A 41481-nucleotide genomic window follows, 5' to 3' on the forward strand; every position below is an offset into this window, starting at 1 on the left:
GGGGGGTCCGGGGGGAATGATTCCCCCCGGGCGGGGTCCGGGGCGGCAGCCCCGGGAGGAGGGGGAAGGTCGGAATGCGGTGCGTGTAGGGATGAAAAGGATTTTCAACAAGAAAATGGGCTGTGGGCAAAAATTGTGGAGAACGGGGGTTTGTTTGTGATTTCTTGGGGGTGGCGGCTTATGTTGTGCAGAACTCACTGATGGAGGCGCTGCGAGCGTCTATACAAACTATCGGGGCGGGACTATAAAGCTGAGGGTAATGGACGTGGCCGTGGGGAGTCGGCGCGGGCCGCATTTTTCCTGTCTTCTCAATATATTCGAGATATGCCTGTGAACGAGAATTCCGTTTGGAACCAGATTCGGGGTCTGGAGCCTTTGTCCATGTGCGACTGGCCGGGGCGCATGAGCGCCGTCATCTTTCTGGGCGGCTGCAACCTGCGCTGCCCGCACTGCCACAACGCCGGTCTGGCCTGGCGTCCCGACCGCTATCCGCCCATTGAGCCCGCCGATCTGGGGAAATTTTTCGCGGCCCGCGGCCCGTGGCTGGACGGCATCGTGATCACCGGCGGCGAACCGACGCTGGCCGAGGATCTGCCGGAGCTGGTGGCGGCGCTTACCGCCTTTGGGCCGCCGGTGAAGGTGGACACCAACGGCATGCGCCCGGCGATGGTGGCGGCGGTTTTGGCCCATGCCCCGGGGACGCGGTTTTCCGTGGACGTGAAGGCGCCGTATGAAAAATATCCCCTGGTGACCGGAGGCGCCGTGACGGCGGAAGCGGCCCGGGAGAATATGAGCAGGATTTTCGAGGTGGCCATGGGCCATCCGGAGGCATTTATGTTCCGGACGACCCTTGTGCCGGAGTTGTGCGAGGCGGACGTGCAGGAGATCAGGGAGGTGATGCTGCCGTCCGGTTTTACGTTGACCGTACAATCATACGTGCCGCCCAAGGCGCGTGGGGAGGAGAAGGTTTATGCCCACTCGGATAAGAAAACGCGACGGTTGCCAGGAAACCTGGTCCACGGAACGCATCGCCCTGGCCATCTTGAAGGCGCTCAAGGCCAGCGGCATCCAGGATCCCCTTTTGGCCAGGCGGTTGGCGCATAAGGTCGAGCACAAGCTTGAGGATCTTGAGGTTCCGGAACAGGAGCAGGTGCAGGATCAGGTGGAGCATGTGCTCATGGAGTCGCGTCTTTTCGGCGTGGCCAAGCGCTACATCATCTACCGCGAGAAGCGCCGGGAGTTGCGCGAGCAAAAAGCCGCCTACCTGGACATCAAGGACGTCATCGACAACTACCTGAGCAAGGCCGACTGGCGCGTGGCTGAAAACGCCAACATGTGCCATTCGTTCCAGGGGCTCATGTTGCATCTGTCGGGCACGGTCCAGGCCAGATACGCCCTGGAGAAGTATCCCGAGGAGGTCCGGGCGGCCCACGAGCACGGCTATTTCCACATCCACGACCTGTCGTTCGGGCTGGCCGGATATTGCGCCGGATGGAGCCTCAAGGATCTTTTGCTGGAGGGCTTCAACCTGGAGGGCCGCTCCTGCGCCGGCCCGGCCCGGCACTTCGATTCCGCCCTGGGGCAGATGGTCAATTTCCTGGGCACGCTGCAAAACGAATGGGCCGGGGCCCAGGCCTTCAACAACGTGGACACCTATCTGGCCCCGTTTATCCGCCACGACAAGCTTTCGTACAAGCAGGTGCGCCAGGCCGTGCAGAAGTTCGTGTTCAACTTGAACACCACCTCGCGCTGGGGCGGCCAGAGCCCGTTCACCAACCTGACCTTCGATCTGGCCCCGCCCAAGCATCTGGCCAATGAGGCGGTGATCATCGGCGGCAAGCTCTTGGACAGCGTGCACGGCGACTACGCCGTGGAGATGGAGATGTTCAACCGGGCCTTCCTGGACGTCATGTCCCAGGGAGACTACCATGGCCGCATCTTCTCCTTCCCCATCCCCACCTACAACATCACCAAGGATTTTCCCTGGGAGACGCCCATCGGCACCAAGCTTCTGGAGCTGACGGCCAAGTACGGCGCGCCGTATTTCCAGAACTTCATCAATTCCGACTTAAGCCCCGAGGATGTGCGGTCCATGTGCTGCCGGTTGCAGATGGACCTGCGCGAGCTGCGCAAGAAGGTCGGCGGGCTTTTCGGGGCGGGCGACCTGACCGGGTCGGTGGGCGTGGTGACGCTCAATCTGCCCAAGCTGGCCTTTCTGGCCCAGGGCGAGGAGGATTTCCTCGATCTGGTTGCGGAATATGCCGATCTGGCCAAGACGGCCCTGGAATTCAAGCGCAAGCTCATCAACGACAACCTGGAGCGGGGCATGTTCCCGTGGACCAGGCGCTACCTCAAAAACGGCTTCAAGGGCCATTTCTCCACCATCGGCCTGGTGGGCGGGCATGAGGCCTGCCTGAACCTTTTGGGCAAGGGCATCGAGACCGACGCCGGGGTGCGGCTCATGACCCGGACGCTCAACCACCTGCGCGAGCTGACTTCGGGCTACCAGGAGGAGACCGGCAGCCTCTACAACCTGGAGGCCACCCCGGCCGAGGGCACCAGCTACCGGCTGGCCAAGATCGACAAGTCGCTTTATTCGGACATCCGGGCCTCGGGCAACGGCACGCCGTATTATACGAACTCCACCACCCTGCCCGTGGGGCTGTCGACCGACGTCATCTATTCCCTGGAGCACCAGAACAAGCTCCAGCCGCTGTATACCGGCGGCACGGTGTTCCACACCTACCTGGGCGAGGCCGCGACGGACCTTGAGGCCCTGCGGTCGTTTATCATCAAGGCCTTCACCATGACCAAGATTCCCTACCTGTCGATTACGCCGACGTTCTCCATTTGCAAGAAGCACGGCTACATCCATGGCGAACACTTCGAATGCCCGGATTGCGGCGAGCCCGCCGAGGTTTATACCCGCATCGTGGGCTACTACCGGCCCGTGTCCCAGTGGAACAAGGGCAAGCAGGCGGAATATGTGGACCGGGTGATGTTCGAGGGAGTCGATTGCATGTGCGGAAGCTAGGCCGCCGCCGAGCAGAAAATCCTGAAGCGGGGGAGGGCGTTGGTCCTCCCCTGTTTTCTTTGGCGCGCGGGCTCAATCAGCCGGGAGGCAGGCGGACATGTCCCTGGGCCGCCTTACGCCGCATGGGTTGCGTCATTGGGTCCAGATCAGGTCGTAGGCCGCATTGCGGCCCTTTCCCTCCCGGGGCGCAAGCATCCCCTTGGCCACAAGGTCGGCGATCTCCCGATAGGCCGTGGCCCGCGAGGCCTTGGTAAGCCCCATGTATTTGCGGGTGGTGAGGCCTCCCTCGAAGCCGCCGCCGTCCGCGTCCGACCCGGCGTCCAGCAGCCGGTTGACCGCCTTGCGCTGCCGCGCGGAGAGGGACGTGGCCGCATGCCGCCGCCAGAAAGCGGCCTTGGCCAGGACACGGGACAGGGCGTTCTCGGCGGCGTCCATGGCCTGTCGCACCATGGCCAGAAACCACACCAGCCATTCGGTCACGTCGCCGTCGTCTTTCTGGGTGCGTTCCAACACCTCGTAATAGTTCTTGCGGTCGTTCATGATTCGGGCCGACAGGCTGTAATGCCGGGCGGGCAGGTTCTCGTCCTGGGCCAGGGCCATGTCCGTCAGGGTGCGGGCCAGACGGCCGTTGCCGTCGTCGAAGGGGTGGATGGTGACGAAGCGCAGGTGGGCCAGTCCGGCGCGCAGGATGCCGTCCAAGACGCCCCGGCTGGCCTCCCACCAGGAAAAAAACGCCGCCATCTCCGCCTGAAGCGTCTCGGCAGGCGGCCCGGCGAAGTGGACCCGCTGCCGCCCCAGGGGGCCGGACACGACCTCCATGGGCCTTTCCCGCCAGGCCCCGACCCGGATGGCGGCAAGCCCGGCGCGCCCGGTGGGGAAAAGCGCCGCATGCCAGGAAAAGAGCCGCTCGGCGGTCAGGGGCAGGGCATGGTTTCGGGTGGCGTCCAGGAGCACCTGGATCAGGCCGTCCGTGGCCCGGTCAGCGGGCCGCAGGCCGCCGTGCGGCAGCCCCAGATGCACGGCCACGGACGAGCGGACCCGTTCCAGGTCCAATGTCTCGCCCTCGATGGCCGCAGTCTGGAGGGCGTCCTCTTCAAGGGTTACGGCCTGGGCCGTGCGGCTGTCTTCCAGGCCGAGGCTTTCCAGCCGGGCCAAAAGCGCGCCCTGCCTGCGGCGGCAGTCGGCCAGGGGGGCCAGAACCCGCGCGGCGTCAAAGCCCAGGTCGGGCCAGCGCGGAAGTTGCCAGATATACCGGGACATGGATTCGCCTTTTCGCGGCATGCCGTGAAGCGATTGCAGGGAACTCTCGCTTCAGATCATGAAGCGAATGAGCGATCTAATCGCTTCAGTTTGTGAAGCGATTATGGCCAGGAATCGCTTCAGGGTCAATCGGAAAAATATCCGTGATGAACACAACGGACCACCGGGAGGCCAGGGCGATGATCCGGATGCCCGGGCGGCACCTTGTGCGGCCGGGCCGTCTCGGCTAGGGTGCCGGGCAAAGGATCATCCGCCAAACACCATGCCCGATCAGCGCAAAGCCACCTTCCACGCCCTTTTGGCCGTGCTCATGTGGTCCACGGTGGCCTCGGCCTTCAAGCTGTCGCTGCGCCACATGGACCCGGCGCAACTGCTTTTCTATTCCAGCCTGGCCTCCACACTGTGCCTGGGGGCGATATTGGCCGTGCAGGGCCGCCTGGGGCTGGTTTTGGCCATGACCCGGCGTCAGTACGTCCGGTCGGCGCTTTTGGGGGCGATCAACCCCTTCCTGTATTACCTGATCCTGTTTGCGGCCTACGACCGCCTGCCCGCCCAACTGGCCCAGCCCATCAACTACACCTGGGCCATCACGCTGACGCTTCTGTCCATCCCGCTTCTCAAGCAGAAAATCAGCCGCCGCGACCTCCTGGCGGTTTTCGTGGGCTATGCCGGGGTGCTGGTCATCTCGACGAGGGGCGATGTGACCGGGATGAACGTGGAAAGCCCGCTCGGCGTGGGGCTGGCCCTTTTGTCCACCATCCTGTGGGCGCTTTTCTGGATTCTCGGGGCCAGGGACGACCGCGACCCCGTGGCCGGGCTGTTGCTCAATTTCGCGGCCTCCCTGCCCATGACGCTGGCCGTGTGTCTTGCGACCACGGGCCTTGTCCCGGCAAGCCCCCTGGGCTATCTGGGCGCGGCCTACGTGGGGGTTTTCGAGATGGGGCTGGCCTTTGCCCTGTGGCTGTCGGCCATGAAAAACGCCGCCAACACGGCCCGCATCGCCAACCTCATTTTCCTGTCGCCCTTTTTGTCCCTGGTGTTCATCCATTTCGTGGTGGGCGAGGAGATTTTGCCCTCCACCTTCGCGGGACTTGTGTTGATCATGGCCGGACTGGCCGTCCAGCGTACGGCCAAGACCCAAAAGCCCGCCTAACCCTTTTGCCATAGAAAGACCCATGCCCCCAAAAAAAGCCTTTCAGTGTTCCATCCTCCCCGGCGGCCCGGCCGTGGTCACCGAACGCATGCCCGCCGTGCGCACCGTCAGCCTGGGCGTCTGGATTCCCGCCGGATCGCGCCATGAAACCCGCGCCCAGGAGGGCATGGCCCATTTCTGGGAGCACATGGCCTTTAAGGGCACCGCCGCCCGGACGGCCCGCCAGATCGCCCTGGAGCTGGATCTGTTGGGCGGGTTGGCCGACGCCTACACCTCCCGGGAACACACCTGCTTCTCCATCCGGGTGGCCGCCGACCATTTGCCCGTGGCCTGGGACATCCTGGCCGATATCGCGCTTGCGCCCTGCCTTCCCCCGGAGGAGATGGAGCGGGAGAAGGACGTCATCCTCCAGGAGATCGGCATGGTGGAGGACACCCCCGACGACAAGCTCCTGGAATCCCTCTGGGAGGCGGCCTGGGACGACCGGGCTGCGGGCCATCCCATCACCGGCCCGGCCGAGGGCGTGGCCGCCTTTTTCGAGGCGGACCTGTGGGACTGGCGGGCGGCCAACTACCGCCCCGGGTCCATGGTGGTGGCGGCGGCCGGGGCCGTGGATCATGCCGCCTTGGCGGACATGATCGCCCGTTTTTTTGCCGGACTGCCTCCGGCCCCGGTCGGGTCGCCCGAAACCGCGCCGGTCCCGGCCTTTCGGCCCGGCTCGTTGTCCCTGGCCCGGGAGGTGGAGCAGACCCATGTGGCCATGGCGTTTCCCGTGCCGGGAAACGCCGACCCCGGCCGCTTCGCCCGGGCCGCCCTGTGCACGATACTTGGCGGCAACATGTCCTCGCGGCTTTTCCAGGAGGTTCGCGAGAAACGGGGGCTGGCCTATGCCGTCGGAAGCGACCTGAACACCATGGCCGACGCCGGGCTTTTGGAGATCCACGCCGCCGTGGACCCGGGCCGGGTGGAGGAGCTTTTGGACGTGGTGCGCCGGGAGCTTGCGGCCATGGCCGCAGGCGGCGTGACCCGCCAGGAATTGGAGCATGTGCGCGAGCACCTGCGAGGGCTTTTGCTTCTGGGGGCCGAGTCCACGGAAAACCGCATGGTGCGGCTGGCCAAAAACCACCTCCTTTTCGGTCGCCATGTGCCCCTGTCCGAGACGGCGGCCAAAATTGCACGCCTGTCCCGGGACGAGATCGGCCAGGCCGCAGCGGCCATCCTGGACCCCGTAAGGGCCGTCGTCGGCATCCTCGGCCCCCAGATCGATCCCGCCTGGCTGGAAGGGCCAACCGCATGAACGGGCATGCCTTTGCCGTCGGCCCGGGCCGCCTGCATCTCGTCGTCGCCGACATCACCGCGCTCACCGTGGACGCCATCGTCAACGCCGCCAATCCCTCCCTGGCCGGGGGCGGCGGGGTGGACGGGGCCATCCACCGGGCCGCCGGGCCGCGCCTTTTGGCCGCCTGCCTGGAGATCGTGCGCCAAAGCGGCCCCCTGCCCACGGGCCGGGCCGTGGCCACGCCCGGATTCGATCTTCCCGCAGCCCATGTGATCCATACTGTCGGCCCCATCTGGCGCGGCGGCGCCAACAACGAACCGTCCCTTCTGGCCTCGGCCTACCGCGAGAGCCTTTTGGCCGCCAAGGCCCTGCGCCTCGGCAGCGTGGCCTTTCCGGCCATCAGTTGCGGGGCCTACGGATTTCCCGTGGACCTGGCCGCACGCACGGCCTTGCGGACCCTGCGGCAAGGACTTATGGATTGCCTGGCGCAGGAGGTCACCATGTGCCTTTTTTCCGATCACGCCCTGAACGTGTGGCGTGTGGCGTGGGGGGCTCTGCCCCCTGCCCCCCCGGCAGGGGACTAAGTCCCCTGCACCCCGTGTCACGCGGCTGTTCTGCGCCGGACGGCGCAGAACAGCCGCGAAACACCGGATGCATGTCCTTCGGCCCTGGCCGGGAGCGGCAGCCCCGGGAACTATGGAGGTGTCATGGACATACGAGGAACGACGATTTTGGCGGTGCGCGACGCGCATGGCGTGGCGGTGGCCGGCGACGGCCAGGTGACCATGGGGCAGGCCGTGGCCATGAAGCATGGCGCGAAGAAGGTGCGGCGGCTCTATAAGGACCGGGTGATCGTGGGCTTTGCCGGGGCCACGGCGGACGCGTTCACGCTTTTTGAGCGTTTCGAGGCCAAGCTTGAGGAATACGGCGGCAATCTGGTGCGTTCAAGCGTGGAGCTGGCCAAGGAATGGCGCAAGGATAAATATCTGAGGCGGCTTGAGGCCATGATCATAGTGGCCGACGCCGAAAACGTGCTGGTCTTAAGCGGCACGGGCGACGTGATCGAGCCCGACGACGGCCTGACGGCGATTGGGTCCGGCGGGCCGTACGCCCTGGCGGCGGCCCGGGCCCTGGCCCGGGAGACGAGTCTATCCGCGAAGGAGATTGTCGAAAAGGCCATGGCCATCGCGGCGGAGTTGTGCGTGTACACCAACGACCGGGTGACCATTGAGACGTTGGAGAAAAAGTAAGTCGCGCGGCCCATCGCGCGTTTCCCGGAGAAAGGCCCTTGGCGATGCGCTTATGGCGCGGCTTTTGGGCAAGACAGGTCAGGCCGCGAAACCCGGCCCTGGAGAGAAGATGGAGAACATGACCCCTCGCGAGATCGTGGCGGAGTTGGACAAATACATCATCGGCCAGGACCAGGCCAAACGCATGGTGTCCATCGCCATGCGCAACCGGTGGCGCAGGCGGCGCATCGACCCGGCGCTTCGCGACGAGATCGCGCCGAAAAACATCCTGATGATCGGCCCCACCGGCGTGGGCAAGACCGAGATCGCCCGCAGGCTGGCCAAGCTTGCCGGATCGCCTTTTTTCAAGGTCGAGGCCACCAAGTTCACGGAGGTCGGCTATGTGGGCCGCGACGTTGAGTCCATGGTCCGCGACCTCATGGAGATCGGGGTGAACCTGGTGCGCCGGGAGGAGATGGAGCGGGTGAAGGAGCGGGCCGAGAAAAACGCCGAGGAGCGGCTTTTGGATCTGCTATTGCCCAAGCCCGGGCCGCGCTATTCCCCCACCGGGGCCATGGAGATGCCCGAGGCCCTGGATGCTGGCGGCGAGGAGCGGCCCGCGTCGGCCGAGGGCGGCCCGGGCTCGTCCACCCGGGAGAAGCTGCGCAGGCTGTTTCGGGACGGCGTGCTGGATGATCGCACGGTGCCGGTGGAGGTCTCCGCGCCCTCGCCCCAGGTGGAGATCATGGCCATGCCGGGCATGGAGGACATGGGGGTGCAGTTCAAGGACATGCTGGGCAAGATGTTTCCCTCCCGCAAAAAGACGCGCACCATGCGGGTGCGCGAGGCCTACGAGATCCTTTTGCAGGAGGAGAGCGAGCGCCTGGTGGACATGGACAAGGTCACCGAGACGGCCAAGGAGCGGGTGGAGCAGACGGGCATCATCTTCATCGACGAGATCGACAAGATCTGCGGCGGCCGCCAGGGTTCGGGGCCGGACGTGTCCCGGGAGGGCGTGCAGCGCGACCTGTTGCCCGTGGTCGAGGGCTGCACGGTCAATACGAAATACGGCATGGTGCGTTCAGACCACATCCTTTTCATCGCGGCCGGGGCCTTTCATTTCTCCAAGCCGTCGGATCTGGTGCCGGAGCTGCAGGGGCGGTTTCCGCTTCGGGTGGAGCTGACGGCGCTGACGGCCGAGGATTTCCACCGCATCCTGACCGAGCCCAAAAACGCGCTCACGGTGCAGTATACGGAGCTGCTCAAGACCGAGGGCGTGGCCTTGAGCTTTTCCCCTGAGGCGCTTTTGGAGGTGGCGGACTTTGCCCGCAAGGTCAACGAGGAGACGGAGAACATCGGGGCCCGGCGGCTGTACACCATCATGGAGCGCATCTTAAACGACCTGTCGTTTGAGGCCTCGGAGTTGTCCGGGACGGCCGTGGCGGTGGACCGGGACTACGTGCGGGACAAGTTGTCGGACGTGTCCGAGGACCGGGATCTTTCCAGGTACATCCTGTAGGGGGATATCATGATCTGCGACAGCGAACACGAAAAGGCCAGGCTTTTGCTGGAGGCCCTGCCGTACATTCGCGACTTCTACGGCAAGACCATCGTCATCAAATACGGCGGCCACGCCATGGTGGACGAGGATCTGAAAAGGGCCTTCGCCCTGAACATCATCCTGCTCAAATACGTGGGCATAAACCCGGTCATCGTGCATGGCGGCGGCCCGCAGATCGGCAAGATGCTCGACCAACTGGGCATCGCCTGCCAGTTCCGGCAGGGGCTTCGCATCACGGACACGGCCACCATGGACGTGGTGGAGATGGTCTTGGCGGGCAAGATCAACAAGCAGATCGTCAGCCTCATAAACCGCCACGGCGGCATGAGCGTGGGGCTTTCGGGAAAGGACGGCAACCTGATCCAGGCCCGCAAGTTGGAGATGGTGCTGGAGCGCAAGGACGCCCCGCCGGAGATCATCGACCTGGGCAAGGTGGGCGAGGTCACGGGCATCAACGCCACGCTCATCAATACGTTGAAGGGCCAGGGCTTTATCCCGGTGATTGCGCCGGTCGGCGTGGACGAGGAGGGCGAGACCTACAACATCAACGCCGACGCCGTGGCCGGGGCCGTGGCCGTGGCCCTGTCGGCCAAGCGGCTGGTGCTTCTGACCGACGTGGCCGGGGTGCTCGACGCCCAGGGGAGCCTCATCTCGTCGCTGGATCTGCGCGAGGCCTCGGTGGCCATTGAGGAGGGCACGGTCAAGGGCGGCATGATCCCCAAGATGAAGTGCTGCATGGAGGCCGTGGACGGCGGGGTGGAGAAGGCTCATGTCCTCGACGGCCGGGTGGAGAACTCGATCATTTTGGAGCTTTTTACGACGTCTGGCATCGGCACGGAGATCGTGCATCGCAAAAAGCGGGAGAACCGGGTTTAGCGCGGCTCTCCGCTGTCGGGCCGGGCTCGGGGCCTCTCGCGCATCGCGGCGGTGAATCGACGAGAGATCATAGGCCGAACAGGAGAGAGACGCGCCGACGCCCTTTCAACCGTCGCTGTTCTTGACGGTCAACGGGGCGCTCGGATTAGCCCGGGACGGTATGACCGTCTCCAACTTGTGAAGTGGCATCGTCGCTGATCGCGAACCACTCAGGTGTGTTGCGGGTCATACTCGCAGTCTAGCGAGCAGAGACCGGGACCGACATTCGTATTTCTGTCGAGCTGGCGTTCATGTTATATGGCTGGTATGGACTACTTCGGCATTCCTGTGTTTATTTTGGCATAGCCGTGCCAATTTGCTGCATTGCCAATTCAACGGCAGTTTGCTGTGCCGATGCCGGGGCCACTTTAACATCTGGGAGCACTCCAACCCCTTGCCAATTGGTTCGGGTTGCCGGGTTTTCTGCCCGCCCCGTGGGCACTACCACAAAAAGATCAGGACCGATTTCCGCCAGCCCGCCGGGATGCGCTCCGCCTCTTGTCCGTGCGCCCACGACCGTTGCGCGTTTGAGGACTTGCATATCGTAGGCGAAAGCTTCACCGGCCGAATAGGTTTTGGGTCCGACGAGCACATAGACGGGTCGGCCAAGGTAACTGACTGGCGTTGCAGAGGTCCAGAATTTCTCGGTTCTAAATGTTTTCGTCCCTCGGTTGCGCCATATGATGTCGTCGGTGTTAACCGGCGTGTTCGGATCAAGGAAAAACCCGGTAAGATAGGCCCCCGATGCAGGATGGCCGCCGCCATTATTTTGCAAATCGATGATCAGTGCACGAGCGGCGCTGACCCGCCGCATGGCGTCGTCTGCCGCAGGCTTGAACTCGTCAGGCGGAACGAATTTCGGCAGATAAATGTATCCAATATTTCCGGCGAGGATTTTGACTTCGAAACCGGCGTCGGCTGCTGGCGGAGGGAGATTCTTGAACGGCGAACCGGAGACGACCCGCATGTGGCTATCGTCCGTGACCGCCTGGAGGTCCGCCGTCACCCTCTGCGCAAACTGCGCAGGATCCGTCAGGCCGTCGTAGATCTTGGCCGCCAGCGCATTCTCTATGAAGGCGGCCGCTTTTATTCCCTTGTCAGGGAAAACATAGCCGTCTCGAAGTTCGACAGCAATCTTAGCTATTGCCTGGCTCATCAAAGAATGGTCAAGACGTTGCCCCATTACCGCTGTCTCCGTCGCTCGACCGGGCGGCCTTCCAGCGGTTGAGGTCGTCTCGGCGGCGACTGGCAACGCGTAACTTGCCGCAGCCATGAATATTGCACACACGGGAAGTAGGTTCGATCGGATACAATTACCGAATAGGGCCATTGGGTTCTCCAAGCAGCACGAAGTGTTCACGATGGATCAAAAATAGCAACTTGTGCCGACAGCACAACGACCGTTGTTCCGTTAGATTGCCCGACAAACTCGCTGCATACAATCAAGTGCAAAACGCGGCCGGAGAAGAGGGGCAAGAGGGAAGAAAAAATCGCCTGCCGGATGGCAGGCGGCGAGGTGTTACCCGGCAACGTAGAAGTACACCCTTAGGATTTTTTCGCGTTCCTACGCGACCTTCGGCGTCAGGCGTTCAACGGAGATGTTCTGATTGTGCGCACGAATCTGCGCAAGGTCATAATTCATCTGCATCCTTAGCCAAGTATCGGCGGTGCTGCCGAAGGCCTGCTCAAAACGCACGGCCATTTCCGGGGAAACGGCACTACGTCCAGAAATGACATTATGCAACTGCTGGCGAGTGACGCCGATGCCATTTGCGGCTTCTGCAACACTAAGACCTAGATCGTCGAGACACTCCTTGACGAGGAGGCCGGGGTGTGTGGGGTTCTTTCTGCTCATGGCCTTATCCTCCCTAGTGATAATCGACAAAATCAAGATCGAAAGCATGACCATCATTGAGCCGAAAAATAATCCGCCAATTTGCTCTAACAGTAACGGCGTAAAATCCTCTCAAGTCCCCCTTCAGTTGGTGAAGTCTGAAGGTATGAACGTCCATGCTCTCAATATCTTGCGCAGCATCCAAGGTTGAAAGAATCAGGTCGATCCGTTTCAACATGTCCTGCGGTAGCTTGCTACTGTCTTCAGTTTCGAAGAACAGACGCAATCCTTTGTGTCGATAAGTCTTAATCATCGATTTTATTGTAAACCGTAAATTTACATTTGACAAGTCTTTTTTGCCGAAAACCACGTTGACGCCATCTGAAGGCAGTCGGAACGGCGACAACGCAACACGAGGCGGTCTTCCGGGTAGTAAATCCTTCCCGGAGAGCAAGCGCCATCTGCATCCCCCGATCCTTTTTTCGAAGACGAGCCAGAGGACTTCCAGTCAAGGTGTTGAACGTCTTCCGCAGTCTGGTAGAGCTACCGCACCAGGTAGGCGTTGTCCTCGCCGTCGAGCTCGGCCAGATGCACGTCCACATGTTCGCCCAGGGCGGTCTGGACCTTTTTCCCCACATAGTCGGCCTGGATGGGCAGTTCCCGGTGCCCCCGGTCGATCAAGACCAGAAGCTCCACCTTGCGCGGGCGTCCGTAGTCCAGGATGGCCTCCAGGGCGGCCCGGATGGTGCGGCCGGAGAAAAGCACGTCGTCCACCAGGACGATTTTTTTGTCGTTGATGTCGAAGGGGATGAACGTCTCGCCGATGTGCGGCTGGTTGTCGGAGTGGGTCCAGTCGTCGCGGTAGAGGTTGATGTCCAGCTTTCCGGACAGGATGTCGCAGCCCAGTCGGCCTTCCAGAACCGTTTTCAGACGTTGGGCCAGCTCCACGCCCCGGCGCTGGATGCCGATAAGCGCCAGGCCGCAGCCTTGATCGTGGCGTTCGATGATCTCGAAGGCCAGCCTTTCGATGGTCCGGACCATGTCTTCGGCCGAGAGAATGCGGCGCTGTCGTTTCATGGCGATCCCCGTGGGCGTGCTGTGCTGTGTCATGGTGCGCCGACCCTAGCGGAAAAGGCCAAGGCGGGCAATGTCCGGGGCCGAATCGTCATTCAGGGCGGGCTGGCGGGCCGTTTTGGGCTGTGTGGGGGAGGGGCGTTTCTCCTGTTTGACAAAGCCCCGGGCCGTGCTTACTTACGGGCCTCAGCCAATTTCCCCTCAGGAGGTCGTCAGACATGGTCGAAATTACCGAGGCCGCCCGCCGTGAATTGGACGGGTATTTCGCGGACAAGGAAAAAGCCCCCATTCGAATTTATCTTTCCGCCGGAGGGTGCTCCGGCCCTCGCCTGGCCCTGGCCCTCGACGAGGCCAAGGACACGGATGATCAGTTTGATGTGGAGGGCTACAATTTCATCGTAGACAAGGAACTGGCCGCCCAGGCCGCTCCCATGCGCGTGGACATGTCCTATATGGGCTTTACCGTGCAGTCGAGCCTGGAGCTCGGCGACGGCGGTTGCGGGTGCTCCGGCGGCTCGTGCTCCTCCGGTTCCTGCAGCACGCCTGGTTCCTGCTGCTCATAGACGATACGTTTTTGGGGGCCGTCCGCCAGGGCGGCCCTACTTCACCTCCCAGGAGATACAGATATGGTCGAGCTCACCGAGGCTGCCCGCCAACAATTGGACGGGTATTTCGCCGACAAGGAAAAAAATCCCATCCGCATCTATCTCGCAACCGGCGGTTGAGCCGGTCCCAAGTTGTCTTTGGCTCTGGACGAGCCGAAGGAATCCGACGAAAAATTCGACACTGACGGGTACCTGTTTCTTGTGGACAAAGAGTTGTCCCAGCAGGCCGGTTCCATGAAAGTGGACATGACGTACATGGGCTTTACCGTGCAGTCGGGCCTTGAGCTTGGCGGCGGCGGGTGCGGCGGCTCGTGCTCGTCTGGTTCGTCGTGCTCCTGCTGAAAGAAACGGAAACGGCGACCTCCCTTTTCAGGCGATATCCACAGGGATATCGCCTGTTTTTTTGACAAGGACCGATTTTTCGGACTAAGGTGCTCAAGGCAGCTTCATGCGGTTTCGTTCCCCAGCCGGAATCGGCCTGACGCGCGATGGCCGGTTTTTTTGAAAGGAGTGCCCAATGCCCGGCAAGATTTTGATCGTCGATGACGAGGTTCATATCCGCATGCTCCTGGAGCAGACCCTGGAAGAGTTGGAAGAAGAGCATGGCGTGACGATTTTGTCCGCATCAAACGGCGAAGAAGGATTGTCGCTCATTCGGGGGGAGAACCCCGATGTGGTCTTTCTGGACATCATGATGCCCAAGCTCAATGGTTATGAGGTCTGCCAGCGCGTCAAGGAGGACGGCGATACCCAGGCCTGCCGCATCGTCCTTTTGACCGCCAAGGGGCAGGAGGTGGATCGGAAGCAAGGACTCGAAATGGGCGCCACCATGTACATGACCAAGCCCTTCGATCCGGACGAAGTCTTGAAGGTAGCCAGGGATCTCCTGGGATTGACGGCGTAGGCAGCCGCACGTCTTCGGATCAGCCATGGCCATTCTCGCGAGGCTTTTGCGCAAACAAAACCTGGATACGCTAAAGGTCCGGGCAACCGAGTTTCTCGGTCCCGGCTGGCGTCTCCTGGTTTCGGACATGGAAGGCCGCATCGTCCATCCGTCCGGGGATGGTCAGGCCCGCCTGCCGGACACGGGCCTTTTGACGTTGCCTCTGCACCTGGACAAAGTCCCCGTGGGGAAGGCCCTCCTGGCCCCGCCGCCGGATGCGAGGCCGGACCAGACGGGCCTCGCGGACAAGGTGTTGGCTTTTTTTTCCGCAGCCGTGGAAGAGATCCTGACCCGGGAGAACATCCGCCGGGTGCTGGCCGCCGAAACCTTGCAGAAATACCGTGAGTTGTCCCTGCTGCATCGGGCCACCTTGACCCTCAACCAGTCGCTTCGCCCCCGGGACGTGGCCAGAGCCCTTCTGGCCGAGTTCCTCTCCGGGGACATCCCGGCCGACGGCGGCATCATCTATCTGCGCAAGGCCGGAACCACCCATTTTCTGCCCCAGCGTTCCTTCGGGGCGTCCAAGAAATGCGGCATGGAGGAGATTGCCGGAAGTACGCTTTTTATGGATGTCGTCAAAAGCGGCAAGCCTGAGATCATAAACGATCTGGCCTCGGACAAAAGGTGGCGCGGGGAGGCCCCGGGACTTACGGCCATGCTCATCGCGCCGCTTCTTTCCGCCAGCCAATGCGTCGGAGTCCTGGTGCTGGGGGCCTGCGGCGCGCCGCGCTTCGACGCCAACCATCTCCAGTATGTCGGCACCATCGCCTCGGTGGCGGGCATCGCCATGGGCAATGCGCTCCATTTCGAAAGCGTACAGCTCTTGATCAAGTCCCTCATGCAGGCCCTGGCTACCGCCATCGATGCCCGGGATCCCTTTACCGCCGGGCATTCTCAGCGTGTGGCCAGGCTTTCCGTGGCCCTGGCCAAGGCGGTGCATGAAAATCAGGATATCTTCCCCGAGGTGCGTTTCACGGACAACGACCTCCAGGAAATCATCTACGCCGGGCTCTTGCACGATGTGGGCAAAATCGGCATCCGCGAGCAGGTGCTCACCAAATCGTCCCGGTTGCCCAAGGATCGCCTGGACATTATCGGCCAGCGTCTGGCCCTGTGGAGCGATGTCACCGGGGGGGCATGGCGCGAGGATTTCGCCGCGCTCTCGCGCATCAACGGATCGGATGGCATCACCCGGGACGACGCGGCGCTCATCGGGCGCATCGGCAAGCTTGAGATCGTAGCCGGGGGGCGGGTGCTGCCTATGCTCACGGACGAGGAGGTGCAGACCCTGCTCATCCCTCGAGGCAACCTGACCCCTGAGGAACGTCGAGAGATCGAGCGCCATCCCTCCGAAAGCTACCGCATCCTGCAACACATCCCCTTTCCCGAAAACATGCGGCGGCTTTTGACCATCATCTCCCAACACCACGAGCGACTGGACGGCTCAGGCTATCCTTCGGGCCTGCGCGGGGATGAGATCCTTTTGCAAAGCCGCATCATCGCCATTGTGGACATCTACGACGCCATCACCATGGAACGGCACTACAAGCCCGCCCTGCCGCGCAACAAGGCCCTGGCCGTGCTGCGTCACGAGGCGGCGGACGGCAAGATCGATTCCGATCTGGTACGCCTGTTCGCCGAGAAAAACGACGAGATTGAGGAAGACGCCATGCGCATGGCCATGCACACGGACAATGAGGACTATCTGCCCGAGACGCCGGGCCATGCCGAGGAAGAATCCGCCTGAGGAAAGGCAGCCCAAAAAAGACCGTTCACCCGCACGACGTTGCCGCTTTCGCCCCTTCTGACCATCTGTACGGACATATCGCCGCGTTGCGTATCGGACACGTCCCCTGCCAAGAGACCCTGACAAGGGGCATGCGCCGTCGCCGCAGCGTGCCCGGCGATTAGAGCGCCGAGCGCTCCACCACGGCGGCGCTCAGATCCGCTTCGGCGACCTTGCGTCCATCCACCTCGGCCGTGGCCCGCATCTTCCAGAGGTTGAACTTGCGGCGGGCCTCGGTGCAGGTCAGCACCAGCTGGTCGCCTGGAACCACGGGCTTGCGGAAGCGCACGTTGTCCATGCCGGAGAAAAGGAACACCCTGTCTCCAAGGGGTTCGTCCTGGCTTTGGCCGATGAAAAGCCCGCCCGTCTGGGCCATGGCCTCAAGGATCAGCACCCCCGGCATGACCGGCAGCCCCGGAAAATGCCCCTGGAAAAAGGGTTCATTGATGGTGACGTTTTTAATGGCCCGCAGCAAAACCCCCGGCTGAAACTCGATCACCCGGTCCACCATCAAAAAGGGATACCGGTGCGGCAGAAGGGAAAAAATATCCCTGATGTTCGGAAGGGGGCGGACGGTCTCGCTCATGGGGTTCCTCGCGCAAAGGCCCGAAAGGCCGCTAGCGGCCTTTCGGGCGTTTATCTCGTGTGGCCGGGCCGGATGTCGGCCCGGGATTACTTGGATTTGTCGAATTCCTGACGCAGGGCGGCAGTGATGTCCAGCGCGGAGTCAAAATACGGCACGCTGCGGGCTTCCACAACCACGGTATAACCGTTTTTCTTGGCGTAGTCGGTCATGACCTTCTGCAGGCGGGTCAAAAGCGGCTGCAGGATCTGCTGCTGGGTCTCCTGCTCTTCCTGCTGCAGCTTATTACGCTCGTCCATGTATTTCTTGGCCTTGGCCTCAAAATCAGCGACCTGGGAGCGCATGGCGTCCTGGGACAGGGCCACGCTCTTTTTTTGCAGGTCTTCCTGCATCTTTTTCAGGTCTTCACCCTGCTGTCCCAGAGCCTTCTCCCGAGCCTCGAATTTGGTTTTCAGCTGCGAAAGGGCAGCTTTGCCAGCCTGAGAGGTCGCCATGGCCTCGTCCAGGTTGACGACCGCGATTTTCCCCTGAGCAGCCGCCGCAAGCGGCAGGGCCAGGATGGCGGCCACGATGCAAAGCGTCCGAAAAATACCGACCATGATGTATCTCCTTGCAATGTTTGTTGTCTGAGATAACGCGTAACCCGCCAGTACCCTGTTCTTCTTAAAACGACTGTCCCATGCTGAAGCCAATCTGGTGCGGCCAGAGGTCGTTGGCCTCGGCATCCAGGCCGTAGCCGTATTCCACCCGGATCAGACCCATCGGCGAATACCAGCGCAAGCCCGCGCCCACGCTCTTGTACAGATCCCAGTCCATGTCCGTATGTTCAGCCCAGGAATTACCGGCGTCGAAGAACACCAAGCCCCAGATGCCGTTGGCCTTGCTGATGGGATAGATGGTCTCAATGTTGGTGAAGAACATGGCCCGGCCGCCGATACGCTCGCCGGTACGGGAATCCTTCGGCGATATCTTGTTTTGTTCGTAGCCGCGCACGTTTTCGATGCCGCCCAGGTAGAAGCGCTCGAAGACCGGGATGTCGCCGCCGCCGTTGTTGAACAGGACGCTCGCGCTGCCGCGCCAATGGAAGACCAGATCCCACGGCAGGGGATGGAAGTAGTTGGACGTGATCGTGGGGCGGATGAAGTCGTCGCTGCCCTGCAGGATGCCGCCCGCGTATTCCAGGGACAGGGTGTTTTTGGTGCCCTTGGTGGGACGGGTGGAGCTGTCGGTGGTGTCGCGGTCGATCTCCGCCGTCAGCGAACTGCTCCAGTGGGTGCCCTCGGAGTTGGAGATGACGCTCGAGGAATACCAGTTGGTGTTGTAGACGCGGTAGCGGTCCAGGCGATAGGCCCAGGACAGAAGCGTGTATTCGCCCAGGGGATAGCCGAAGGTCAGCTTGCCGCCGATGGTTTCTTTGCTGTAGTCGTCGTAACGCTTGTAGAGGTTGTAGAGGGAGATGCCCGTGGTCAGGTTGGTGTCGTTGAACCGGGGGTTCATGAGCGACAGGATGAACCGGCTGGACGTGCCGCTGATCATGCCCTGGAACTTGGCGTTGTAGCCTTTCCCGAAGAGGTTGCGCTCCTCGACGGAACCGCCGAAGAACACGCTGTCGTAGGTCGAATACCCCGCGCCCAGGCTGAAGGCGCCGGTATTTTTGTCCTTGACCTTGACCTTGAGATCCACCTCGGTGGGGTTCTCGGTGGGCACGGTCTCAATATCCACCTTCTCGAAGTAGTCCAGCCTGTCCAGGCGCTCGTTGGAACGGCGGACCTTGTTGCCGCTGAACAGGTCGCCGTCGGCCAGACGCATTTCCCGGCGGATGACGTTGTCCCGGGTCTTGTCGTTGCCCTCGATGAGCACCCGGCGGATATAGACCCGGCGGCCTTTGTTGATCGTGTAGGCCACGTCGATGGTTTTCTCGGCGTCGTTTTTCATGAGATCCACGTCGGCCTGGGCAAAGGCATAGCCGAGGTCGCCGTAGATTTCCGTGAGCAGGTTTAAGTCGTCGCGCACCACGGAGCGGTCGAAATAGGCGCCTTCCTCGGCCAATTGGTCAAGCTTGATGATCTGCAACAGGGCGTCGTTGTCCATGAGCAGATCGCCGCCGAAGCTCACTTGGCCGACCTTGTAGCGGTCGCCCTCGTTCACCCGGAACACGACCGTGATCCCTTCGTCGCCGTATTCCACATCGGGCTGGCCGACCTTGATGTCCACATAGCCCCGGTTGGCGTAGAAATTCTCGATGGCCGCCGCGTCGCGCTCCAGCATCTCCTCTTTGAGCACGCCGCTGCCCGTGACCCAGGACCAGAAACGCCGCTCGGAGGTGGACAGTTCGTCATGCAGCTCGTCGGCGTCCACCTGGCTGACGCCCTCGATCTTCACCTCGCGGATGTAGAGCTTTTTCGGCTCCTTGACGATGATGTTCAGGCGTGCGATGCGCGGATCGGTCTGTTCCAGTTCGTAGTTGACTTCGGTCTTGTAGAAGCCGTCCTTGCGGTAGAGCTCCCGAATCTTTTCCAGATCCTCGGCCAGAACCTTGAGGTTCAGGATGGAACCGGACTTGGTGCTCATGGTTTCCAGAATCTTGTCCTGGTCCACCTCGCCCGAGCCGATGACCCCGATGGCCTGGATGCGCGGTTTTTCCTTGACCACGAAGACCAGTTTCTTGCCGCCGGGGACGTTCTCCAGGCGGATCTGCACGTCGTCGAAATATCCGGTTTCAAAGAGGCGTTTGAGGTCGTCGTTGACGGATTTGGGGTCGTAGGGCTGCCCCACCTGGGTCTTGGCCTTGAGGATGATGACATCCTTGTCCAGGATCTGGTTGCCTTCCACGGCCACATCCACGATGGCGTCTCCGGTCACCAGAAGCCCCCGGACCTTGCCGGCCAACTCCTTGGCGGCAGGTTCGAGCTGCATGATCTCCTTGGCCTGGGCGAACACCGACAGGGGCGCGCCCTCGGAGACGGGAACCAGGCGGCCGTCGATGCTTAAGGCCTCGCCGATCTGGGAGACGCTGCCGTATAGGGCATGGGTGGCCTTGGCCGCCGAGGCAAGCCTGCGGGCCGTCTGATCGTCCATCGGGCCGGTGGGTTTCTCCGTGGCCACGGCGATGCCTTCACGACGCAGATTTTCCGCCAGGATGCCCGGCAGGCTGGCGGCGATCCCCTTCTGGTCGGAGGCGGTGTTGACCGCAAACGGCAAAACTAGAATCTTGGTTCCCGATTGTCCGGACTGGGCATGGGACGGGAGGGTGAAGGCCAAAACTGCCAAAATGGCGTAAAGAGCCGCCCGCCCCGTGAATTTAAGTCCGTGCATAGAGTTCTCCACCGTGAAGTTCCAACCTTCGGCCCATAAGCGCGGCCAGGTTGTGGTTGTGGGTGACCACCACCAACGTCATGCCAAGTTCCGCGTTGAGGCGCGACAAGGCCTCTCCGACCCGGGAACCGGTATGTTCGTCGAGATTGCCGGTGGGTTCGTCGGCCAAAAGCAGTTTCGGCCGCATAAGAACGGCCCTGGCAATGGCCGCCCGCTGCCTCTCTCCCCCGGACAGTGTTGTTACCCTGTGTCCGGCCCTTTCATCAAGCCCCACGAGGGCCAGGGCGTCGGTTGCCAGGGACAGGGCCCTGGCATGGGGGAATCCTGCTATAAATCCAGGCATGGCAACGTTTTCCAAGGTTGTGAACTCCGGCAAAAGGTGGTGGAATTGGAAAACGAAGCCGATATCTTTGTTACGAATTTTTGCGGCCTGGGCCGGTTGCAGCGCGCCCATGTCGTTGCCGAGAAAAAAAATGTCGCCCGAGGTGGGAAGATCGAGGGCCCCCATGACGTGCAGCAGGGTGGTTTTTCCCGAGCCCGACGAGCCCAGGATGGCCATGGACTCTCCGGCCTGGATGGTCAGGCTCACGTTTTTGAGCACATCGATGCGTTCGGACGGCCCATGGTATTCCTTGGACACCCCGCGAAGCTCCATGAGCGCGTCATTCATGGCGCAACGCCTCCGCAGGCTTGAGCCTGGCGGCCTGGCGGGCCGGATACAGGGTGGCCAGGAAGCACATGGCCAGGGCCGTGGCCCCAACCAGGATCACGTCGCTTGCGGCCAGCCGGATGGGCAGGTAATCCATGGGATAGACGTCGCTTGGAATCTTGATGAACTGGTAGCGGCCAAGGGCCCAGCTCACGGGCAACCCCAGGGCGTAGCCCAGGGCCGTGCCCACCGCGCCGATGATGGCGCCCTGGAGCATGAACACCCGTCGGATGTTCTCGGCCGTGGCCCCCATGGACATGAGGATGGCGATGTCCTTGGTCTTTTCCATGACCAGCATGACCAGGGTGGTGATGATGCTAAACGATCCCACCAAGACGATCATCAGCAAGATGATGAACATGGCCGTCTTTTCCAGTTGCAGGGCCTTGAAAAGATTGCCGTTCATGTCGATCCAGGTGCGCACGTAGACCGGCATGCCGCCCAGGGTCTCGCGCACCTGTTGCGCCAGGGCCGCCACGGCGTAGACGTCGTCCACCCGAAGTTCGATGCCCGTGACCAGATCGTGCTTGAAGCCCAAGAGATCCTGAGCTGCGGCCAGGTTCACGTAGGCCATGGAGGTGTCGTATTCGAACATGCCGGAGCGGAAAATGCCGCGCACCACGAAGGTTTTGACCTTGGGGGTGAACCCGGCGGCGGACTGCCGCCCCGAGGGCGACAGGATGTTCACGGCGCTGCCCACCGTGACCCCGGTGCGTTCGGCCAGCTCCTTGCCCAGGATGATGCCCGGAAACGGCCCGGAGGCGTCCAGGTCGGCCAGTTGGCCCTGCACCATGTCCTTGGGCAGGCTCAAGACCTCCCCGGCCGTGGCCGGGTCGATGCCGCGCAGGATCACGCCCTTGACCCCGCCGGAGCTGCTGAGCATCACCTCCGTGTACACGAACGGGGTGGCCCCCAGGATGCCCGGGATCGCATCCAGCTTTTCGATGTTTGCGCGGTAGTCGCGCATGGCCCCGCCCATGACCCCGGCCACCATGTGGGCGTTGACCCCCAGGATCTTGTCCCGCAGGTCCGTGGAGAACCCGTTCATGACGCCCAGGACCACGATCAAGGCGGCCACCCCCAGGCCCACCCCCAGGATGGAGATGAGCGAGATGACCGAGATGAACGACTGTTTGCGCCGGGCTGCCAGATAGCGCAGGGCGATGAACAGTTCGAATTTCATGATCAGGAGGAGACCTCGGGGCGAAGCAGCGGAAACAGGATGACCTCGCGGATGGAGGACTGGTCGGTCAGGAGCATGACCAGGCGGTCGATGCCGATGCCCTGTCCGGCGGTCGGCGGCATGCCGTATTCCAGGGCCCGGATGTAGTCTTCGTCCATGCGGTGGGCCTCGTCGTCGCCGGCCTCTTTCTCGCGCACCTGCTCTTCGAAGCGCAGCCGCTGGTCCACGGGGTCGTTGAGCTCGGAAAAGGCGTTGGCCATCTCGCGCCCGGCGATAAACAGCTCGAAGCGGTCGGTGATGTCCGGGTTGTCCTTGTTGCGCCGCGACAGGGGCGAGATGTCCGTGGGATAGTGGTAGATGAAATGGGGCTGGATGAGCCTGGGCTCCACGAAGATGTCGAAGAGCTTGGCCTGGACCTTGCCAAGCTTTTCGCCCTTGAGCACCTTTTCCCCGTTTTTCTCCACATGGGCCTTGGCCGCGTCGAAATCCAAAAACATCTCCGGGGACAGCCCGCCGATTTCCTCCAGGGACTGGTGGAAGGTCATGCGGGTCCAGTGCCCGGGCGTCAGGTCGATCTCCCGGCCCTGGTAGTCGACGACCGTTTTGCCGCAGACCTTTTCGGCGATGCGGGCGAAAAGGGCCTCGGTCAGGTCCATGAGATCCGTGAAACGGGCGTAGGCCCAGTAGAACTCACACATGGTGAATTCGGGGTTGTGCTGGGTGGAGATGCCTTCGTTGCGGAAATTGCGGCCGATCTCGTAGACCCGGTCGAAGCCGCCCACCACCAGGCGCTTGAGGTACAGCTCCGGGGCGATGCGCATGAACAGGTCCATGTCCAGGGCATTGTGGTGGGTCTCGAAGGGCTTGGCCGTGGCCCCGCCGGGGACGGCCTGCATCATGGGGGTCTCCACTTCGAGAAAGCCGCGTTCGTTAAGGAAGCGGCGCATCTCGCCCACGATCATGGTCCGCTTGCGGAAGATCTCCGAGGTTTTTGGGGTGACGATGAGATCCACGTAGCGCTGGCGATAGCGCGTCTCCACGTCTTTTAACCCATGATACTTCTCGGGCAGGGGCCGAAAGGACTTGGACAGCAGGCGTATTTCCGAACAGTGCAGCGTCAGTTCGCCGGTCTTGGTGCGGAACAGGGTTCCGACGACGCCCACGATGTCGCCGATGTCGTATTTTTTGAACCGGGCGTAGGCGTCGGTCCCCATGTCATCGCGGGAGGCGAAGCACTGGAGCCTTTCTGAGGCGTCCTGGAGGTTGAAAAAGGTGACCTTGCCGAAGGAACGCAGGGAAACCATGCGCCCGGCGACCACGAAGGTGCGGCAAAGGGCGGCCAGGGCGGTTTCGTCAGCCGTTTCGTACTGGGCAAGGATATCCGGCAGGCTGTCGGATTTGACGAAGTCGTTGGGATAGATCTCACACCCCTCGTCAAGGAGCTGGCAGGCCTTGGCGATGCGGTTTTTGAGCACTTCGTTGAGTTCGCCCCCCTTGTCGAGGGCCTCAAGCAGTGGTCGGAAATCTTCCACCCGGTCGGACTTCACCGGGAGTTTGAATGGCTTGCGCTTGGCGCGGTCGTCGGTACCCAACTTGCGCGACTCCAGTGTGTAAACGTGTCGGTCAAGCGGGTATAGGTACGAGAAATACGGCCAGTCGTCAAGGAAAGCGGCCAGGAAAAGCGGGCTGGGCGAAAAACGGGGTTGACGGATGCCATATTGCTGGTTTAAGAAGCTCCCTCGCTTTTGAGGAATTGTTCCCCGGTAGCTCAACCGGCAGAGCGGGTGGCTGTTAACCACTAGGTCGGGTGTTCGAATCACCCCCGGGGAGCCAGCAAATTCAAAGGGTTAGGTCAATATGGCCTAACCCTTTTTTGCGTTGTGGAGGTGGTGTCCGCCTTTCAGGAGCTGCTCGCCGGGGATGTGTGTTCAAACGCGCAACACAGTCGTACCGCGTTTGCCGGGGGCGCGCCGTCAGGCCGGAGAACTCCCGGCCAACCTGCGGCCCAGATCCTGCGCCCTGGCGCAATCCTGGGGGAAGACCTCCTCGCGGCGTTTGCGCTTGGCCGCTTCGTCCCAGACCGTGGAAAGATACTTGGCATAGTCCGTGAACTGGTAGGTGTCCGTGCTCAAAAGCAGTTCGCAGGAGCCGAAGGTCCGGGCCATGTAGGCGCGAAGCCGCTCCATGGAGACGGTGTAACCCATATCCGCCAGGGCCTGTTCCGCGACGTTCATGGTGTAGAGGAGCGCCGTGGGGATGGTGCGCGTAAAAAGCGAGGCGTAACCCGGGGTGTAGGTCAGGTAGGGAAAGACCAGGCGTTCGATGAAACTGCGCATCATGCCGGATTCCGTGCCGAAATAGACGGGTGTCCCCAGGATGAGGGCGTCGGCCTCCCCCGCCTCCTCCAGAATCGGCGTCAGCCCGTCCTTGACCGCGCAGCGGCCGTAATTTTTACCGCCGATTCTCTTACACTCGAAGCAACTGGTGCAGCCCGTATATTCCAGGTCGTAGAGGTGGACGAGCTGTGCGTTTGCGCCGCCCTGCCGCGCCCCGTCCAGGGCGTGTCCGAGAAGGGTGGCGGTGTTCCATTTCTTACGCGGACTGCCGTTTATGGCCAGGATATGCATGGGGATCTCCTTTGTTGTCTCCCCCATACGACTCCCCGCCGGGCCGCGCAATCAGGCACAAAAAGGAAACTAAGGGACCAGGACGGAACCAGGTCGCCTGCGGGCGGAGCCGACGTTCATGCTCCGCAGGATCAGGAGACGCGCCTTGCGGTTTACGCCCGGGCCCTCCGGATCAGGCGTCATCTTCGGCAAGCACCACGATGCGGTCGCCGGCCGCAAAGGTGATGGTCTCCCGGTTGCCGGGGTTGAGCCGGACGCCGTAATTGGCCCCGGCGTCCGAGGCGGCGGCGATGCTCCTCCAGCCGAGGGCCGTTTCCGGGCGGCGGCGAGAACGTCCCGCTGCAGAAACGGCCCGCCTCCCACTGGGGAGACGGGCCGTCGCCGTGCCGCCGTGCCGCCGGGGCGATCAGACGTGGGCGGTCGGGCACAGGCCCATGGCCTTGACGCTTGCGGCCGTACGCGCCAGTTCCGCGTCGCGCAGGGTCGTGGCCGCCAGTTCGCGCACCTGGACCACCTGTTCGACCAGACGTTCCAGCTCCCGGCTGGCGTTTTGCACCTCGTCGTACACCTCCTTTGAATTGTCGGTGACGTTTAGGGCGCACATGTTGATCTCGAAGCTTGAGGCGCATTGCTGCTCGGCCCGGTGGGCGATGTCGTCGATCCCCCGGGCGGCGGAGACCATGGCCTCGGCTATGGCCGAAAACGAGTTCTCCACGGACTCGACCAGACCGCAGGAGGAGGCGATGTCCTCATTGGTCGCGGCCATGGCGTCCACGGCCCGCCGGGAGCAGGTCTCGATGGCCTGTACGGCCGTGCGCACCTCCCGGGTGGCCGTGATGGTTTTTTCCGCCAGTTTGCGGACCTCGTCGGCGACCACGGCGAAGCCGCGCCCCGCCTCTCCGGCCCGGGCGGCCTCGATGGCCGCGTTTAACGCCAGCAGGTTGGTCTGGTCGGCGATGTCGGAGATGATGCCGGCCACGTTGCCGATGCTTCCGGCCTCGCCCACCAACTGCGCCAGGATGAGTTGCAGGTTGTCGTAGGAGGCCACCACCTTGTGCGTCACCTCGGCGGTGCGTTTGATGGTCCCGGCCCCGTCGCGGGCCTGATTTTCGGCCCCGATGGCGGTCTGGGCGGTTTCTGCGGCCATGGTGGCCATCATGCGCACGTTGTCGGTCATCTCCTGCATGGCCTGGGCCACCTGCCCGGCCTGATCCTTGGAGTCGTGCATGGAGCCGACCAGGGAGACCAGGGTGTGGCCGATGTCCCTGGCCTGGTTCTCCAGGACAGCGGCCGCATCCGTAATGCGGGTGTTGATGTTCCGGATGGCCGCGCTTGCCGCCTCAAGGCGCGCAACGTCCCGGGAGGCCCCGGTCATGTCCTGGAAAAGGCACAGCCAACAGCCCTCGGCCGTGTCGATTTCCAGCAGATCCACCCGGAACAGGGACTCCCCGCCCAAAGGACGGGCGACGCGCAAAAGCGATCCGTCATAGTTCCCGCCGCGCAGGTTGTCCCAGGTCTTGGCGCTGGTCCGGGCGCAGAAGGCATCCATCGTGTCCTGGCCAGGCATCCCGTGTCCGGCGCCCATGAGGGCGGCCATGGACTCGTTGCGCCACTTCAGTTGCCCGGAACAGACGACCGTCATGCACGGAAAGGGCAGGCGGGCCAGCAGGTTCAGGGCTTGGAGCCGCTCCTGGCGCGCCGTGCCCAGTTGCCTGTCCAGGCTTTGTATCAGGTTGTCGGTTTCGGCCTCGACGGGGAGTTCTCCAGGGGGCAAAAGCGCCCGGAGCCTCCCCTGGAGGGTGGACATGGCCCGGCGGCTGGCCGCCCAACTGGTCATGATGGCCGCGACGCAGGCCATGGCCAAGGCCGGAACCGCCTTGCTCCATGGCCCGTCGAGAAATCCCGTCACGCCGACCGCTATGGCCAAGATGACGGCGGCGACAGCCGCAGTGAGGGAGAGTCCATGTTCCATGGCCGATTAGACGACGCCGGCTTTGTTGAGGAAGGGGCTGTATTTTTTGTCCGTGCCCTTGATGTGGTTCACCAGCCAGTTGGAGAGGAAGTTTAAGATATCCATGGACATGGCACACTTGCCGCTCTTGAGGTCTTGTTCCACGGCGATGACCTTGGCCACGAATTTGTCGTGCTCGATTTTGTGCGCCGGGTAGTCCGGATAGTTGTGGGTCTTCATGTGCCGCTCTTCCGTGGCGAAATGGCTGGCGGCATATTTTTTCATCTCGGCGACAATCTGCATGACAATCGCGTCGGCCTTGCCCTCCTTCATGGCGGTGTGCAGGCGGTTGACCATGTCGACCAGCTTTTTATGCTGATCGTCGATTTCCCGGATATTCACCGAAAGACGGTCGGACCATTCGAGAAGCGCCATGCTGAACCTCCTTGCGATTCAAGTTTTTAGAAAGTTCAAACACTTATCTAACGCGGATAAGTAGGACATGATTTATCCTATATAAGCGGTCGTGACAAGAGCCGAATTGTTTCCAAATCGTCAACGAACAGAAATACAACGTTTTATTTGTGAAAAAAAGTGCGAGACGAAAAAAAACGGGCGAGTTTGGCCGAAGTCGGAAGAAAAGGGTTGTCCGGCTGCGGGCGGTCATGACAGGAAGGGAGGGGCGTTCGGCATGCGGCCCGGTCTGGACGCTCCCGGGATTCTGCGAAGCCCGGGTGACGACGTTTTGCGACCCCAAGGGAGATTGTCCGCACCATGCCCCGCTGTACCTGGAACAGGGCCGATCTGCTCGTGCCCATGGCCATGACCCTGGCGGCCATCGCCACCATTTACGCCCCCCAGCCGCTTTTGCCGCTTCTGGCCGGGGAGTTTCATCTGGAACTGGCCACGGCCGCCCTGGCCGTGACGGCCACGCTTCTGCCCCTGGCCGCCGGGCCGCTTTTGTACGGCTATCTGCTGGAATCGGTCTCCACCAAAAAGACCATGGTGGTCTCCCTGGCGGTTCTGGCCGCCACCCAGGCCGGACTGGCCTGGGCGGACTCCTTCGGGGTGTTTCTGGCCCTGCGGTTCGTCCAGGGCCTGGCCGTTCCGGCGCTTCTGACGGCGCTTATGACCCACGTCGCGGCCTCGGCCACGCCGGAACGGGTCCATGCGGTCATGGCCACCTATATAGCGGTCACGACCCTGGGGGGATTTTCCGGACGTTTTTTCTCGGGGCTGGCGGCGGCCCAGTGGGGGCGTCGGGCGCCCTTCGCCGTGCTGGCCGCACTTTTATGCGGGTGTCTGGTCCTGGCCCGGATGCTGTCCGCCGACGCGCGCACCACCTTTGTCAAACCGTCACCCAGGGTCATCGGACAGGTGCTGGCCCGGCCCGGATTTCTCAAGGCCTACCTCATGGCCGCCTGCCTCTTTTTCGTCTTCACGGGCATGCTCAACATCCTGCCCTTCCGCCTGACGGAAATAGAGGGGCCGGTCTCCTCGGCGCGCATCGGCGTCATGTACCTGGGCTATCTGGTGGGCATCGCCGCATCCCTGTGGTCGCCCCGGGCGGCGCGCCCCCTGGGCGGGCGCAAGGCCGTTTTGGCCGTGGGGCTGGCCGTGGAGTCCGTCTCCGTGCTGGTTTTCGCCGTGCCTGCGGCCTGGGCCATCTTTGTTTCCGTGGTGATCCTGTGCGGGGGGATGTTTCTGACCCATGCCGCCGCCCCGGGCATCCTCAACGCGGCCGCGCCCCGGCAAAGGGGCGTGGTCAACGGATTGTACCTGGCGTTTTATTACAGCGGCGGGGTGCTGGGCTCCTACCTGCCGGGACTGGCCCGCGACATGCTCGGTTTTTGGTCGGCCGTGGTCCTGCTTTTCGCCGTGGCCCTGTGCGCCCTGGGGCTGGCCGCGAGCCTGGGGCACGGGCTCTTCGACGGCCATCGCCCCGAAAGCCCGGCCTGAAGGCCTGGCTGGCGCATGCCGCGTCCCGGGAACGCCCGCCGGGAGTATTGAGAAAAAATTCCCCCCGTCCTGTCGCCCCGGCGTCCCGGGCCGCCCCGGACCTGACGACCGGGCCGCCGGGCCGTCCCCCCTGACATCAGATGCGCACCCGGATGACGCTCAAGAGGTCGTTGGCATAGACGCCGTCGCGCTTGTATTCGCGGTATCCGGCGCTGTGGGCGCAGCCCACGGCATAGAGCCGGTCGTTTTCGGCCACCAGGTGCGAGGTGAACTGGCCGCAGGTGAGCTGGCAAAAGAGCTGGGACACGTCCACCATGTCGCCGGGCGCGATGTCCGGGTTGGTGGAGGCGATGACCCGGCCCCCGGGCTCCACGAACATGCCCTCGGATCCGTCCAGAATGTCTCCCTGCCCGTCCCGGGGCAGGCAGTCGCGCAGCATGGACAAAAACTGCGGCTCGGAATCGAACACGATGCCGATGCCGCCCAGGACGCGCCCGGGGTCGGCCAGGGAGGTGATGGAGGCGTTATAGATGTAGGTGCGCCGGGATGCGCCATCCTGGGCGTAGAGGTCCGTTGGCGCGAAGTCCGAGACGCAGTAGTGCTGGGAATCGACGAGGCGCAGGGTCCGGGAGACGAAATCGGCGTCCAGGACGCGGCCCACGTGATGGTTCTCGTCGGGGTTGGAGCAGGCCAGGATCGTGCCGCCCGTGTCGTAGACGAAGAGGTTGGTGTACACGGTGTAGAGGCTGTTGATGTAGGCCAGTATCTCGCGCATGCGGTCGCGCTCGGCGGGCTCCAGGATGGGGTTGTCCAGGAAGCGCCGGAAATCCGAGGTCAGCGCCCACCAGCGGCAGTCGTTGGCCCGCTCGTAGAGGTTGCGGTCCATGATGTCGATGGCCAACTGGGCCAGGAAACGCACGTCATGCAGGCGCGAGGAGGTCACCAGCTTGAGCAGGCCGTCGGTGGAGGTCTGGAAGACGTGCTGCACCTGGTCGCCGATCTTTTTGACCTCGTTTAAGACGTAGGGCAGGGCCTGGGCCTCCACCCGCTCCGAGAGGTCGGCCTGCAGGGACTTTTTGGCGGCCATGATCTCGCCGTTTTGCACCACCAACTCCAGGTCGGACAGCACGTTTTCCGAGGCCTCCTCCACCTGGACCAGGCGGCCGGAAAAGATGGCGTTTTTTCGGATGGCGCCTTCGTCCAGACCGTGGCCGTTTGATCCGTTGCGAAAGGCCGTGGTCACCCGCTTGGCCACGTGCCCGTACCAGGGCAGGCCGAAAAAGCCCTGGTAGCCGTTGGTGGCCAGGGTCTTGGCCAGATAAGGCTCCCCGGCGATCTGCACCATGTGGAAGTCGTCGCTTCGGGCCATGCCGTAGGTCCGTCCGGCCGGGGCCTTGGACTGGTCGCTGGTGGCGATGGCCTTGCCGGATTCGTCGAGGATCATGATGATGATGTCTTCGGAGGACTGGGCGAGGTTTTCGAAGATGCCGGCCATCTCCCCGGCGAAATCGAAGACCAGGCACAACACGCCCAGCGGCGCGCCCGAGTCGGGATGGCGGATGGCCTGGGAGTAGATGAGCACGTCGCCGCGCCCCGGGGCCAGATCGGATTCCCGGTAGGTCTCCACATAGGAATCGGCGGCCAGGGTCTCCTTGAAGAGCGGGTCGGCGGTGCGCAGGATGCGGTTTTCGCGGTCCAGGTGGGCCCGTACCCGGGCCTGGTCGTCCAGGACGATGATCTCGTCGTAGACCGTGTATTTGTCCCGGTATTCGCGCAGCCGCTCCTCAATGTGATCCACGGCGTCGGGATGGTCGTCGCGCTCCAGCAGAAAGCGCACCAGGTCGTCGTCCGTGGCCAGAAACCCCACGTCGGCGGTGCGCTCGAAGAGGTTGCGCTTGAGGATGTCGATGGCCACCTGGGCCACGGCGGAAATCTCCAGGACCACCTTCTGGGTGCTTTCCAGGACCAGGGTGTCCAAAAGGGTGGTCTGCAGGGAGGCGAAATTGTCCTGGGTGGTGATGATGAAATCAATCAGGGTCTGGGCGATGCGGCTGCAATTGATCTTGCCGGTCAGGGTGGCCCGGGTCCATTGCCGGTCCAGGCGGGTGAGCACGTTTTGGCATTGGGCCACGGAGGCCATGGCCGACAGCAGGGTTTTTTCGTGTTTCTTCACCAGATTTTTGTCCACGGGGAAAGCCTCTCATGATCACGCCGGAACAAGTATACGGGAATCTGCGCACCGGCGGCGTCAGGAGTTCTTTCTCCCGACCCGGCCCGGGCGTCCGGCTTCGGCGCGTCCAACGGCGTACAAAAGGAGCGCGAAGTCGACGAAACGGCCTGGCCGCACTGGGCCGTTCCCCATCCCTGGGAATGCAAAACGCCTGATGGATAACCCATAGCCTCCTTGTGTTGTCCGCCCCGCGTCAGATGCACGACAATTTTGTTGCATATGCTCCGAGGCGTGTGTTTCCACGGCCAGGGGCTGATGAAATGGTCCCCATAATGGCCAGCATGCAATAAAAATTCTTTAAATCCTGATGGTTCAGCCATCACTCCGGAATATGCGGGCGAAAGCCGGGAAAGGGTCAGTCGCGTGCAAAATTATTCGTTATTAACATAATCGTCAAGATGAAAATGATTATCATGTCTGGGCCGGTGGCCTGGAACCATGACCCGAAACCCGGAACACGGTGGGTTCGCACGGACGAAACGTCCTGACGCGCCGGGTGGACATCCGGCCCGGGCCGGGCTACTCCGGTCACAATCAAGAACCGGGAGAAACGCGATGCGCGTCACCATCCTTGCCTATGGCCTTGCGGCTCTGACCGCATGGCTGGCGGTCACCGGCGGTACGGCCGCCGCCCCGGCTTTCGCCCAGGACGATCCCTGGCCCCTGTATCTGGCCGCCATCACCGCCGCCGCGCCCCCCGGGGCCGGAAACCCGGATGGGAACTGCGTTGTCCCGGCCGAGGCGGGGCTTGAAGACGTGTCCGCGCCGGATCAGGTTATCGGAGACGGCACGCCGCAAAGCTGCACCAGCCAGGCCGTGGTCGAGGCCGTGGCCCGGGGCGGGGTCATGGTCTTCAACTGCGGCCCGGCCCCGGTGACCATCGTGTTGGCCCAGACCGCGAAGATTTTCAACGACACCGGGCCGCGCATCGTCATCGACGGCGGCGGCAAGGTGAGCCTCAGCGGCGGCGGGGCGCGGCGCATCCTGTACATGAACACCTGCGACCAAGCCCAGGTCTGGACCACGCCCCACTGCGACGACCAGGACCATCCCCGGCTCACGGTGCAGAACCTGACCTTTGTGGACGGCGACGCCACGGGCGAGGAGGACGGCGGCGGGGCCATCTTCGCCCGGGGCGGGCGGCTCAAAATCGTCAACTGCCGGTTTTTCCGCAACGCCTGCGACGCGACCGGCCCGGACGTGGGCGGCGCGGCCGTTCGGGCCTTCGACCAGTCCCAGGACTTGCCCCTGTACGTGACCGGAAGCACCTTCGGCGGCCGTGCGGGCTACGGCGGCGCGGGCTCCAACGGCGGGGGGATAAGCAGCATCGGGGTGTCCTGGACGGTGCAAAACAGCCTGTTCAGCCACAACCGGGCCGTGGGCTACGGGGCCAACCCGGCCCGGCCGGACACCCCGGGCGGGGGCAGCGGCGGGGCCATCTATGCCGACGGCGACACCTTCACCCTGTACCTGTGCGGCACGCGCATCGAGGACAATGCCGCCCGGGAGGGCGGCGGGGCGATCTTTTTCGTCAGCAACAACCTGACCGGAACCCTGCGCATCGAAGACTCGGTCCTGCGCCAAAACCCAAGCGAGGGCTTCGAGACCGAGGGCTATCCGGGCATCTTCTACCTGGGCGGCGGCCCCCCCGTGGTGGTCAACTCCGTCATCGAATAGCCCCGGCCACGGCGGACGAAGGCCAATGCCTTCCTTCGGCCCGGGCGCGGCCTATCCGGCCACCACGTTGACCAGCTTGCCCGGGATCACCACCACCTTGCGGATGGTCTTGCCGTCCAGGTGCCTGGCCACGTTTGGCTCGGCCAGGGCCAGCTTCTCCACCTCAGCCTTGGGGGTGTCGCGGCCCACGCTGATCTTGCCGCGCAGCTTGCCGTTGACCTGGATCACCACCTCCACCTCGTCGGTCAGAAGGGCCTTTTCGTCATGCACCGGCCAGGGCCGCTCGGACAGGCTGTCCCCATGCCCCATGGCCTGCCACAACTCCTCGCAGATGTGCGGGGCCATGGGCGAGAGCACCGTCAGGATCGTGGCCATGGCCGAGGACACTACCTTGGCTCCCTTGGGCTCGGCGCGCAAGGCCGCAACATTGGCGAAGAGGAAGTTCACGGCCTCCATGGCCGCGGCGATGGCCGTATTGAACTGGAAGCGTTCCCGGATGTCGCTGCCGGCCTTGTGGGCCAGAAGGTGCTCACGGCGGCGCAGTTCCTTGAACATCGGGGGCAGGGCGGCCAGCTCGGCGTCGGAAAAGGCCGCGCACGGCGAGGCGGCGCTCAAAAGTCCGGCCAGCTCCTCCGTGCCCAACCGCCACAGGCGCGACAAAAACCGGGCCGCGCCGTCGATGCCCGTGTCGCTCCAGTCCAGATCCTTTTCCGGGGGCGCGGCGAACAGCGCGAAAAGGCGCACCGTATCCGCCCCGTACTTTTTGATCATCACGTCCGGGTCCACCACGTTGCCCTTGGACTTGCTCATTTTCGAGCCGTCCTTGATGACCATGCCCTGGGTCAACAGGTGCGAGAAGGGCTCGTCAAAGGCCACGTAGCCTGCGTCGCGCAGGGCCTTGACGAAAAACCGCGAGTAGAGAAGGTGCAGGATGGCGTGCTCGATGCCGCCGATATACTGGTCCACGGGCAGCCAGTAGCCCACCTCGTCCGGATTAAACGGGGCGTCGGCTTTGCGCGCCGAGGCGTAGCGGGCGAAATACCAGGACGACTCGAAAAAGGTGTCGAAGGTGTCGGTCTCGCGCCTTGCGGCCTCGCCGCACACCGGGCAGACGGTGTTTACGAATTCCGGGGTCTCGGGCAGGGGCGAGCGGCCGTCGGGCCGGGTCTTGACCTCGCGCGGCAGAAGCACCGGCAGGTCGGCCTCGGGGACCGGAACCACGCCGCAGGCCGGGCAGTAGATGACCGGGATGGGCGCCCCCCAGTAGCGCTGCCGGGACACGTTCCAGTCGCGCAGGCGGTAGTGGACGCTACGGCGCCCCAGGCCCTTTTCTTCCATAAAGTCCGCGATGCGGGCCTTGGCCGTCTCGTTGTCAAGCCCCGTGAACGCACCCGAGTCCGACAGAACGCCCGGATCGGCGTAGGCCTGGGCCATGGCCGCCGCGTCCAGGGTCTCGCCCGGCGGGGTGATGACCACCTGCATGGGCAGGCCGTATTTTTGGGCGTACTCGAAATCGCGCTGGTCGTGGGCCGGAACGGCCATGACCGCTCCCGTGCCGTAGCCCATGAGCACGAAGTTGGCCACGTGGATGGGCATTTTGCCGCCGGTGAAAGGGTTTATGCAGAAGGCCCCGGTGAAAACGCCTTCTTTTTCCAGGTCGTCGGCCGTGCGCACGATGCGGTCCATGTTGCGCACCTTGTCCACGAAGGCCAGCACCTTCTCCTTTTCCGGCGACCCCGCGATCAGCTCCGCCACCAGGGGATGCTCGGCGGCCAGGCTCATGAACGTGGCCCCATATACCGTGTCCTGTCGGGTGGTGAAGACCGTCACGGCCTTTTGCCCCGAGGCCGTGGGCGTCTCCAGGGGGAAGTCGATCTGGGCCCCCACGCTCTTGCCGATCCAGTTGCGCTGCATGGTGAGCACGCGCTCGGGCCAGCCGCCCTCAAGCAGCTTCAGGTCGTCCAGAAGCTCGTCGGCATAGGCCGTGATGCGCAGGAACCATTGCTCCAGATCCTTTTGCACCACGGGGTTGTCGCACCGCCAGCAGCAGCCCTCGATGACCTGCTCGTTGGCCAGCACCGTGTGGCAGGTCTCGCACCAGTTTTGCGGGGATTTTTTGCGATAGGCCAGGCCGCGTTTGAGAAAGTCCAGGAAGAACTTCTGCTCATGGGCGTAGTAGCCGGGATGGCAGGTGGCCAGTTCGCGCCGCCAGTCGTAGGAATAGCCCAGGCGCCTCAGTTGCACGCGCATGGTGTCGATGTTCTCGAAGGTCCAGGCGGCGGGATGCACGCCGTGCTTGATGGCCGCGTTCTCGGCGGGCATCCCGAAGGCGTCCCAGCCCATGGGATGCAGGACGTTAAAGCCCTCCATGCGTTTGAAGCGGGCCACCACGTCGCCGATGGAATAGTTGCGCACATGCCCCATGTGGATGCGCCCGGACGGATAGGGGAACATCTCCAGGACGTAGTATTTGGGCCGCGAGGGGTCGGCCTCCACATGGAAGGTTCCGGTTTTTTCCCAGATTTCCTGCCATTTGCGTTCGACTTCTTGGGGCGCGTACTTGCTCATGGGCGTGTGGCTCCTTGGGGCGCGTCGCCGGGTTTGGCGGCCGGTTCGGATGGGCCGGGATCAGCGGCGACCTTGGTGAAAACGATGTCTGCGGCGTTTGGTTCCAAAGGGATGTCCAGCCGGGCGATGGCGCCGGAGTGGTCCATGTGAAAGGTGGCGGCCAGCCCGGACGGGGAGTCCCCGGCGGATTCGGCGTCGCCGACCTTGGCCGGGGCGTCAGCCGCCTCGGCCGGGCCCGTGCGGAACACGTCGTAGGTGACGTGGACCAGGGGCAGGGTCTCGCCGCCGCAATGGGCCGCAAGCCCGGCGTCCCGGAGTTCGATGCGCACCTCGCCGAAGGCCGGATGGCGATAGAGACCGGCATAGGCCGAAAGGTCATGCGTGGGCGGCGCGGGATGCTCCGGGGCGGCCAGCGTCGCCGCGGCCTTGGCCGTGCGGACCTTTGCGGCCTGGGCGCGGTCGGCCTTGGCCCGTTCGGCCCAGGGGAAGGGGGACAGGCTGAGCAGCCGGTCGTAAATCTGAAAGGCCACGATCTCCGGCAGGGGGGCGCCCATGCGGTTGGTCAGGACCACCACGCCGAGCCCGTCGCCCGGCATGAAGGAGGCCAGGGCCTTGAATCCGTCGATCTCGCCGTCGTGCAGCACCAAAAGATGGCCCCGGTAGGCGCTCACGCCCCAGCCCAGGCCGTAGCCGCCGAAGGGAATCTCCGGGTTGGGCTGGCCCCGGGGGGTGATGATCTGGGGGGTGTGCATCTCGGTCATGGCCGTCTTGGTGATCAGGGCCTCGTCGCCGACCCGGCCGTCCTGGAGGTGAAAGGCCAGCCAGCGGGCCATGTCCGTGGCCGAGGCGAACATGGACCCGGCCGGGCCGAAGGGGGTGATGTCCGCGAAGGGAATCTCCGCGAATCTGCCCCGGCGTGCGCCGTAGGGCCTGGCGAAATCCGGCGAGGCCTGCGCCGCCTGGGGCGAAAAGGAGGTGGCGGCCATCCCCAGGGGGGCCAGCAGCCGCCCGGCCACGAGATCCTCCCAGGACTGCCCGGAGACGACCTCCGCCAGCCGCCCGGCGGCCACGTACATGAGGTTGCTGTATTCGAATCCGGCCCGCAATTCCTTGTTGGGCGGCAGGTGGCGCAACAGGGCCACGGCCTCCTCGCGGCTGACGTCCGGCCGCATGGCCAACAGGGCGTCGTAGCGGGGCAGCCCCGTGCGATGCAGGAGCATGTCCCGGGGGGTGACGTGGGCCGTGGCGTAGTCGTCGTACATGCGAAAGCCGGGCAGGATGTCCCGCACCGGGGCGTCCAGGCTCATGGCCCCCTGGTCCGTGAGCAAGGCCAGGGCGGCGGCGGTGAAGGCCTTGGTGCAGGAGCCGATGGCGAACACGGTGTCCGGGGTGACGGGCAGCTTTTTGTCCACGTCGCGCAGGCCGAAGCCCTTGGCGTAGACGGTCACGCCGTCCTTGACCACGGCCACGGCCGCGCCGGGAACCTGCCAGTCCCCGAGGGCCTGGTCGATGAAGGCGTCCAGGCCGTCCAGGAGGGCCGCCGTGTCGGCCGCCGCGCCCTGCTCCGCGCCCCGGGCGTCCGCCGAGGCGGCCAGGGTCAGGACCGAGGCCAAAAGGAGCGTCAGGAGGGCAAGCGGCGTGGGCATGATCGTCTCCGGCGTCCGGGAGGGGTCACAGGCCCTTGCGGATGGTGAATTCGCCATTGTCCACGGCCCTGGCCACGGCGTCGAGGATGCCGTTGATGAAGGTCGGGGAGTTGTCGTCGCCGTAGGTCTTGGCCAGCTCCACGGCCTCGTTGATGGCCACCCGCAGCGGGATGTCCTGGCGGTGCAGGATCTCGTGCATGGCCAGCCGCAGGATGGTCAGCTCCACCTTGGCGATGCGGGCGAGTTTCCAGTTCTTGGAGAAGCGGATCACCACCTCGTCGAGTTCCCGTTGGCAGGCCCAGGCCCCGAGCACCAGTTCCCAGGCGAAATCGCGGTTTTCCGGTTTGGCCGGGACTTCGTCGTCCCGGGGGCAGGCGGCAAAACGCCGGGCCAGGGACTTTTCATCGGCCGGGGGCTCGAAATGCAGGCCGTAGAGGATCTCGAAGGCCCGTTTGCGGGCCTTGCGGCGGCCGCCTTTGGACCCTTCGGGAGCGGACGGGTCCGTCGTGGGGGAGTCAACCATGTGTTGCAAACTCGGAGCGGGTGAACCGGATGGCCGGTCCCCGCGGATTTGAGATCGGGTTTGGGAAAAAAGGCCCCGGACCGGGGGCCTGCCGGACCAGGCGCTACAGCTGTTGCAGCACGCGCACCATTTCCAGGGCGGCGGCCGCCGCCTCCACGCCCTTGTTGCCGCCCTTGCTGCCGGCGCGTTCCACGGCCTGCTCCAGGGTATCCACGGTGAGCACGCCAAATCCCACGGGCACGCCGGATTCCAGCGAGACCATGGCCAGCCCCTTGGCGCATTCCCCGGCCACGAAATCGAAGTGCGGCGTGGCCCCGCGAATGACCGCGCCCACGCAGACCACGGCGTCGTATTCGGCGCTGGCGGCGAGTTTTTTGGCGGCCAGGGGGATTTCGAAGGCCCCGGGCACTCGGACGATAAGCATGTCTTCGCGCCGGGCCCCGTGCCGGGTCAGGTAGTCCACGGCCCCGCCCACCAGCTTTTCGGTGATGAAGTCGTTGAAGCGCCCGGCCACGATGGCGAATTTGAGTCCCTCGGCCTGGAGTTTGCCTTCCACGGTGCGGATGTGTTGCATGGCGTGCGGTTCCTTCTTTGTATGTAGGGGATGCGGCGGCTTATTTCCGGCCGCCGGATTCGTCCAGATGCAGGATGTGCCCCATCTTTTCCTTCTTGGTGCGCAGGTAGCAGGCGTTCTCCTCCACGGGATCGACCTCGATGGGCACCCGCTCCACCACCTCCAGGCCGTAGCCCTCAAGCCCCACGATCTTTTTGGGGTTGTTGGTCATCAGCCGCATCTTGGAGACGCCCAGGGCCACCAGGATCTGGGCCCCGACGCCGTAGTCGCGCAGATCGGCCTTGAACCCGAGCTTGACGTTGGCGTCCACCGTGTCCAAGCCCTGGTCCTGCAGGCAGTAGGCCCGGATCTTGTTGGCCAGGCCGATGCCCCGGCCCTCCTGGCGCATGTACAGCAAAACGCCCTTGCCCTCGGCCTCGATCATGCGCATGGCCCGTTGCAACTGGTTGCCGCAGTCGCAACGCATGGAGCCGAACACGTCGCCGGTCAGGCATTCGCTGTGCACCCGCACCAGGGTGGGTTCGTCCGGGGTGATGTCCCCCTTGACCAGGGCTAGGTGGGCCCGGGAATCCGTGTCCGCGCAAAAAGCCACGGTGCGGAAATGGCCGTAGCAGGTGGGCAGGTCGGCCTCGGCGGCCTTGCTCACGGACAGGTGCCCGAACTTCATGCGGTAGCGGATCAGATCGGCCACGCTTGCGATTTTAAGTCCGTGGGTCTTGGCGAATTCGATCAGGTCCGGCATGCGGGCCATGTTGCCGTCGTCGCGCATGATCTCGCAGATCACGGCCGCGGCCTTGAGCCCCGCCAGCTTGGCCAGGTCCACGCCGCCCTCGGTCTGCCCGGCCCGCACGAGCACGCCGCCCTCCTTGGCCCGAAGCGGAAAGATGTGCCCCGGGACCACGATGTCTTCGGGCCCGACGCCTTCGGACACGGCGGTAAGGACGGTGGTGGCCCGGTCGAAGGCCGAGATGCCGGTGGTCACGCCGAGCTTGGCCTCAATGGATACGGTGAACCCGGTGCCGAACGGCGACTTGTTCTGGTCGGTCATCATGGGCAGGCCCAGGCGGTCGATGAGCTCGCCGGACATGGGCAGGCAGATCAGGCCCCGGCCATGGGTGGCCATGAAATTGATGATCTCCGGGGTCACCTTCTCGGCGGCGATGGTCAGGTCGCCCTCGTTCTCCCGGTCCTCGTCGTCGACCAGGATGACCATGCGCCCCTGGCGGATCTCCGCAATGGCTTCTTCGGTGCTGCAAAGTGGCATATGCTTCCCTCTGCGGGGCGGTCCCGGACGGGTCCGGGAACCCCTGGCGGTCTTATGGTGTGCCTCTTAAGAAATGCCCTGGCATTTTTTAAGAAAAAAGAAATATTTCAATATATCCGTCTCGAAATATCGACGCTCGGACATCAAGGATGCACGTCCGCGTCCGCCCGGCGTGCGCCCGCCGTGGGCCAGATCGGGAGGGGCAATACTGTAAAGGAGGCCCGGGGGCAAGGCAAGGGCCGCCCGGGGCGTTTTCCGGGGCCGGTCAGAATCCGTTGCCGCGCAAAAAGGCCTCGGTCAGGCCGCCTGGGGCCGCACCGGCCGGGCCGGGCCGCGTCCCGGCCCCGGGCAGGAAGGGGCCGAGCATGCGCCGCACGTATTTGCCGATGAGGTCCGTCTCCATGTTCACGGCCGCGCCCGGCTTCCATCCGGAGATGGTGGTGGCCTTTTGCGTCTCGGGGATGATGTTCACGGTGAGAAAATCCGGGCCGCAGTCGTTGACCGTAAGGCTTATGCCGTCCAGGGCCACGGAGCCCTTGGCCACCACCATCTCGCCGTGCTCGGCCGGAAATTTCAGCCGGTAGATGCGCGACTGTCCGGCGGCGACGATGGACTCCACCTCGGCCAGGCAGTCCACATGCCCCGACACCAGATGCCCGCCCAGGCGGTCGCCCAGGCAAAGCGCCCGTTCCAGGTTGACCGTGCTTCCGGTTTTGAGCTGGCCCAGGCTGCTTCGGGCCAGGGTCTCGGCCGAGGCATAGGCGGAAAATTCGTTTTTACCCGCCGTCTCCACAGTCAGGCAGGCCCCGTTGACGGCGATGGATTCGCCAAGGACGATGTCCGGCAGGGGGAAAAGGGCCGTGATGGACAGGCGCGTCTCGCGGCCCATGCGGGACAGGGCGGCCACCCGCCCACATCCCAAAACCAGTCCGGTGAACATGCGGTGATCCTTCAAACAGATGTTGTTGGTCGGCTTCGGACGGGGGCTAGGCCGAAAGCACCCCTTCCAGGACCAGGAGCCAGCGTTTCATGGGCAGCCCCGGCCCGAAGCCGGTCAGGTCGCCCTTTTTGCCCACCACCCGGTGGCAGGGCAGGACCAGGGGGAAGGGGTTCGTGGCCATGGCCCGTCCGGCGGCCCGGGCCGCCGTGGGGCGGCCGGTCATGGCCGCCAGTTCCGAATAGGTGATCACGGTCCCGTGGGCAACCCGGTACAGGGCGTCCAGGGCCGCCTGGTGAAACGGGGTGAGCCGGGAAAAATCCAGGGGGAGCTCCGGCCAGCGCACGTCCTCCCCGGCCACGTAGCGGGAAAGCGCCTGCTGCATGGCCCGGCCGGTCTCCGTGACCACATGGAGCGCGGCCGGGATCTTCGCGGCGGCCTGCGGCGCGGCCGCTTCCACCGGCCCGGTTTCAGGGGATGATCCGTCGGCCCAGCGCAGGGTGATTTCGCGGATCTTTTCTGCGTCCCAATGGAGGTCGAGGGCCAGGGGTGCGGCGACCACGGTTTCGATCATGGCGGTTCTCCGGGGTGAATGGACTTTTCCTCCCCTATCCGGATTTCAGCGGAAAGGCCACTGTTCGGAAGCGGGGCGGCCCGGGCGGACTCGAAGGAGCCCAGCGGCCTGTATGCTGTCCGGCCGGGCTCGGGGTCGGCGGCAAACGTCCGGCTGCGACGAATTGCGCTGCGCTCCACGTCGCCGCCGTCCGTTTCCGGCGACCCGTCGCCCGGCCAGGGCGTTCCCGTTGCGCTCGGATAACCGCGAAGAGGCAAAACAACAGAGTGTGCCTCATGGAAGGGGATGGGGTTTCAGGGACCATAAGTCCCGTCGCCCGGCCTTGGAAATATGTCCTGTCGCGGTGAACCGTAAGAGGCGGTCCTGTTACGGGATTCCAAAGGGCGAAGCCCTTTGGCCGCCGGAGGCCTCCCCACACCCCCCCCCATTCACCTGTCAACATTGGCGGCGGCTTCGGCATTCCGTATCGCCCGGAGCAGCAGCCGCTG

General features: G+C 63.7%; 36 protein-coding genes and 1 tRNA gene. 15 read left to right on the forward strand and 22 right to left on the reverse strand.

Annotation, left to right across the window (positions count from 1 at the left end; genetic code table 11):
- The first annotated feature begins 324 nt into the window (after window positions 1-324).
- A complete protein-coding gene (locus V3572_RS15975) occupies window positions 325-1104 on the forward strand; it encodes an anaerobic ribonucleoside-triphosphate reductase activating protein (protein WP_442877397.1) in 780 nt (259 codons plus the stop codon).
- Window positions 1028-3034 carry a ribonucleoside triphosphate reductase gene (locus V3572_RS15980; protein WP_332112056.1) on the forward strand — a complete coding sequence of 669 codons (2007 nt, stop codon included), beginning with the start codon at window positions 1028-1030 and terminating at the stop codon, window positions 3032-3034. Before V3572_RS15975 ends, V3572_RS15980 begins: the two co-directional genes overlap by 77 nt.
- A gap of 132 nt (window positions 3035-3166) precedes the next feature.
- Here V3572_RS15980 and V3572_RS15985 read toward each other — a convergent pair whose 3' ends face one another.
- On the reverse strand, window positions 3167-4294 hold the full coding sequence (locus tag V3572_RS15985; protein ID WP_332112022.1) for a Fic family protein: 1128 nt from the start codon (window positions 4292-4294) through the stop codon (window positions 3167-3169).
- Window positions 4295-4556: 262 nt separating this feature from the next.
- On the opposite strand from V3572_RS15985, the gene V3572_RS15990 reads away from it, so the two are divergent.
- The 6 genes from V3572_RS15990 to argB all read left to right on the forward strand — a co-directional run bounded on the left by V3572_RS15990 (window position 4557) and on the right by argB (window position 10392).
- Window positions 4557-5447: a DMT family transporter gene (locus V3572_RS15990; RefSeq protein ID WP_332112023.1), complete on the forward strand. Its 891-nt coding sequence runs from the start codon at window positions 4557-4559 to the stop codon at window positions 5445-5447.
- Window positions 5448-5469: 22 nt separating this feature from the next.
- Window positions 5470-6744: a M16 family metallopeptidase gene (locus tag V3572_RS15995; protein ID WP_332112024.1), complete on the forward strand. Its 1275-nt coding sequence runs from the start codon at window positions 5470-5472 to the stop codon at window positions 6742-6744.
- On the forward strand, window positions 6741-7310 hold the full coding sequence (locus V3572_RS16000; RefSeq protein WP_332112025.1) for an O-acetyl-ADP-ribose deacetylase: 570 nt from the start codon (window positions 6741-6743) through the stop codon (window positions 7308-7310). Before V3572_RS15995 ends, V3572_RS16000 begins: the two co-directional genes overlap by 4 nt.
- A gap of 123 nt (window positions 7311-7433) precedes the next feature.
- A complete protein-coding gene (gene hslV / locus V3572_RS16005; protein ID WP_332112026.1) occupies window positions 7434-7976 on the forward strand; it encodes an ATP-dependent protease subunit HslV in 543 nt (180 codons plus the stop codon).
- A 109-nt stretch (window positions 7977-8085) separates the two neighbouring features.
- Window positions 8086-9474: an ATP-dependent protease ATPase subunit HslU gene (hslU, locus tag V3572_RS16010; RefSeq protein ID WP_332112027.1), complete on the forward strand. Its 1389-nt coding sequence runs from the start codon at window positions 8086-8088 to the stop codon at window positions 9472-9474.
- Between the two features lie 9 nt (window positions 9475-9483).
- Window positions 9484-10392 (forward strand): acetylglutamate kinase, encoded by a 909-nt coding sequence (gene argB / locus V3572_RS16015; protein ID WP_332112028.1) that lies wholly within the window; start codon window positions 9484-9486, stop codon window positions 10390-10392.
- Window positions 10393-10723: 331 nt separating this feature from the next.
- On the opposite strand, the gene V3572_RS16020 is transcribed toward argB, so the two are convergent.
- From V3572_RS16020 to pyrR, 4 genes are all read right to left on the reverse strand, one after another.
- Window positions 10724-11614, reverse strand: a complete 891-nt coding sequence (locus tag V3572_RS16020) for a S41 family peptidase (RefSeq protein ID WP_332112029.1) — start codon at window positions 11612-11614, stop codon at window positions 10724-10726.
- Window positions 11615-11995: 381 nt separating this feature from the next.
- A complete protein-coding gene (locus V3572_RS16025) occupies window positions 11996-12286 on the reverse strand; it encodes a HigA family addiction module antitoxin (RefSeq protein WP_332112030.1) in 291 nt (96 codons plus the stop codon).
- A 13-nt stretch (window positions 12287-12299) separates the two neighbouring features.
- The gene (locus tag V3572_RS16030) at window positions 12300-12719 is read right to left on the reverse strand and encodes a type II toxin-antitoxin system RelE/ParE family toxin (RefSeq protein WP_332112031.1); all 420 of its coding nucleotides are present in this window, start codon (window positions 12717-12719) and stop codon (window positions 12300-12302) included.
- An 89-nt stretch (window positions 12720-12808) separates the two neighbouring features.
- A complete protein-coding gene (gene pyrR / locus V3572_RS16035; protein WP_332112032.1) occupies window positions 12809-13342 on the reverse strand; it encodes a bifunctional pyr operon transcriptional regulator/uracil phosphoribosyltransferase PyrR in 534 nt (177 codons plus the stop codon).
- A gap of 215 nt (window positions 13343-13557) precedes the next feature.
- Between pyrR and V3572_RS16040 the strand changes: the two genes are divergently transcribed.
- The 4 genes from V3572_RS16040 (at window position 13558) to V3572_RS16055 (ending at window position 16634) form a co-directional block, all read left to right on the forward strand.
- On the forward strand, window positions 13558-13902 hold the full coding sequence (locus tag V3572_RS16040) for an IscA/HesB family protein (protein WP_163302385.1): 345 nt from the start codon (window positions 13558-13560) through the stop codon (window positions 13900-13902).
- 63 nt (window positions 13903-13965) lie between these two features.
- Entirely contained in the window at window positions 13966-14286 is a 321-nt protein-coding gene (locus tag V3572_RS16045; RefSeq protein ID WP_332112033.1) for an IscA/HesB family protein, read from the forward strand.
- A 175-nt stretch (window positions 14287-14461) separates the two neighbouring features.
- Window positions 14462-14848 carry a response regulator transcription factor gene (locus V3572_RS16050; protein ID WP_332112034.1) on the forward strand — a complete coding sequence of 129 codons (387 nt, stop codon included), beginning with the start codon at window positions 14462-14464 and terminating at the stop codon, window positions 14846-14848.
- Window positions 14849-14873: 25 nt separating this feature from the next.
- The gene (locus V3572_RS16055; RefSeq protein WP_332112035.1) at window positions 14874-16634 is read left to right on the forward strand and encodes an HD domain-containing phosphohydrolase; all 1761 of its coding nucleotides are present in this window, start codon (window positions 14874-14876) and stop codon (window positions 16632-16634) included.
- 160 nt (window positions 16635-16794) lie between these two features.
- Here V3572_RS16055 and fabZ read toward each other — a convergent pair whose 3' ends face one another.
- The 6 genes from fabZ to lysS form a co-directional block, all read right to left on the reverse strand.
- The gene (fabZ, locus tag V3572_RS16060) at window positions 16795-17259 is read right to left on the reverse strand and encodes a 3-hydroxyacyl-ACP dehydratase FabZ (protein WP_332112036.1); all 465 of its coding nucleotides are present in this window, start codon (window positions 17257-17259) and stop codon (window positions 16795-16797) included.
- 86 nt (window positions 17260-17345) lie between these two features.
- A complete protein-coding gene (locus V3572_RS16065) occupies window positions 17346-17855 on the reverse strand; it encodes an OmpH family outer membrane protein (RefSeq protein ID WP_332112037.1) in 510 nt (169 codons plus the stop codon).
- Window positions 17856-17919: 64 nt separating this feature from the next.
- Complete coding sequence (gene bamA / locus V3572_RS16070) at window positions 17920-20571, reverse strand: outer membrane protein assembly factor BamA (protein ID WP_332112038.1); 2652 nt, start codon at window positions 20569-20571, stop codon at window positions 17920-17922.
- Window positions 20558-21241 (reverse strand): ABC transporter ATP-binding protein, encoded by a 684-nt coding sequence (locus V3572_RS16075; protein ID WP_332112039.1) that lies wholly within the window; start codon window positions 21239-21241, stop codon window positions 20558-20560. Before V3572_RS16075 ends, bamA begins: the two co-directional genes overlap by 14 nt.
- A complete protein-coding gene (locus tag V3572_RS16080) occupies window positions 21234-22463 on the reverse strand; it encodes a lipoprotein-releasing ABC transporter permease subunit (protein ID WP_332112040.1) in 1230 nt (409 codons plus the stop codon). The genes V3572_RS16075 and V3572_RS16080 overlap by 8 nt, the downstream gene beginning before the upstream one ends.
- A gap of 2 nt (window positions 22464-22465) precedes the next feature.
- Entirely contained in the window at window positions 22466-24055 is a 1590-nt protein-coding gene (gene lysS / locus V3572_RS16085) for a lysine--tRNA ligase (RefSeq protein WP_332112041.1), read from the reverse strand.
- A 165-nt stretch (window positions 24056-24220) separates the two neighbouring features.
- Between lysS and V3572_RS16090 the strand changes: the two genes are divergently transcribed.
- Window positions 24221-24296 (forward strand) — tRNA-Asn (locus V3572_RS16090).
- A gap of 140 nt (window positions 24297-24436) precedes the next feature.
- Here V3572_RS16090 and V3572_RS16095 read toward each other — a convergent pair.
- From V3572_RS16095 to V3572_RS16105, 3 genes are all read right to left on the reverse strand, one after another.
- Window positions 24437-25090, reverse strand: a complete 654-nt coding sequence (locus tag V3572_RS16095; protein WP_332112042.1) for a flavodoxin family protein — start codon at window positions 25088-25090, stop codon at window positions 24437-24439.
- A gap of 406 nt (window positions 25091-25496) precedes the next feature.
- Window positions 25497-27062 (reverse strand): methyl-accepting chemotaxis protein, encoded by a 1566-nt coding sequence (locus tag V3572_RS16100; RefSeq protein WP_332112043.1) that lies wholly within the window; start codon window positions 27060-27062, stop codon window positions 25497-25499.
- Window positions 27063-27068: 6 nt separating this feature from the next.
- A complete protein-coding gene (locus tag V3572_RS16105) occupies window positions 27069-27476 on the reverse strand; it encodes a bacteriohemerythrin (protein WP_332112044.1) in 408 nt (135 codons plus the stop codon).
- A gap of 339 nt (window positions 27477-27815) precedes the next feature.
- Between V3572_RS16105 and V3572_RS16110 the strand changes: the two genes are divergently transcribed.
- A complete protein-coding gene (locus tag V3572_RS16110; RefSeq protein WP_332112045.1) occupies window positions 27816-29000 on the forward strand; it encodes an MFS transporter in 1185 nt (394 codons plus the stop codon).
- A 136-nt stretch (window positions 29001-29136) separates the two neighbouring features.
- Here the strand turns inward: V3572_RS16110 and V3572_RS16115 are convergent, their stop codons facing one another.
- Complete coding sequence (locus V3572_RS16115) at window positions 29137-31188, reverse strand: cache domain-containing protein (RefSeq protein ID WP_332112046.1); 2052 nt, start codon at window positions 31186-31188, stop codon at window positions 29137-29139.
- Window positions 31189-31785: 597 nt separating this feature from the next.
- Between V3572_RS16115 and V3572_RS16120 the strand changes: the two genes are divergently transcribed.
- Window positions 31786-32907, forward strand: coding sequence for a hypothetical protein (locus V3572_RS16120; protein WP_332112047.1), 1122 nt, complete (start codon window positions 31786-31788; stop codon window positions 32905-32907).
- A 51-nt stretch (window positions 32908-32958) separates the two neighbouring features.
- On the opposite strand, the gene leuS is transcribed toward V3572_RS16120, so the two are convergent.
- The 7 genes from leuS to V3572_RS16155 all read right to left on the reverse strand — a co-directional run bounded on the left by leuS (window position 32959) and on the right by V3572_RS16155 (window position 40993).
- On the reverse strand, window positions 32959-35475 hold the full coding sequence (gene leuS / locus V3572_RS16125; RefSeq protein ID WP_332112048.1) for a leucine--tRNA ligase: 2517 nt from the start codon (window positions 35473-35475) through the stop codon (window positions 32959-32961).
- Entirely contained in the window at window positions 35472-37121 is a 1650-nt protein-coding gene (locus V3572_RS16130; protein WP_332112049.1) for a serine hydrolase, read from the reverse strand. Before V3572_RS16130 ends, leuS begins: the two co-directional genes overlap by 4 nt.
- Before the next feature lie 25 nt (window positions 37122-37146).
- Entirely contained in the window at window positions 37147-37644 is a 498-nt protein-coding gene (gene nusB / locus V3572_RS16135) for a transcription antitermination factor NusB (protein WP_332112050.1), read from the reverse strand.
- A 103-nt stretch (window positions 37645-37747) separates the two neighbouring features.
- Window positions 37748-38218 (reverse strand): 6,7-dimethyl-8-ribityllumazine synthase, encoded by a 471-nt coding sequence (gene ribH, locus V3572_RS16140; RefSeq protein ID WP_332112051.1) that lies wholly within the window; start codon window positions 38216-38218, stop codon window positions 37748-37750.
- A gap of 40 nt (window positions 38219-38258) precedes the next feature.
- Window positions 38259-39482: a bifunctional 3,4-dihydroxy-2-butanone-4-phosphate synthase/GTP cyclohydrolase II gene (locus tag V3572_RS16145; protein WP_332112052.1), complete on the reverse strand. Its 1224-nt coding sequence runs from the start codon at window positions 39480-39482 to the stop codon at window positions 38259-38261.
- 265 nt (window positions 39483-39747) lie between these two features.
- Window positions 39748-40422 (reverse strand): riboflavin synthase, encoded by a 675-nt coding sequence (locus tag V3572_RS16150; RefSeq protein ID WP_332112053.1) that lies wholly within the window; start codon window positions 40420-40422, stop codon window positions 39748-39750.
- 46 nt (window positions 40423-40468) lie between these two features.
- Window positions 40469-40993: a methylated-DNA--[protein]-cysteine S-methyltransferase gene (locus V3572_RS16155; protein WP_332112055.1), complete on the reverse strand. Its 525-nt coding sequence runs from the start codon at window positions 40991-40993 to the stop codon at window positions 40469-40471.
- Window positions 40994-41481: the final 488 nt, after the last annotated feature.

Source organism: Desulfolutivibrio sp. (assembly GCF_036584575.1).
Taxonomy (GTDB): domain Bacteria; phylum Desulfobacterota; class Desulfovibrionia; order Desulfovibrionales; family Desulfovibrionaceae; genus Desulfolutivibrio.

Bases quoted from the DNA above. Each gene is read 5' to 3' on its own strand.
- V3572_RS15975 (WP_442877397.1), top strand. From the start codon at position 325: ATGCCTGTGAACGAGAATTCCGTTTGGAACCAGATTCGGGGTCTGGAG.
- V3572_RS15985 (WP_332112022.1), bottom strand. From the start codon at position 4,294: ATGTCCCGGTATATCTGGCAACTTCCGCGCTGGCCCGACCTGGGCTTT.
- V3572_RS15990 (WP_332112023.1), top strand. From the start codon at position 4,557: ATGCCCGATCAGCGCAAAGCCACCTTCCACGCCCTTTTGGCCGTGCTC.
- V3572_RS15995 (WP_332112024.1), top strand. From the start codon at position 5,470: ATGCCCCCAAAAAAAGCCTTTCAGTGTTCCATCCTCCCCGGCGGCCCG.
- V3572_RS16000 (WP_332112025.1), top strand. From the start codon at position 6,741: ATGAACGGGCATGCCTTTGCCGTCGGCCCGGGCCGCCTGCATCTCGTC.
- hslV (WP_332112026.1), top strand. From the start codon at position 7,434: ATGGACATACGAGGAACGACGATTTTGGCGGTGCGCGACGCGCATGGC.
- hslU (WP_332112027.1), top strand. From the start codon at position 8,086: ATGGAGAACATGACCCCTCGCGAGATCGTGGCGGAGTTGGACAAATAC.
- argB (WP_332112028.1), top strand. From the start codon at position 9,484: ATGATCTGCGACAGCGAACACGAAAAGGCCAGGCTTTTGCTGGAGGCC.
- V3572_RS16020 (WP_332112029.1), bottom strand. From the start codon at position 11,614: ATGGGGCAACGTCTTGACCATTCTTTGATGAGCCAGGCAATAGCTAAG.
- V3572_RS16025 (WP_332112030.1), bottom strand. From the start codon at position 12,286: ATGAGCAGAAAGAACCCCACACACCCCGGCCTCCTCGTCAAGGAGTGT.
- pyrR (WP_332112032.1), bottom strand. From the start codon at position 13,342: ATGAAACGACAGCGCCGCATTCTCTCGGCCGAAGACATGGTCCGGACC.
- V3572_RS16040 (WP_163302385.1), top strand. From the start codon at position 13,558: ATGGTCGAAATTACCGAGGCCGCCCGCCGTGAATTGGACGGGTATTTC.
- V3572_RS16050 (WP_332112034.1), top strand. From the start codon at position 14,462: ATGCCCGGCAAGATTTTGATCGTCGATGACGAGGTTCATATCCGCATG.
- V3572_RS16055 (WP_332112035.1), top strand. From the start codon at position 14,874: ATGGCCATTCTCGCGAGGCTTTTGCGCAAACAAAACCTGGATACGCTA.
- fabZ (WP_332112036.1), bottom strand. From the start codon at position 17,259: ATGAGCGAGACCGTCCGCCCCCTTCCGAACATCAGGGATATTTTTTCC.
- V3572_RS16065 (WP_332112037.1), bottom strand. From the start codon at position 17,855: ATGGTCGGTATTTTTCGGACGCTTTGCATCGTGGCCGCCATCCTGGCC.
- bamA (WP_332112038.1), bottom strand. From the start codon at position 20,571: ATGCACGGACTTAAATTCACGGGGCGGGCGGCTCTTTACGCCATTTTG.
- V3572_RS16075 (WP_332112039.1), bottom strand. From the start codon at position 21,241: ATGAATGACGCGCTCATGGAGCTTCGCGGGGTGTCCAAGGAATACCAT.
- V3572_RS16080 (WP_332112040.1), bottom strand. From the start codon at position 22,463: ATGAAATTCGAACTGTTCATCGCCCTGCGCTATCTGGCAGCCCGGCGC.
- V3572_RS16095 (WP_332112042.1), bottom strand. From the start codon at position 25,090: ATGCATATCCTGGCCATAAACGGCAGTCCGCGTAAGAAATGGAACACC.
- V3572_RS16100 (WP_332112043.1), bottom strand. From the start codon at position 27,062: ATGGAACATGGACTCTCCCTCACTGCGGCTGTCGCCGCCGTCATCTTG.
- V3572_RS16105 (WP_332112044.1), bottom strand. From the start codon at position 27,476: ATGGCGCTTCTCGAATGGTCCGACCGTCTTTCGGTGAATATCCGGGAA.
- V3572_RS16110 (WP_332112045.1), top strand. From the start codon at position 27,816: ATGCCCCGCTGTACCTGGAACAGGGCCGATCTGCTCGTGCCCATGGCC.
- V3572_RS16120 (WP_332112047.1), top strand. From the start codon at position 31,786: ATGCGCGTCACCATCCTTGCCTATGGCCTTGCGGCTCTGACCGCATGG.
- leuS (WP_332112048.1), bottom strand. From the start codon at position 35,475: ATGAGCAAGTACGCGCCCCAAGAAGTCGAACGCAAATGGCAGGAAATC.
- V3572_RS16130 (WP_332112049.1), bottom strand. From the start codon at position 37,121: ATGCCCACGCCGCTTGCCCTCCTGACGCTCCTTTTGGCCTCGGTCCTG.
- nusB (WP_332112050.1), bottom strand. From the start codon at position 37,644: ATGGTTGACTCCCCCACGACGGACCCGTCCGCTCCCGAAGGGTCCAAA.
- ribH (WP_332112051.1), bottom strand. From the start codon at position 38,218: ATGCAACACATCCGCACCGTGGAAGGCAAACTCCAGGCCGAGGGACTC.
- V3572_RS16145 (WP_332112052.1), bottom strand. From the start codon at position 39,482: ATGCCACTTTGCAGCACCGAAGAAGCCATTGCGGAGATCCGCCAGGGG.
- V3572_RS16150 (WP_332112053.1), bottom strand. From the start codon at position 40,422: ATGTTCACCGGACTGGTTTTGGGATGTGGGCGGGTGGCCGCCCTGTCC.
- V3572_RS16155 (WP_332112055.1), bottom strand. From the start codon at position 40,993: ATGATCGAAACCGTGGTCGCCGCACCCCTGGCCCTCGACCTCCATTGG.